The following is a 57,671-nucleotide window of genomic DNA, read 5'->3' on the forward strand; positions in this document are numbered from 1 at the left end:
CATTCATTAAGATAGTCGATGATAAGATGGATATATTCGGTGATTACTTCAAATACGAAAATACAGAAAATAGGAAACGATTAATTCCTGAATAGAATTTGATAAAAAACTTACTAAATAAGAGTAAAACTATCTAATGTAATAGACAGCAGTTAGAGTTTCCCTTTTGCAGAAAAATTATCTGAGCCCTTTTTTCTTTTTTATAGTATATGATAAGATGATTTACAAGAGGTTTAACATAGTTAAATAAATATGGGACCTAGACAGTAACAAGTACTATGAGTCAGTTTAAAGTTCATAATGTCAAGACTGTTGTTCAACAAAATTAAGTAATAGTTTGTTGTTATTGCCAATTAGAACTTTGTTTAGCTATGTTATATTATAATTGTCCACGGCAAAAAACCTTTGGAATATACATTTTAAAGGTTTTTTATTTGGTGATATCTTGGATAGTTATTTTTCTTTTTAATATGGAATTTATAAAACGAATAATAATCGATATTTTTCTAAGAAACTTAGTTAAAAGATTTTCCATTAGCCCATGCTATCCGTGGATCAATTTTTCTTGTTAGTCGATAGACAATAGGGTAAAATCCTCTTGATGGCCAGAATCTTGAAGATTGTATGTTAGTCATTCTCCAGTCGGATAAACAAAATTGATATCCATTCCTCTTTGCATCTGAAAGTCCTCTTTGTGTTAATACTTTTCCTATACCGAGCCCTCGTACTTCTTTTTTAGTTCCTGCTATACTTAATTCTATACAATTCTCTGGTATCATCATGTTAGAGTCACTTTCTTTCGCTTCCCAATATCCTTGGAACCCCACTAAATGATCTTCTTTTGCAGCTAACCATAGTTTTGCTTCTTTATCTTCTATAATTTCACCATATCCTTTTCTAAACTTAGGTAAATTTTCAGGTAAATCAACGGCCCATGTAGGTGCTTCGGTTTGATGAGATACTATTAAATCAGCCATATCAATGATTGATTGTCGATCTTCTTTTTCTGCCAGCCTAATTTGAATGTCCGTAAGATTATCTATTTCTGAATCTTGTATGTTGATATCACACAAAGCATGAACTTGTTCAAACGAGAAACCCAACTTAAGCCAGGCGTCCACTAATCTACTATTTCCTGCTGGAACAAGCACGTAGTGGTCAAAACATCCATAGTCAATCCACTTACCTGCAATCTGTGCGTAAAGGTCCCTAAATAATTCCTCATTACAATTTTCTGATATTGCTAAACCAGCATAGTCAATCCATATATGACGACTACGTAATTCAGTAGATATAAAATTACCAATAAGGTAACCAATCATCTGATTATCTTCAAATATGGCTATTCCCGTTGAGTTTTCTTTTCTCCATAAGGCTTCTACGGCTTTATAAGCAGCCTCTATCTTTTCAAACTGATTAGGTAATGCTGGGAATTTTAGTCTTTCACGTTTATGTCTATTAGCTAATAGTCCTGCAGCCTCTGTTAAAAAATCATCTATAAATGGTTTGCATTTCATAAACTCAAAGCCTCACTTTCAGAGATTTAGATTATTCGATAAAAGAAGAAGTCAAGTTAATGCAATCACTGTTCTAGCCTAATTCATGGATCTTAAGTACCATTAAGATCCACCTACTTGTTCAAATTAAAGATTTGTTAAAGAATAAGGATAATATACGACAAATTATAAGAAAAACTATACTTCTGAGAATAGCATATGAGAGCAACTATTTAATAATCCTATAGAAAAATAAACGAACAAATTTTTACAAGGTCCTGAATCTTGGAAGGTTTCATTAAGATCAGCAGATTTTTCTGTGAATTCTTCACTAATTTTCCTTTTATCAGACTTCGTTATTCTGATGAGGTTATCCAGAAATTATGAAGAAACCTAAACCAATAAACCAATCAACTAAGGAGTTACGAGGTACTTCCTTTTGTTGAACCGATCTTCCGCAATCTGGCGCTTTTCAGAGAATAATACTGTACGTCTTTCTCTATGTATAGAAACATAATAGAAATTGAGGTTACTAAAGCTAAAACATCATGTATGTATTGACCTATTATACGTCCAATCCCAAAGAAGAAACAAGAATATGATATTGTATTAAACTGTGATATCGGAGGTAATAAGATGAGTCAATATAAGAAGGTAAGTACGTGTTGTAAAACTTCAATATCAAAGGAAGATAAATGTGATTGCCCTTGTCAATTAATTGTAGATAATATAAGTATGCCTTATGGCCCATTGCCTACAGGAACAACAGCAGAAATATACAACGGCAGGCCACTGGGGCTACACGGTGATGTCAGTTTATCTGATCCAACTACTGGTGTTAACGATAGAGTAGTTTTTACTACCAATGGCATTTTTCAGCCTATAAATCTAGATGCTACTAATTTTAACAAACTATTTTCATTTGAAAACGTCACAAAAATTGAAGTAACCTGTATAGAACAGACTGAGGCCAGCACTTGTAGAGGGGTAGTTGAAGTTGATGGAATGACGGTACCATGTAAACCTCACTAATCTTAAATAATAAACATAATGATTAGTGAGTCGATTAGTTCCAGTTCTTCAGAAATGAAAAATTGGAACTAATATTATCTTACATAATGAGAAACCTATTTTGTGGTATATCATAGCTTAGCACCCATTACCTCCATTAGGTGTGAAGGCCACATCAAATGAGTTCTCTCCCACAGGTACCGTAGCAATCACCTGATGAGTTTTCACGTCTATGACTGAAACAGTCCCATTATTTTGTAAAACTTGCATATTTACGACATAAGCCAATTTGCCATCGGGACTAAAGACCACATCAACTGAAGCCTCTCCCACCTGTACATTAGCAATTACCTGATGAGTTTTCACATCTATGACTGAAACCGTCCCGTTATTTTGGACAGATCCATTATTTACGACATAAGCCAATTTGCCATCGGGTGTGAAAGATACATCAAATGAGTTCTCTCCCACAGGTACCGTAGCAATCACCTGATGAGTTTTCACGTCTATGACTGATACAGTTCCATTATTTTGTAAAACTTGCCTATTTACGACATAAGCCAATTTGCCATCGAGCGAGAAGACCACAGTAAATGATTGCAATCCCACCTGCACCGTAGCAATCACCTGATGAGTTTTCACATCTATGACTGAAACCGTCCCGTTATTTTGGCCAAATCCATTATTTACGACATAAGCCAATTTGCCATCGGGTGTGAAGGATACATCAAGTGGGTTCTCTCCCACCTGCACCGTGGCAATTACCTGATGAGTTTTCACGTCTATGACTGATACAGTTCCATTATCTTGTGAAAATTGGCTATTTACGACATAAGCCAATTTGCCATTGAGCGAGAAGGCCACAGCAAATGATTGCAATCCCACCCGCACCGTAGCAATCACCTGATGAGTTTTCACATCTATGACTGAAACCGTCCCGTTATTTTGGCCAAATCCATTATTTACGACATAAGCCAATTTACCATCGGGAGTAAAGGACACATTTTGTGGATCCTCTCCCATCTGTACCGTAGCAACCACCTGATGAGTTTTCACGTCTATGACTGAAACCATCCCCTTATTTGGGAAAAATCCTTCATTTACGACATAAGCCAATTTGCCATCGAACGTGAAGGCCACATCACGTGATTCCTCTCCCACCTGCACCGTAGAAATCACCTGATGAGTTTTCACATCAATGACTGATACAGTTCCATTATTTGGGCTAATTCCATTATTTACGACATAAGCCATTACCATAAGAATCACCTTATTTATTTGATTTATTACCTTAATATATGAACGGTTGTTTGAATATGCGATACTATATTTATTGGTGAGGTTCTTATCAAAAGTGTAATAAGATTGTTATACCATATTTAAAACTAGTTTACATAATGTCAACTATCGGAACCAATACAATTTCACAATCCTTGATATAACAACGTTTTTTTAAGGTTGAAAACTTTTCATATATACATGATTTTATATATTGTTGAATTATAAAGGTTTTGAAGAGGGGGAATTTTATTATTTCCTTAATTTCTTGCATAAAAAGTTTTTGCAACAGGAGGTGTTAGTAAACATAAGTTGAGTTTCCAACTAAGTAACCGATAGTGTTGTTCAACAATATGGCGCAAGAATGAAGTGGATTTGAGTCAATATCTTGGACACAAAAAGATTAAGTTTTATGCAGAGTCTTTGAATAGTTCTTCTATTGCTTGGGGTGTTTTATAAGCAATGCTGCTATGCTTTCTTTTTCTGTTATACCATGCTTCGATAAATTCAAAGATGGTTACTAGGGGCAAGGGAAATAAACAAAGAAGACACCTTGTTATGAGCAAACAGTATCCAATTCGTCATTTCTGATGATTGAAACTAATAAACCTCCCTCGGCGTTACGAAAATACCGTTAGAGTACCATAATTGTTGGGAAAGATTCCAATAAAGAAAAGGCACTCTTCTAAAAGAAGAAACGTAACGTGTAAGCAATTTATTAGATTTAGATATTGTGAATAATTTAAAAATTTGAAATAATTAACAGGATGAGATTTTTTAACGAGATTAAAATATAGCAATCGATTAGGAGGGGAAAAATGGAATTTATAATGAATTATGGTGACACTAGTTTTATTGGATTAGTTAATGCGGAAAAATACAAATCATTTGTAGATAAAGACTGGGAATTAGATAAGCTTATATATCATTTTACAGATGAAATGAAACAAGGGAATATACTAGTTTGTCAGATGACAGAAGAGGGTTTTGCTCATTCATGGAAAGTTGATATAAAAATCGGAACTGATGACATTGAAGGAGAATGTTTTAGAAGGGCTCTAGGATATATTAAAGTAACTGATAATAGATTATTTATGGTAGATTATGACTGCCTTACTATGGCAGCACAATATGAAGATGAATTGGTACCAGATGAAAATTGCTCCAGCTATAAAATTGATATTGAAAATGGTATATATCAAGTAGAGTTAATTCAATATTATAATGTAGATACAGATGAACATTTTGGAAATTCTGATAGAGAACTTTCTCTTAATTTTGTTAAGAAGCCTGAATTTCAACAAAAGATTAATAATGTATTTTGGTGTACAATTTAAAATTACATATACCACGACCTCCACGAAAAGTGAGTAGTAAAGTTTCATAACAGTAATCTATATCAAGGTTCATTGTTTTATAATACATAATAGAAATTCAGTCGAATAAGTCTTGTATAAGGATAATTTCTCTAAATAATAGTAAATGGGTAAACTATATTGATCCCAGTCCAAGAAATAAATAAAGTAATAACAATGTTTGCTGGATGTGTATGAAGGTAATATGGATTGAGCAGACAGGAATTATCAAGGGAGGAGCAACTGAAAATACAGTATTCGCTCCTACACAAGGCATTGACAATCCACTTCGAATTGATCAATTAGCTTAATAATGAAACAAAATGATTAATGCGTCGAATAGTTTTAAGACTACATGACAATATTAATCAACAATCTGGCGCGAATATGGATTAACATGGGTAAAAACTGATCAATCTTTTTTATAAAAAATATCATTTATCGTTTAATAGAAGGAGGCATTTTGATCAATCTTTTTTCAAAATGTCTCCTTTTTATTGGCGATAGGTTCAAGTTTTTTGAGATACTTTTAATTAAAATTTGTTTTAAACCAACAACTGAAACACTACGACTGTGCGGTATTACTAACATTGAACAATTACATGCTCAAACAGAAAATGAAGTTTCTGATAATGAAGAATCACTATTCAATTTCGGTTTTTCATCTGAAGAAGATACACATGAAGATGATGGAGGTATGATTGGAATAGTAAATCTAACACAGTATAAAAAGAAACGATCAAAGAAGGCACCGATTGAAAACCAATTAGATTTTAATCTATTTTAAACTACCAGGGGCCGTCCATATGTCGTTTGGAAGCACCTTTTTATCTATTAACTATTTGGGCAAAAGAAAAATCGCTGATGAACTTTACGATAACTCACTTATAATTTATTTGTTATCATTCAACAGAAGTCACATTTTATTTATTGTTTAATTCTAACATTATATATAAAATATAGAATAATAATTTAAATAATTGCAATAAATTCATCTTATATAATGGAGGTTGAACAAGTACTAAATGTTTACCTTACTCAGAGCTCAATTATTAATACGAAGGATTCAATATTAAATAAAAGATTGGGTGATATGATATGTTGGAAACTCCGCTAGGTCATATAAAATTGTTTGTTAATGAAAACGAAGTTGACTTCACACCTATTAAATTGGAAAAAATGGATCTGTTGTCCCCTGATGTGAATGGAAGGTACTTAATTCAATATAACTATAAAACTGAATATAAAAATCAAACAATCAAATGCTGTCTACCTTCTTTAAACATAAAAGGAGATATTCAGAGTGGTGAGAGGCTTGAATCTATTGCTTATTATAAAAATGATATAAAGCTCTCAATTGGAGCAGATGGTGAATTTGTTGATGATCCTTACCATGATCCTTACTTTGATTTTACGGGAGAATATCTATCTAATGGAATAGAATATCAAACTACTAAAATAACTAAGGACAAGGTTTTTCAATTTGGGATCTGTTGGATTCAGCCATGTACTGACGAAAATGATGATCAAACATGGTGTGGTGCTGATCCTAATATCATGCTAGGTGTATAACGCTGTAGAGTGAGTGAATCACGGAATTCTTGGTCCATATACGCACAAAACGAAATATGCTAGTTCTTGTAGAAAAAGGTTATTATATATCATTAAACAAAGGAACAAAAGTTCTTTTTTTGCGGAAAATTGTGGTATAATTGAGAAAGATGGTTTGTTTCTATAAGGGCGGTCGGCTAACCCCATGATAGAAAGGGGGTGACGCCACATGACTGTATACGAGGCACTAATGGTAGCACTGGGATTCTCTTCTTTGATAATCGCACTTGTTGCATTGTTCGTGCATATGCAGTCTATGAATAAAAAATAGACCTCCCTTACTCACGGGGCGAGGTCTATTTCTCTGAATTTAGCGGATCCCTAAAGGAACGTCTATCTGAGGCCGGAGATGCTGGAACATCTTCGGTCTTTTTAACATACTCTTTTTCTATACCAATCATACCATATTTTTTCAATTGTAACAAATGTGCTATAGCAATTATTAAAGGAAATTTAGTTTAGGAGGGGTTTCTTGCATTATATTGTAATCGATTTAGAATACACTGGAGGTAACAAAAGAAAAAATATACAAAATGAAATCATTCAGTTTGGTGCAGTAAAATCAAGCACTCCAAGTAACTTAGCGCGTGTTAAGTTTTTCTCTAAACATGTCAAACCCAATGCTTACATACCTAAACGAATAAGTGAACTTACTGGTATCTCCAATAAAACAATCAAAAGTGCCCCGTCTCTAGGACAAGTACTATATGGTTTTAGAAATTGGAACTTCAGTAAAGACTTTATAATGGTTAGCTGGGGGGAGAATGACCTACGAATATTAATTGAAAATTGTTATACATATGCGATTCATGTGAAAGGACTAAAGGGACATTTAAATATTCAAGAGGTCGTTATGGATGTGTTGCAGCTAACTCACGCACCAAGCTTAACAAAAGCAATTGAACTTCTAGGACTAACGTTTGTTAAAGAACAACACAATGCACTTAATGATGCTTATAATACATATATATTAATGTCACACTTATCACAAATCGTTGATGTGAAAAAATATATTGACCACAAACCTATTTTAAATCCTCTCATTAAAAAGAACAAAAACGGTTCTTACGTACTCTCTAAATTTGGAAAAAAAGTTATTGATAATATGATGATCTCAGTTAAATATAGTGGATATGATGATGAATTTTTTGAATCTGATAGTTTTTTTCAGTTGCAAAAGCAAACGAGAATTGATACAAGAACTGTAAAAGTCATACGGAAATACATTTCTTCATTTGTGAACCAAGCTTAAATTTATTTAGATTAGTAGGATGTTAAACTATAAAAAACCGTAGATGTTTAAGCATCGCCGGTCTTTTATACTTAAAACAAAACATAATATATTATCTCAGTTCTAAGATTCTCTATATGAATTTCCTAAGGAGATAATGCAATTTAAAAATGATACTATATTACCCCGTTACAAGGGGGAATTTAAAATGAACAGATAAAAAAAATTGCGTATTATGGGTAACAGTTACAGCATTGGAATTAATGATTATTCAGGATTTAGGGTTATATATTACACCTGAACACTATTATACTTACGTTGATCGTTTTTGGGATATTGATTTTGTTAGGGATTATTAATAATCCTACTACTAAAAACAAAGGTTCTGGAGGGGATAGGATAAGTTAATACCTCGCATTTTTCCTCTATAGAGTAAGGACTTATAAACATAACCCCATAACATCTAAGGTTTTGAACCTGCTAGAAACGTTTGAAGGGGACACAGAAGATTAATATAGCTTACTTATCAAAAAGTCAGTTAGTAGGTATGTATACGAGGCGCTGATAGTAGAATCGAGATTTTCTTCTTTGGTTGTAGCATTAGTTGCATAGTTGGTGTAAATACAGTGGATGAATAAAAAAATAGACCTCACTAAATATGAGCAAGACGAGGTCTATTTCACTATATAAGAAGATCCTAAAGAAACGTCTATCTGAGACCGAGGACGCTTTCAAATCTTTGGTCTTTAAATGTACTCATCATCTATGTTTCTCATATCATTTTTTCAATAAAACAATTGTACTATTAAATTACAGAACTACTATAATATCATGCTATCTTTTCGAAATTACAAAAACATCTAAATTCACATCTGTACAATAAGCTTGACCAATATAAATTCGTTCTTATGAAAGAACCATTGTTTTCATCTGTACAATTAATATATTAATTTGATGTTTCAGTCGAGCTGTGACTTAGCTCACGCATCAATTCATATGCTATAAACGCAAAGGTTTATTTAGATTATATTAATTTCCACTGTGTTTCCTTTGTACCTTTTCATAGATTTCGTATACTTCTTCTGCAATCCCATGTACTTCTGCTTTGTTAGGAGCTTTCTTCATTGTTTCTTTTAATTCTTCTATTTTTTTGGACTCTTGTGGTGTTAATACGTCTCTAAGCTTTACCTCTTTGGACATGTCTTCCACCTGCTTTCATGTGTTACTTATACTTTCATTATACCAAATTTTTCTGTGCACTACACATCGCTTAACACACTAATGGGATGTTAGAAGTGGTGCTTTATGGGTTCAAAAACCTAACGGCTTTAAAAAAAGGCAAGGAAGCTATCATTCAAATTCTTTTTCACACTTGGAAGTTATTAGAAACTTTTTTCGTGCACATAACATATTGTTATGTACAAAACGAACACTACCCAAGGTTCTGCGTTTAAAGAAGAATGTTTATTTATAGCAAAATTAAGATTTTACACTTTGTGCATCTTGCGCACAACTCTAAACTCATAACTAAATAAAATAACGCTTTCCTTAACTTTCATCACCTGTAGACTCTCTTTTCTTGCCAACTGTTAGTTGAGAATCCTCTATATCTGTAAATTTTTGCAAATGTTTGCTTTTAGTCTGCTCTGTATCAATTTTACGATGAAGTAGAACACTTTGAGCAGATATTCCAGCAAGAATTGAATAGGCAATTAGCGTTTTAGCATCTTGAGGTTCTGGTAGTAAATAGGTGATTGTAAATACAGCAGCCATAGCACCATAGATAATATCTGCCCAGAAACCCAAATCGTTAGAGTACTTCAGTTTCCTTGGCTTTATTATTTTGTTTTTATTATGCAATAAATGAGATACAAACCCTGTTATACCTCCAATAGTAGCTGAACCAATTAATAAAACTAAAAGTGACATACAAAGGCCTCCTTACTTCTAGACTGATTTTTACAATACTTGACACCCTCTTGATTGAATAAGGGATTTTAATTGCCCTCTAGTATTTGGTCCAAAAATACCATCCACTTGTTTAGGGATATATACTTCTTGGAAACGACGTACTGCATCTTCCGTGTTGGGACCAAACACACCATCTACCCCATGTTGTTGTGCATTTTTATCAGGATAAAAATAAACACTAGCTAATGCTTCTTGGACTTTTTGTACATCTTCACTAATATCACCGCGTTTAATAATACCCTTAGGTAGGATATATTTACATTTAGAAATGCTATCGTCGCTTTCTCCTAATTCAGAAAACAGGGTATTATAAAAACTACGATCCATCTCATCCATATCAACTTTTCCTTCAACGCCTTTTACAGATCCAGTATTTGTATATTGAAAAATGGACCACTTTTCCCAAATACCTATATTTTCAGGAGTGTCAACACCGTAATGTGCAATCCAAATGGGCCACTTTGATAGTGAATTATTAAAATTCTCTTTTGCAAAGGAAACGTATGTATATAATATGGGATCTTTTCCTGTAAGATCTTTAATAGTGCTTAACCATTGTTCACAATAGTTAGTAACATCTGTTTTATCCAAGTTTTCTTTTTGTTCAATATCGAGTACATGCGGAAGATCGTTATTAAAATGTGATATAACACTTAAAAACCATTTAACTTCTTTTGTTGCACTTTGACTAGGGTGACCAAAATGATAAAAACCAACTTTTAATCCAGCTTGTTTAGCAGCATTATAGTTACTTTCTACGTTAGGATCCTTTATTGTTGAGCCTTCACTAGCTTTTATATAAACAAATTCTATTCCATCAGATCTAACATCCTTCCAATCAATTTTCCCTTGCCAGTGAGAAACATCGATACCTTTAACATTATTTTCTGGTTTTCTACTTTGCATAATCTCTCTCCTTTACTAGTGGATTTGGATGGGTTACTACCTGACATTTTCATTGTAAAGGAATTATTGATTATATTAAATAAAATTTTTGAATATTTAGAAATGTTGTTATTTATACATACCATATCGATCTATAATGAGGGGTATCACAAATATAATATTTTCATAGTAATCCACTAAAAAGAACTAATACATAGGTTTTATGTACCTTTTGCGGGAGAGAACATATAATTTGATATGAGATAGTTGAATAATTTACAGAAGATAATTTACATAAATATACATAGAAAGATATTCTGAAATATTTTAATATGAATGCCGGTCAAGTGTTTAAGTATCCAAAGTAGAGAGTGATCAAAGCAAAAAAACTAAGAAATATACCAGTTACTTCCTTGTGTTGATCTTCGAAAGGTGAATGTGTGGAAGAATCATATAACAGGTAGCATTCTTAACCTTCATTACTCTTTTTTAGTGAGTTTTTGAAGTAGTGGATTATTTATTCTTTGAGACATCACCGTCTAACTGATGTTTCAATCAGAGATATAAAAGGGTGGGATTCTAGTTTTATTAACTAGAAAGCTGTTGAAATATCAAGTAACTAGACTACGTAACATCATTCTATAAAAAAGCATTTATAGTGCTTTTATTTTATGTTTTTGGGATTAATTGACTTCATTTACCTTATTTTACCTCTATCTAAAATTTATTATTTAATAATAGCAATAGTATATTTTTACAAAATAAGAATAAATATATTTATGTTAATTAACGAAATATGTCGAATATTGTAGAATTATGTATTATTTTAGTGAATAATGGAATAATAGCTCTCTTTTTGGGGTTTTTCAGTTGATTATAATATGGCGTAACATGTAGTTGTAACTATAATTTCAAATTTCTGAAAATTATTCCGTTAGTAGTTGATTTTTTTCCAACCAATCAAAATCCTTCTATTTTTTTGGCTAACAAAATACGAATGGTTAGATTGATTGGTTGGTTATAAAAGTGGATAGAACACCAATCACTCAATTTAAGATTATATTAATGCAGTACAAATAGGATATGATAATTCATACCATTTAGGCGAAAATTGTCATTTTTATTATCTGAACATTTATAATAATCACAAAAATAAACGTTATTACAACTAAAGGGGGTGATAAAGCATATAAATTCCTCATGTATCTTTTGGCTCTCAGATTTCTTTGTATTAAAAATAATTAAAAGAATATTTAGGAGGGGATAACGATGAGTGAAACGATTGAATTATTTGGATGGGATACTGTATATGGATCAAGCTTTGCGACTGCTAATGATGCTATTAAAGAATTAAAAAGTACCCCTGACAGTTTTAACGCAGAAAGTGATGATAAAACTATAACGTTAACGGGTAATTGGGGAGATTGGGAAATTACTACAGAAAGTGATGGCAGGAACCTTTCTCTACTTTGCCCTATAGTTGACGGAACGTATACAGGTATTTCACAAAATGATGAAAATCTTGATGGTGGAAGTATAACTATCGAAGTAGAACTTGCATTTTTACAAGAAATTTTAACAGAAGAGGAAAAAGATATACAGAAATTAGTAATAAGCAATGATACATCAATTAGTATTGTTGGTCACAGTTTTTCCAACATGGAGAGAGCTGACCAAGCTATTTTTAAAGAGTTATTTTTAGAATGGTTTCAAAAAAATATAACAGAATTTAAACACGTATTTAGTATATTTTTTATGAACGCATCAAAAGATAAAACTTTTAAATGGTTAACTCCAACAGATGTTAGTTTTGCTATCTCATCAATAAATACAGGAGACAAAAAACAGGATTTAAATAAAAGTGTTATAGGAATCATGATGATGACAGAAGGAAATCCACGTCCAATCAACATTCATAGTATAGATGAAAGGATGTTAAGGGACGGTAAAGCATCATTTGCCATTGCACCTAGGTTATTTTTGGAAAAATGGCTTCTCCCAGGAGTTGTACAAGCTTTTAATGTTGATGAAAGTTATTTTGACATAAGGCTTGATGGAACAAGCATAGAAAATATTAAAAAAATCAATTGGGCTAAGGCCAAAGTTAATAACGAAACAGTAGATATTTCTGTTGAAGCTGGACAGTACAGCTTGTCACTATTTCAAAATACACTCAAAGCATCATTTGATGGTGTTAATTGGAGTTCAGATGAAAAGCACTATAATGCATCTATGCAATACACACAAACTTATCAACTTCATGTTGGTAAGGACGGACTACTTACATTAGTTGAGATCGATAATAGTGACCCTCATATAGATATATCATCAACTGGTAATTGGGAATTAATCCTTGACCTTTGTCTAGATATTGGTTTACCTCTTTTAACTGCAGGGTTAGGCTTTGGTTTAACTAAGGTCGGGGAATATTTAGGACTTAAGGTTATATCAGAGGATGCTGTTAAGGCTGAGGCAGAAAAAATAACTGATGAAAGCTTGAATAAGGCAAATCAAGCTAATGTTGACGTCGTATCTCTTAATGAGGATTCACAAATTGCTTCAATGCCTATAAATAGTAGATTCCCTTTAATAGAGCTAGCACAACAAGATGTAGACTCGGCGTCCATAGCCTCATTAACACAAGAGAATGTAGCGTCATTAGATCCTCAAAACTCATCATTATTGTTATCACCTAGATCTCTACTGGATGCGCAAAATGGTATTTTGCTTGTAGATGAAAATGATGGTTCAGTAATTTCATCTGTAAGATCATCGGAAAGTCTACCATCGTTAGTATTGGACTCTGACGATGAGAGTCATTTTGCTGAAGATGGGAGTGTTAGATCAGACTCGCTAGTAACTATCCCTATAGATTCTAGTAACCCTAGTGTAATTTCATCCTTTGAGGCAGAGCCGGTTAGTAGGAACTGGAGAACACCCCTTTCAGGAAGAACATTTCACACAAAATACCTTAAAGCAGCTATCGCAATCTCAGGAATAGGCGGTGCTATTAAAACACTGGTTGATTGGTCAGATGGAAAATTTACAGATCCAGATGTAACATTAGGGAAAACAAATACAGTTCAAGGCTTTACGGAACAAGCTGTAACTTCAGTTCAGTGGGCGAACGACAGCGAGTTCGAATTAACAGACATTCAATTAGTAGGTGGAAATATGTTATTAGTTGGTGACTTAAAGTAAAAAGAAATGAACGACTAACTTTAGTTATTCTAATAATCTTCCACGCTTATCAAAGAATACAGTTTTTAACTTTGGTCAGCGTGGATAAATGAATTTTCTAAATGAGTGTTGTTCTAAAAAATAGAACTTAAAGGAGGAGTACTTACTTATGAGCAGTTATCCGATTATCGATCTATTTGGATGGGATACTACCTATGCCATTAGTTACAAAAATGCGAATGATGCTATAAGAAACTTAGGGTCAACTCCTGCTGGCTTCGATTATCAAGATCCTCAACTTGGCCAAATAAATGGTGCATGGGGAGATTGGGAAATTACAACTAAAAGCGATGGCCAAAATTTAGTGTTAAAATGCCCAGTTCTAAATGGATTATATATCAGTGGGGTTGATAAATCTGTAACGACCCTTGATGGTGGATGGGTTGAAATTGAGGTTAAACTTACGTTTATTGAGCAAAAAGAACAAGATTACTTTGATTTCTTTTCAATCCAAGGTACAGGAAGACAAAATAACCTTATGATTCAAAAAAGTGATAATCCGGACGTACCTACTGTAAGTTTAGAGAACGCAGAATTTAATTATAATTCGGTGGTATCAAAAGCTCTTGGTAATCAACTATTTCTTGATTACTTTGAAAAGAACATTCTTACAGATTTTAAACATGTTTTTTCAAAATTTATTGTAGGTCAATCAGCAGCAAAAGGACAATTCTTATGGTTAAAACCAACTTCACTCCACTACGCCTTAAGCTCTTATAATGAAAGTGAAGACGAGGAAGAGAATTTAGAGAAAAGTGTTTTCGGAGTTTTAGCAATGACCGAAGATAGGAAACCTCCTGTTACGGGGCACAATATTGATGCCAGGATGATACCAGCATCTAGTGCTAGTTCAGCTTTTGCTATAAGTGATACTAGATTTGTAGAAAATTGGTTACGTGCAGGTGTACTTGCTATGAATTTAGGATCAAAACCAGAAGATTATAAAATTCAAGATGATGGCTTAACAATTACAAATAAAAATGAAATGCATTGGACAAGTTTTAAAGATGTCAATGGGAAGATATATGATGCAAAAATACCTGCTGAAAGCTTTACTATGACTCTTGACAATAGTGAAATAAAAGTAGAATTTACTGATTTGAATTTCCCTGTTGATAAGCAAGTTACTGCTCACTTACATGTTATTCAACATTATGGAGTTTCTCTTGGATCAGGAACAGATGCAGATGGAAATACTTATAGAAACGTTTTACAATTGGATGAATTAAAAGACCCTATAGTTAATATAAATTATTCAAATAAAGCAGATTTGAAAGAACAAATCATATCTATAGCAGTTTCTGTAGTTGTAATGAGTTTAATAGGATATGTTGGTAAGTTAAAGGATATTGCCGAAGTTGCTGACGCTGTGGCAGAAGATGTAGATGAAGGCATAGCAGATGCAGCGGCAAACGGGGAAGATACAGCAACAACAGATTTATTTGAATCTGCAAAAGGTGTTTCTGATGCTATGTCCCCTGAAGACGAGGAGTTATTTAATAAAGAAGTTGGTAATAATCTCTTTGATACTTTTCGCTCAGCATATGATGAACTTGATGAACCACTACTAGCAAATGATTATGGTTCTAATGTAGATAGTTGGGCTAAATTTGAACAAAGTGGTGATTATTCACTATTAAACGAAGAACCAGATGAGTTTTTCACTGATGATTGGGATGCTTTTAAAAACCAATTCCCTGAAACAGAAGATGCATTGGATAAAGGTGCAGAAAATGCCGAAGAAGCAGGTCAAACTGAAGATGGTACAGCTGAGGAAGAACAAACAAGTAAATATGATAAAGTTAAAAACGCAATTAAAGAAAGTCCAAGAAAGATGGGTGAGTTTCTGAAATCACATAAATACAGAATAAGATACGGATTTTATTCTGCATTAATTGGTGGACCAATAGGATCAGCTCCTGAACTCATTGATTATATGGCTAAGAAAAAATGGAGTAAAGTTCCATCGATAGATGAATTCGGACAAACATGCGTTAATTCAGTTCAGTGGCCAGAAAACAGTGGCTTTAAACTAGAAACAGCATCTCTTCATTCATCTCTTTTACTTGGAGGGGAACTAGTGCCAGTCATACAAGATAAAGATTCCTCTGAAAATTAAAATGTGAGAGGAGTGGTTTTCTTCATGGTTAATGAAACAAAAACTTTAAACTGGGACACAGTTTTTGCTATTCCTATTTCTAAGGTAAATCAATATATAATAGATCAAAAATCATCTCCTGCTAGATTTTCATTTCAAGATAATGAAGGAAATTCCATTAGTGGAGATTTTAAAGACTGGCAGATTAAACAGGGTGGAGATGGTTCATTAATTTGGCTTTCCCTTCCTATAAAAAATGTTAGTGGAAATAGTCAACTACTAGGAAATTATCAATTAGAAAGTGGAGAATTGATTGTTGAAGTAAAGTTAAGGTTTTTGGACCATACTGATAACGAGAACTCATTACAAAAGCACTTAAAAGTAAGGCACTCTTCAGAAACTCCTGAAGATCCTGTAGTCAGACAGGTGAAATTTACTGCTAACGTTCCTCCAAGTGGATCCTCAGTGGATATTTTTGGAGATGAAGCTGCAAATGCTGTAATGAGTAGCCTTATTATTAATTGGTTAAATGAAAACTTGATAGATTTTGACCATGTTTTTGCTATTATTAACCTCAATAATATGATTGATAAAGATGCAGATTGGGCGTGGTGTACGCCCTCTTATGTTGATTATGCTTATTCAAATGGTCCTTCAGAAGATAATAGTTTACTTGGCGTGTTGTGTATGACAGGTGGTAGACAAGCAGGAGTCCAACAAATTCAACAAATAGATCCTTTCGTCATTCCTGAAAATAGTGAGGCAGGATTTATTATCTCTAAGGAAAGATTATTAAAGGATTTAATCCTCCCAAATATTACGTCAAAATGGAAAAACTCACAAAGAAGTGATTATGAAGTTGTGGTGGGGTCAAATCCTGATACAGGAATATATCAAACACTATTACAATTAAAGTCTGGTAAATCAATAAGGTTAGATCAGGTTAAAAATAATGGAGATGTTTATACTCCTTATATGAAGAATATGGAAATTTCATTAGAAGGAAATCTCATCGTCTTAAATGGGTATACCGAGACTAAGGTAAATTCTGATATAACAGCTTGGTGTAAAACTACTCACAAGTATACACTTACTTTACAGAATAATAAAAATGGTCAATCAATCATTTATAGTGAATATCAAAGCCCAATTGTTATACATGGTACAGTTAATAATACTCCGGTAATAGAAAAGTGGATTGAGACAGCGATTGGAATCATTGCTTTTGGTATATTAGATATTCTAACAGATGGTATTGCATTTGTAGCAAGTTCATTATTATTAGGTTTAGTACTGGGAACAGCTGATCTAGAACCAGAAATCATTCAATCATTAAATGAGGATACATCACCTTCTATAGATTTACTCTCATTTAATGCAACTAATCCTATTAAGTGGTCAATCTCAGAAATATTTAAACTAGATATAGCACGATTAAATGGGCCATTTCAATTAGGAGGTACTCTATATCCTAGTAGCTAGGACTTTTACCAGATGGAATCTTATAGCAGTTTCATTGAAGATGTGACTGCTATAAGAATTTTTAAAGAGACTAAGCTAAAGGAAGGAGTGTATGCTATGGATACTATGGGCTGGGATTCGTTATATGTATGTTCAATTGATAGAATAAACAAACAATTAAAAAATAACATGAACCAAGTTATTACTGATTTCAGTTTCGTAAAGAAAGACCCAGAACATCCAGATGGAGATGTGGAAATACATGGGGTTTTTAACCCATGGCAAATTGAATTAAATGGTTCAAATTCATTGTTATGGTTTTCAACGCCAATAAAATCTGGATCCTTAAAAATTGGTAGTAATAACGTTTATGATATAAGTGGAATTAACCCCATTATGGAAATGCAGTTACATTTTATAAATAGTGCCCTTAATGTTAATTCTACGGAACTTACTTTTAACGTTCAAATTAAAGGAGAAAAGGTTGGAGATTCGACTGTCGGAGCGGTGACCACTGTAGAACCAGATTCTACAAATAAAATCAATAGTCAAACATCACTAAATACATGGTCAATGTTAAAGGTTTATTTACCCGAGCTATTTATTGAAAATAAAGAGAAACTTTCCTATGTGTTTTCGAACATAAACTTTGAAACTCAAAACACTAAATTTAATTGGTTAGCACCAAAACAAGTTAACTACGTTTATAAGAAGCCTTCACATATGAATGAGGGTTACTTATCAATATTAGGCTTAACCTCACATGATGATCCAACACAACTAAAGGATGATATTGATCCAACATTACTAGACAACAAGAACGGGATATTTATGTTGATCTCTAATAAACTCTTTCTTAAACATATCATTATGCCCGAATTAGCAGATTCATTTGGAAATGGAGCAACATCTTCAAATTTTATATATCAAGGAATAAATAGAACGAATGGTAAAATAAAAAATAAAGGAAGTCTAAGTTGTGGTTCCATAAAGAAGGGACTAGAAACATATCATCCTAAGATCACCGATCTAACTATATCTGTTTCAGATAACTATCTTATATCTAAAGCATCTGGGAAATTTGCTATAACTGGATTAGCAAATGCATCAGTGACTTTCACTATCACTAGTAAAAATAAATGCGAATTCAATTCATCTGAAATGACCATTAACTTTATCAAAGATCCCAAGCCAAAAGTCAAATATTCAAAACATATTCCCTGGTATGATTGGGTTGTTTCAAGTATTGGTGGACCTATTGTAATAGGAATTGTAGATTTAGTAATGGCAACGGTAACAAATGCTGTTAGTAAATCTGTATCAAAATCATTGGCATTACATGGAGGTACGTCTTTTTTAGGTAATCTAGGTGTTGATTTTGTTACATGGACTGGATCCAATAATAATTTTGTAATAAAAGACGCAGGGTTATCACAATCATTTTATATAAAAGGTGATTATGTGGACTGGCTGGATATTGCTCAGTTTAGTACTTATTACTGTAATATTGAATCTGTTGATGACATCTTCAATGGAAATTATGTGTGGAAAGTAACAACAACTAATCATAAAAATGTACTGCAAAATATTCATCATAAAATTGATAAAAACCCTAAAAAGAAGACATATACATTTAGCGTGTGGATGAAATCTGATGTAGAACATACAGTAACATTAAGATTAAGAAATAATGAAAAGACGGAACAATTAGATCAAAGCGTCTCTGTTGGTAATGATTGGCGTCAATATAAAGTTACAGTTCCTTTTAAGTTGGATAGTGAATGTATTCACACATTTTTGTATCCAGCAGGTAAAGAGGTTGGACAACATGGTTCTATCTATGTATCTAATCCAGAACTTTCAACAACCTAGGTTAGAAAAAAGGATTCAGGAACAAAACCCCTTAGAACAATTTTTAATTATTTATTTTACAAATTCTGGTTGTAACTTAAACAATGTAAACGTAGACTACAGCTCAACTGTTATACCGAATTTTAATCAATGTTATTCAAAAAAATGGCGCAAGAGGCTAGTAAAGACTATCTGGAATTTCCCTATTAAGTAAACACAAGTGATATTGTGTTTCGTAATATATCTATATGAATGAACAAAAAGAAGGAGTGTAGAATTTGGGATAATTCATATTAACATTTTTATACTTATCATCGGTGTGATAATGTTAAATTTAGGGTTTGATATCAAAAAAAGATGGATCATTAATCTATCCATCTTTTTTCTTACTATATCAATTGGATTCTTAGGAATAGGATATTTATGGGTATTGTCCATAATGCCCAGTGATTAATTAGTTAATCGGGAAAAAATAAAGTTCTTAACAAGGTTATATGGAACATAATAGAAATTATGGTTACTGCTATTTAAGGATAAAACTGAGATGTGTGCTAGGAAAAAAAGTACCTCACCATTCCTGGTGAGGTACTCCAAATGACATTAAATGATCAATACGCACTATCATCTTTCAGGTGGACAAATTTTATTAAGAGAAATACCATCTGGAGCTGGATCACAGTTCTCACCGCCACCAGTGCCACCACCACCAGTCCCAGAAGGGGAATATTGGAAAGCAACATTTGTTACAACAGGCACACAAATCTGGGGAGATGAAAAGGGTCAGCTCACGTATGATCATGAAAAAGATGATAAGTTCATATTGGAGTATATTGGAGGATCCAATGAGTTTTCACAAATTGAGACTTTAGAGTACACATATGAGACATCTTCTGTAGGTGTTAATAGTAGAGAAACGTTTACTGAACCACCAACCAAGAAAATATTTACTGATTATAGTAAAGGTAGTGCAAAAGTTCAAGAGAATGAAATTATACAAGTTACTGTCAAATGGAATCAGTTTGAAGAGGTATTTGACTTAATTAATGAAATAGATTAATTAAAGAAACATAATAGAGATAATTGTTATATTATAGGTATTATTTGCATACGATGTAAATCCTTCAATGGAATTTTGAAAATTTAAAATATATTTATTATTTTCTGTTTGATTATAAATTATTAGGAAACTTATTGATTAATGAGTCGGCTGTTCTTCATAAATGAAAAATTGGGACCTTTTATTTGACATAATCAGCAATCTACTTTGCATTATAAGTAGCTTAGCTCCATTTGTCCATTATTAACAAAGACTAAAGCATATTTTTGCCACGCTAAACTTGTTAGTCCAACCTTCTATAGAAAAGAATCATAAATATAAAGTATATACAACTATAGGAGGTGACAATTACTAATGAAAGATAAAGATTGTAAATGCAGGGTCGTTCCACCACCACCACAAGGACCACAGGGGTCACCGGGGAAACAAGGGCCAATGGGACTTCAAGGGCCACCAGGACCACCAGGACAGCCAGGAGTTTTAACTTACGGAGTTTTAAGAGATGATGGAGGTCCATTTCCTGGAGTGGATGCGCAACCAATTACTCCCTTGGGAGGAGCATATGACACCCCAGGGCCTTTTAGTGGTACTACACTTAACCCTCTCTCTATTACTGTGCAAAATGCTGGTGACTACGAAATTTCATTTACAGTTATAGTATTCGATGCAGATGATTCAGGATACAATTTTGAAATTGATTTAACAATAGACGGTGTATCACGATCTGATACAAGTATAGGAATGGTGGGAGATCCAGGAGTTGTTACAGAAAATACAATCACAAGAACCACTATACTATCTTTAAATGCTGGACAAACAATTAGTACAGAGGTATCTTTAGTGTCAGGAACAACCATATCTTTTATGAGGCCCTCTCTTAGGGTAATACAGTTATCTTAGAGAAATGAAGACTCCCAGAAACTGACGATTAATAACGTCAGTTTCTTTGTATATACATGAATACAATATTCAAATCTAGTATACATAATAGCAGCTATCGGAAGTCTTGTAGAATAGCAAAACCATCACACATTTACTTTACTATTCTGTATTAACTAATTCGGTATGATCACAACAGCCTCCGGATTAACCCCAACAGACACAGTGGCAATAACGGAATGAGTTTTCACATCAATGACAGAAACAGTCCCAGGATCAAAGTCATTTGCAACATAAGCTAATTTTCCATCAGGTGTAAAAGCAAGATCTTCTGGCTCGTTCCCAACAAATACAGTTGCAATAACAGCATGCGTTTTCACATCAATGACGGAAACAGACCCAGGGGTAATATCGTTAGTAACATAAGCAATTTTTCCATCTGGTGTAAAAAAAACATCCTCTGACTCATCTCCAACAGACACAGTGGCAATAACGGAATGAGTTTTTACATCAACGACGGAAATAGTTCCAGGAATATCATCATTTGCAACATAAGCGATTTTTCCATTAGGAGTAAAAGTTACCCGTGGATTCTCCCCAACAGACACAGTGGCAATAACGGAATGAGTTTTCACATCAATGACAGAAACGGTCCCAGGTTCAGTGTCATTTGCAACATAAGCGATTTTTCCATTAGGAGTAAAAGTTACTCGTGGAAAAATGGAAGCAGGAGGCACAGGCACAGTAGCAATCACACTATGTGTTTTTGTATCCAAAACAGAAATTGTAGAATTAGAACTAGCAAAATAGATAATTTCACCATCGGGTGTGATAGATATCACGAAACCAAAATTACCTGGAATTGTCGCAATAATAGAGTGCGTTTTTGTTTCTACGACAAAGATAAAACCATTACTCGCAACATAAGCGATTTTTCCATCAGGCGTAAAAACTGTTTGAGCAGTTTGTACGGTAGTGCCAATTGTCGCTACCAAAGAATGCGTTTTGGTGTCTATAACATATATATTTCCATTACTATCACTCGTAACATAAGCTAATTTTCCATCAGGCGTGATGGCTATATCAGTTGGTTCAGTCACACCGGGTACAGTAGCAATTACCTCATGTGTCTTCGTATCAATCACAGATACATTATTGGAATTAACATTTGCTACATAAGCCAACCCCATAAAAATCACCCACTCCATCATTTATTATTAATTTAATATATGAAGAATAGTCGAGATATGCGATTGATGATTTCAAATTAGTGTCATATCCGAAAAATGAATAATCTTGTATATATTATTGAAATCTATTTTACATAATTGGAGCTATAGGAACAGCAGATGCATTTTCACAATCATTAATATAACTATATTTTTACAAAGTGAATGATAAAGAATATACATGATTTTTTACATTGTTAATTTACCAAAGTTCTTTTCATACAAGTAAAATTCATTTCCAAAATCTCTTGCATAAAAAGTTTTTGATATGATGCATTTTATTAAACTCAAGTTAAGTTGTGTTTACTAATTATCAATCGTTAATGTTATGCAACAAAATGGTGCTTTTCAGAAATGTTACTGAAAAGCGTCTTTATTTGTGTACTTCTTTCCGCGGCCTTAATTCTATAGTGTAAAATTAGTAGGAGAAAAGTGTGTGGATTGGAAAAAGATATAATATTTAAAGTGTACATATCGTGGGGGAATGATGAAAACACATTAATTATCGGAGCTACTGTATTAACAGTAATTCAAGTTAAATTGTAATTGTAAATGATGGACATTGATTAATATTCATATATACGGGGGTTATATAATGAGAGTAGGGAGAAAAATAAAGGAGATTATTGATTTTAATAGGGAAGAATCTCTAAGTGAAGTAAAAGAAAATAGAAAATTTATGATTAGTATTTTCTATCCAGTAGATAGCTTGTGGAAGGAAGAAAAAACTCCTGTATATTTAGACTTGTTTTCTCCACAAGATGAGGAAGCAGAAAGAAACTTTAGGAATATCGGGGTAAGGGAAAATTATCTTAGAGATTTAACTATAAACTGCTATAATGATGCACCTATTTCTGAAAACTATTTCAACTCTCCTGTTATTATATATTCTCCTGGTATGGGAATTGATAGAGATATGTATCTTTTTAATATAAGTAGACTCGTCTTAGAGGGTTATATTGTGGTTACAGTGGGATCAACATATGATACTTTATTTACTGTGTTTCCAAATAAAGAGATAGTATATCAGAGTAAAATTGTTCAAGATTCACCATCAACTAATTTTACGTTTCTAAAACAACTAATTGACATAAGAATTGATGATATCTCTTTATTGTTAGATTCTTTATCTGTGTGGAACGAAACGGATACCTTTTTTAGAAGGAGATTTGATTTAAATAGGGTTGGAGTTATTGGACACTCATTGGGCGGAGCAACAATATATGAGCTGGCTAATAGAGATGTACGAATTAAAGCAGGAATTATACTGGATGGCAGTTTGCATTTAATCTCTCATGAAAAGAAAATAGATAAACCCTTCATGTCAATTCGACAAGAAAAATCATCCTATGAGCAAATGAAACAAGTCTGGAGTAACGAGATTGCAGAGGCATATAGTAATGGGCAACAATTATTATACGATGTTTTAACAGGGGATAAATTATTTCTTAAGATAAAAGACTCAGATCACATGTCATTTACTGATGTACCAGTAATTTTTAACCATAATGATAATCTAGATGAATCAGTAAAAGTAGTTCACGATACAATAAATGAACTAACTATTGCTTTTTTTGAACAATTTTTAAATGGTAAAGATACTTCTTTTTTTGAATGGGTTAATAGTAAAACGAATAATCCAAATATATACGTAATCGATTGTAAAGGGGAAGTAGTGTGATACAAAGTGGGTTGTAATACAAAAACCCCAAATGTTTTGTGGTTACATTTAATCATTAATGTGTTTATTTAGAATAAAAGTGCTGTACAATTCATGGGTTGATCTTACACAATCTGGCGCAAGAAGCTAGTAAAGGCTATTTGGACTATGTTACGGATAGTTACCTATTAAGTAAACACGGGTGATATTGTATGAACTAGTGAACTAAATTAGATAAGGGGAAATGACTATGCTAGAACACGTTTTTCCAACTAGTTTGAATTACATTAATTTTAAGTAGGTGACGTATGAATAATTTTATGCAACGATTGCATGAAATGATTGATGAACTACCTAATGTAGAAGTTTTTAAGTTGTTAAGTTATGTTTCATTTATAAAAGGTAGGTATGATTTCATTCATTCTTATAAAAACAAGAGAAGTATAGTACGGGAAATATTCTAATAGTTACTCATTCTGTTGTCATTAAAACATTACTAGCATTCTTTAAAGATTATCCCTTAGAGAAATTATGGGCACCGCCTTTTATTCACAATACAAGTCTAGCAATAGTCGAATTAAATGGTAAAGAAAGATACATTGATTTGTCATATCTAAAAAAGGGATTCTATAAGAGAGGTGACCAAAATGATAAGAAAAGCAATAGGTGCAATTGTTTATCAAGGAAATAAATTTTTAATCGTTCAGAAAACTAATATAAATACGCTTCAAGGTATACAAAATATTAAGGCTGAATGGGATTTCATAAAAGGAGGAGTAGAAAAAAACGATAAGAATTTACATTGTACACTATTCCGTGAATTAAAAGAGGAGACTGGTTCAATAGAATATAAAGTAGTAAAAGTTTTTAAAGAAATGATCTGTTTTGATTTTCCAGATGACCTAAAAGAGAAAATAGGATATGACAAACAGGAAACAACTATGTTTCTCGTAGAGTTTTTGGGTGATATTAATGCCCTTATGCCAAATTATAATGAAATTAGTAAAATAAAATTCATAGAAAAAGACAAGGTAGTAGAAATACTCACCAACCAAGATACAAAAGATTATTTTACAAAGTATTCAACAGTTTAGTAGGTGTCTAAATAGACAAATACACAAAAATGGTGAATTTATTCACTTAAACTTAAGGGAGCTTTAACTGTAGAAAATATTACATTTTATCTCGAATTCAGGTCTTCAGTAAATTGGGGCATTAATTAAAAAAATATATTGAGATAGAGGTAATAAATTTAGGTTTTATAATGATACCAGCAGATTAGTTAGTATACATGCAGCGACATTCAATAATGGCTGTAAATGTGATGGTAGTCCAATTGAACCTTTTGAAGAAAGAACGTTTATACTTCCAGAAGATAGATATCCATGGGTAAAGATATGGGACCACGGGGGGGGGGACAATTTCAGTATACAAGATTGATCTTCAGCAATATGGTGCATATCTGAAATATAGATATGTGCCATTATTTATTTTAAGGCCATATTATTGAATACCATCCTTATTTAACCAATACTTTGGTTTGATGGGCATACCGCGGTACCAGTGTTGCCACACGACCAATAAAAATGACCTTCTGTCGGGTTCACCCTCGACCGCATAGGAACGAATGCTGTGTAGCTTCAACCCCTTGAGTTGGGTAAGCATTTGGCGTAGATAAGTAGTAGCAAAATCTTTCCCTTCAAAACGGTCCGGCATGTTGAGAGAAGGAGCGTATGGGAACTCTAGCACGATGTCGTCCGTGAAGTATTCAAAGCTCTCCTCGGTGCTATTTGCGGAAAGTATAAATTGCGCCACCTTAATGTTGGACGCTGCCACTGGAGAAATGTTCACTGTTGTATTGTTTTGATTGGTCATTATTAATCCTCCTATAAAAAGTATTCAACTACTGTTGTGTATCGAACAGGTGTTGTGTAACTTTATTATAGGCGCAGCTTTACTCCCGCTCAAGTAACAAAACCCTGTTATTGTTGCATAAGCTACATTCTCCCCTAACTGTTTATTTAATTGATGAGATTGTAATGTTTTGGATCTGATAAATGGAAGAACTTCCAATCTAACATGCCTTCCTAAATTTAAGTCATTCCATTTTTAATAATTCCCTAATAGACAAACTTGCATATTTCAAATAATCTTCTGGAGATTTACTGCTGTTCTCCTTCCAATCGATTGAAGCTCCGTAGATCATCCAACTTAACATAGTGGCAATCATTCTTAGTTTTTCATTACTTTGATCCGGGTACTTATTTAATAGTGACTGAAAGATAATCTGTTCAAGTTCCTTTTTTAATAAAGCTTCTATATGTCCGGCCATATCATGATAACTTCTCTGGCATCGGTCAGATAAGCTCATGTGAAATTTTGTAATGGATAAGAATAAACTCTTCAACATTCCCTCATTGAACTCTTTATTATTCGACAGTTCTTGAAGTACATTCTTCATTAAATCTTCTTTTATTACTTTTTCGAGCAAATCATATTTATCGAGAAAATGGTGATAAAAGGTTGCTCGATTAATCATGGCTCCTGATGTAATATCACTGATCTTAATACTATTGAAATCCTTTTTTTCTAAGAGTTCTATAAAAGAATCAATAATGAATTTCCTAGTTCGAACTGTACGTAGGTCTGTTTTTCCCTTAACCATAAAGATAACCTCCATCATTTTAGAATGATTTTAGACATTTCACTTAAACTGTGGCTTACGCAACAAAATGAGTTTTTTGTTGCTAGGATATTAAACTAACTACATCTATAATTTAAATTATACAACAAGCGTTGCTTTATGCAACAGTTGTAATTTAATTGCAGTATCTGAAACTGCAGGAAAACCGAATGATTAAAACGTAAGTGATAAGGAGGAATTGAGGTGTCAAGTAAATCAACATTTAATAGAGAAGTAAGAGAATTTTGGTATCCAAAATATAATAAAAATGGATACCCTCATGTTCAACAAGGGGTCATTATAAATCCTGAAAGGAACGAAGAATTTTCCCCTTTTATTCTTATGGCTGAAGACTGGTATAAGCGTGGAATATTCTCTGATCATCCTCACCGAGGCTTTCAAACTGTAACATATGTTGTGGATGGAAGGCTTGAACATATCGATAATGCTGGCGGTTACAGCCTTTTGGATGCTGGCGATGTTCAATACATGAATGCAGGCTGGGCAGCTAGACATGCGGAAGAGGCTTTTGATGATGATCTTATTCATACTTTACAAGTGTGGCTAAATCTTCCAAAAAGTCTGAAGCAAACAGAAACAAGTTATCAAAATATTCGCGTTGAAGACGCTCCTGTTGTGAACGTCGATGGAGGAAGTGTTCGCGTATATTCTGGTGATATTGCAGGGGCAACTGGACCGATGAAAAGTATGGTGCCAATTACGATGTCTGAAATCACCCTCCGTGGGGGAACGGACTATACACATGTTTTACCTGAGAATCATAATTCATTCTTGTACATGTTGGCAGGAGAGATGGAGTTTGGAGAAAGTAAAACAAAGATAGCTAAAACAGGAGCGGCTACCTTGTCCTTTAATGAAGAAGGTACCGCGTCTAACCCTAGTGAATTAAAAATAAAGGCGGTATCCCGATCCAAAGTGTTGATCTATTCAGGCGTTCCTATTCGGGAAGAAATAGCTTTTGGTGGGCCATTTGTGATGAATACGCAGGAAGAAATCAGGGAGGCGTTTCGAGATCTCCAGCGAGGAATATTTGGACCACCTGCAGTAAAGAAGTAAAAATAATATACAAAGATATGAGAGGGGACAAAATTTATGGATATTTTATTTTTAATTGGAAGAATTTTATTTTCAGTTATTTTTATTTCTGCAGGATTTAATCATTTAAAAGATTTTACGAATACAATAGAGATGGTGAAGATGACTAAAGCTCCTTTTCCACATTTGTCTGCTGCTGCTATGAGTTTATTTGCCCTAGTCGGCGGTTTAAGTGTTGCTTTTGGCTTTTATGTAGAAATCGGGGCGTTACTTCTTTTCATTTTTCTAATACCGACAACCTTTATTGTCCACGGTTTTTGGAGATTGCCAGAGGAACAAAAGGAAATTCAGAGTGTGCATTTCTTCAAGAACCTTGCTCTTATGGGTACAACATTAATGATTCTTTATTACGGTTCTGGGCCTTTTAGTTTATAAAATTTTCTATTATATTTATTAAAAAAAGGTTAAATATTGTGTAGTTCTTGAGAATCTGAAATACATTAAGAAATTTATATAATGTTAAGCATTACTTGCAAAACTTGATCCTTTAAAATTTTATTCAAGAATATTGGCGCCTTTCTTGAAGAAGGGCGTCTTTATTTATTGAAAGGGCCATGTTTTTGAATAAGCGAAAGATTAAAGAAACTAGTTATTATGAAAGTATGTTATAACATTTTGGAGTGTAGATTCTTTTAATAAATAGAAAGTTTTTGTATAATTCAAATATTCTTATCTATGTTTTTGGTATTGAGTGATATGCCACATAGTTTTTTAAAGGAGAACAAAGTAATTTTCTTATATATCCAGTGAAAGAGATATAATATGTCCAGTCCGGTAAACACATTTATTCGTATTTATTTAAGAAAGTTAGAAAAGGGGATGGTTGATTATTATGGAATATCCAATATCAATAGATGTGAATGGGTTAACATTACGAGGGATGGTTCACAAATTGTCAAACCTATGTTATTTAGGCAATATTTTGAATAGACACATCTAAAAGGAATCCCTTGTAAATAGACAAACAGATTTTTACATTCAAGTCATACTATAAAACAAGTACATAAAGTGGTAAGCTAATGATTCAGTGTCACGATTTAAAATACATCCCTGTTATAAGATTAATCTTAGAGATGGACACATGAAAAATTTCAGGAGGTCTATACATGAATATAGATAATAACGATATTTTAATTCGATTACGATACGCGCTGGATATCAAGAATATAGAGATGGTAGAGATATTCAAGCTTGGTGGAATAAATCTCTCAAAAGAAGCAGTGCTGAAGGTGCTCACAAAAACAGAGGATAGCGACGTTTTTGATGACAATCGAGATCAAATACCATGTGATGATGAGATGTTTCAGTCTTTTTTAAACGGCTTTATCACGTTTAAAAGAGGAAAGCAAGATCCAAAGCCGGGACAGCCAGAACGACCAGCATTAACGTATGAACATGTGAATAATCTTCTTCTAAAGAAAGTGAAAATCGCTCTCTCATTGACAAGTGAGGATATGATCGAGATATTGGAAGACGCTGGAGTGATCATAACAAAAGGGGAATTAGGTGCCCTATTACGTAAAGAAGGCCATAAGAATTACAAAGTGTGTGGTGATCGGTACGCGCGGAATTTCTTAAAAGGACTAACGATAAGATACAGGGGATAAGACTTGAACCATACTTATTGCTAAGCTTATATTACGAAGGTTAATCAACCAGTATAACCTGATTCTTTTATAAGTAGTGCAATATTTTTCTAAAAACACCTGAACTTAGCTTTCTCCTTTTGCAACATCCAGGACAATGACTGGATCCAGACTTTATCACTTCTCCTTTTTTATTTAAAAAAATATCAATCTGGATGACCTTATAATACGAAATGGCGCATTTCTGTAATGAAACGCGTCTTTTCTTTTAGGCTCGACTTAAATTTTGTACATTAATTAGGGACTTTAGACTTTATACAAAATCCCCAAATTCTTCAATCAGATTAGCTTCATGCTAGAAGGTTAATTAATTGAATTAGCTATATCAACCAATATTCAGGAGTCACCTTGTGTAATATATGCCTGAGGTGAAAAACCTTTTAATGGCTTTCTCCTTTTGCGACATGACTGAAGGGAAGTTAAGAAGGTAAATAAAATATTTGCAAACAAACATGAAAAGGGGTCTCCAATAGCCTAATGATAGACTTATTGGATCACCCCTTATTAACATTGATCATTCCTAAATGGAAGAGCTACAATTAATCAATTCTCAAATCTAATACACTTGTTTCTATTTGTTTAATATCACCATTTGCGGTATAGAAAAAATACTTTTTATCAGGTGAAACATAGGGACTGAATTTTATACCATCACTGACCTCTACAGGAATTCTTTCTCCTTTTGACCATAATCCATCTTTATTGTAGCTAATATATATATCTGGTCCTCGTGAAAATATTAGATAACTTTCATCCGGAGCAATAAAGGGTGACTGTTCGAAAGCAAGAGTATTAAATGTAAGCAATTCGGGATCAGAATATTGACCATTCACTAATTTGGAAACATATATATCTGTTTGACCACTGCCATGTTCACTCGGTCTATTTGATTGAAAATAGAGATTTCCATTCATTGCAACGGAAGGCAGCCATTCTTCAAATTCAGAATTGATGATGTCACCTAAATGATAAGGTTCGCCCCAACCATCTTCTGTTTTGTCTGCTGTCCATAGGTCATATTTATTAGGTGAGAGTCCTCCAGATCGGTTAGAAGCAAAAAAGAATTTCTTGCCATCAGGAGAGATAAAAGGTCCATCTTCAAAAGAGGATTTGTCTTCATTAGAAAACATAGATAAAACGGGTGTGGTCCATTTATTATCCTTGAAATAAGAAACATAAAGTTGGGAGTCTCCAATAGTACCTTTTTGGATATATAATTCTGTTCCATCCCATGAAAAATTAAACGACCATTCATTTAATTCTTCAGTAGTAATCAGACCTTCTTCAAATAAAATTGATTCAGTAATAGGGTCATCAGAGCTATAAGGAAACTGTGATGGAATGGATGGAATATTGTTTGACGAAGTATTGTTTCCCGAGCAGCCAGTGCTGACAATAAATATAAATATTAAAGTAAATCCAAATAGTAGACTTTTTAAAAATGTTGTACGTTTTATTTTCATCTGATATAACCGCTTTGAAAAACAAATGAACTCAGTTGTTTTAATATGTAGGTGTTTGTTTTTCAGAAGGTTTTCCTCCTCTTTATGTTTTGTTTGTATGTAAAACTCTTCGCATCATGTATATACTTGTAACATCGTTCAAACCGTGAATTTTATGTTGTTTTTTTAAAATTAACAAACAAATTAATTATAGATACTAAAGCATAAAAAAATTAGTCCTACAAAAAACATAATTCCACCTGAAATAATTTTAGATAAGACACTAGTAGAATCCCTCTCCATTTTTAACACTATCATTTAAACTAGCACATCCATTGAAAGTAAGTATGAATGTAAAAATGAGGAAACCATATTTGAAGGTTCTTTCTTTTGTAATCATTTTTCACCTCCCCTAATATTTAACAAAATCATAACATTAATCCAAATAAATTACATTAAAATGGTAATGGAATCCCAATTTTTGTTGAGGGGGGTATAAAAAAGGGGATTGTTGAGGAATAGATGATAACAAATGAATTCTTATTGAAGTTATTCTATAAATAACACCTCAATAAAAATTACCACTATTGTGATGAAATGAGAATGAATGTTCTAGGTGTTTAGGTGGTGAACACTTATCCTCAAAAAAACTGGCATATCTATTTAGAAAAAGGCAAATGTTGATTTTAATAGAATGAGGCGTCATTTTACATCTTAGGGCCAGGTCGTATTTTGAAGCTATGTACATAAACTTTAGAGGCAGTTTACTTTCAGAAGGAATATTGCTTATACTCAAGAATAAGTACTATAAAACCTTATGGAGTGAGAAAATGATGAGTATTCCTTTTAGATTAATAGAACAAAATGAAGAAGCAAAAAATTTAGTTATTGTCTTACCAGGGACAGGTTATACAACACAAGCTCCATTGTTACACTTTACAACAGGGCTATTTTACACTAAAGGTTTTGATGTATTACACATTAACTATACATTTAGTAGTCAAGAAATATCTGATCTAAGTGAAATTGATTTCGCAAAAGGTGTACAAGTTGCAATCGACAACGCAATCAAGAACAAGACATATAGTAATTGTTATGTAGTGGCTAAATCAATAGGAACAATAGCTTTGAGTTATCTGCTTGAAAATACAATGTTGAAGGATGTAAAAGTAGTATGGTTGACTCCATTACTCCAAAGAGATGACGTATTTAACACAATGGTTAACAGTGATAATAAAGGAATTTGTATTATTGGAGATAAAGATAGTTGCTTCATTGTAGAACGGTTTGAAAAATTGAAGAATAATCCAAATCTTATATTAAAAGTGGTTGAGGGTGGAAATCACAGTTTAGAGCTTGATGGAGAACCAATAAAATCTATTGAAGTATTAAAACATATAATTTCTGATATTGATGAGTTCTAATAGTTTACTGGATATATTTAAGAGCATACCTTTTCATTATTCCACAATCTGGCGCTTTCTTGGAGAAAGGAGTTTCTTGTTGATATATTTACTTAGGTGAATCTTGTGGGTTTGCTGGAGTCTCTTCGATATCAGTACAAGAACAATTCGTATTATAGTTTGTGAAATATATATAAGAGAATCCAATAAGAGTGACAACTATTGCAATAAATAAACCTTTCTTAAACTTTTCTTTTGCTTTAATAGTATTTAGTATTGGTGAAATTGGGTTAGTTTGCTTCATTAATTTCCCTCCATTACTATAAAGAGTTACTGCACATTAATTTTAATAGAAATAAATAAAGAAGGAAAGGGTTGACATCAAATAATTAAAATTAGTTTAATTTTTTTATCACGACTTCTAGAATCTATAGCGATCTTCCACAAAATGGCGCATATCTGAAAAATATATATGTGCCATTATTCATTTTAGGAACAGTTTGTGGAATAACGTTAAATATTTAATAGCTTATAACCTCAAGAAACTGACTTAATTTGCTGACTCAGACTATATAAAAACTTATCAAATCTCTTTTCCGTTTTAGGAGGGGGATTTTTAAATTTCTATATACAGGGTAAGTAATCAACATGGTATATAAGAATTAGCTAAGACCCTGTGGTTTAAACCGTGATTAACAAGAACATTCGGACCATTAGCAGTAGCATAAGCGACTTTACCATCGGGAGAGAGTAATGAGAGGGAGCATATCACCTTGAAGTGTCCCTATAAATATAGTAGCAATAACAGAGTGAGTGTCTCATCAATGACAGTAATAGTCTCACGATCGTTGAGAACCATATAAACAAATTTACCATCAGGGGAGAAGGTGATGAAAGATAAATTAACACCTGGAGAAACCCCTAGTAAAATACTAGCAATAATAGAGTGAGTTTTTACATCAATTGCAGAAACAGAGAGGCTAAAACTACTTTCGTGTACAACATAAACGACTTTTCCGTCAGGAGAGATAGCGAGGGGTTGAGAAAATAAGGTGTCACTTGCACCTCCAACAGGTAAAGTAGGTATCACCCTATGTGTTTTTGTATCAATAACAGAAGTAAACCAAAGCACCTTCCTCAAAAAAATTATTATTACGAAAGTATGAGGGAATTTTTGGATTAATGAGAATAGAGATTTTTTTGAAATGAAATTATAGTTAACAAAAGAGTAATTATGTATCCAACCCGAAAAAAGGTAATAAAAACTTGAATTGCAGTTCTACAGTTCATTTTCCTCAGTAAATATTATAAATAAAGAGTTAGAGCAATATTAATATTGGAGGGTCCCACAATGAAAATGAGGATATCTTTTCTGGTATTTGCAATATTTGTTCTGTTGTTGGGCTGTAACAATAATGAAGAACATTCAGATGAACCAGATTTTATCGGAAAAATATTAGAAGTGGAGGACAAAAAAATATTAATGGATATTGAACAAGGTAATTTTTTTGACAAAGGATACACTGAAGAGATCATTCTTAGCTATGGACGATCAGTTGATCAAAACATTTTTGAACAAGGTAAGGAGTTTAAAGTTTGGATAGATGGTGAAGTTTTAGAAAGTAATCCACCACAAGGAAGAATTGGGAAAATTGAAGTTAATGAATAAACCTATTTTACCATTTGACGGTCAGAAATAACCGTAGGTGACCAAATCTTTACATCTTCTTTAATATGCCTGATGTGATAATTACTTCTAACTTAAACCTCTCTAATATACTCTTATGATATATAGGATTTACCCCCTCTTCTCAACATGTTAATACGAATAGCCATAGAACAAATGATATTGTTAATTTAGAATAAAAGAAATAAGGGAATTCTCTTTGATTGAATTCCCTTATGCTTTAAAAATGTTTTCATTTGTACCGGAAGTTGTTACAGTAATTTTTCAGACAATATTTTTGAGATGTTTTGTGCATCTTCCTTGTTAAGTATTTGAATTACCCCTTCATCCATGGCTTTCTGAATTCTTGAAGCTCTATCAGAATATAACCATAAGTGTATTGTTTCAGATGTATTATCTTCATTTGTAAAAACTAGATTAAAGTTTTCACCTTCAGAAGTCATTGGACCAGAATGAGACGTAGAATTTTCGATTGCCTTGATTATCACTTCAATATCTTCAGTTTCTTCAAGAATAATTTCTCTATCAATAAGTCGTTTTTCGGTTTCTGAATAAACTGCTGTACCGTTACCTTTTACTGTTATCATGCTAACATTCTTTGACACTTGAATTTTCTTACGAATACTGTTTCCTTTGTCATTCCCACACCCTGATAAAGCAAATAATAAGAGGAATAAAAACATAATTAATCCCATTTTTTTCAATGTCATTTCCCCCTCAATGAATTTCTTATTATCCTATTAGACGATAATTATATATTTTTGTCTCGAATAAATAATTAGTAATTTATCTCAATGATTGGAACAGTAGGTTGTCTCCGTGAATTTTTAAAGTTCTTTCGAAATGAAAATCCTCCTGGATCGAATATGCAGATAAATTTACAACATAAAAAGACACAATCAAGTGTCTTTTTTATTGGGCTTTTTAATAGGCTCTGTTAAATTTCAATGTTGATATTTTTTTAGATAAACTAAAGGGGAACCTTGATATAAGGTTTCCCGTCTTTAGTTTACTGACCCCGTTATTTGACTATAGTATTAATCAAAGCCACCAACTGAAAGAATGTAAAACATCAACTTGTTCTATGTAACCTTTAATTACAAGAGAAGGTTCAGCAATCAATAATTCTTGATTGCTCATTCCTGAAAATGGGGTAAAAACATTTAAAGTACTTCTTCACTTGGTTCAATGTTTAATTTATTACCCTCAGCTTCAACTTTAAATTCATTTCCTATATAACCGTTTTCAGTTTTAATTGGGTGAATAAAGATATACATTATTTTGTTTGATAACATAGTCACTGTCTTGAAATTAATCGAATAAAAAAGATCGAGAAAATCTATCTCGATCTTTAGAAAGATAACTAATTACTTAGAATCATATTGAAAACCGAATATGTGATATGTAAAGCTAAAATCTTCTACAGCACCAAGATCATCAAACTCCATAATCCAATCACCACCACTCACGTGACTCATGTATTCATCATATTGTTGGCCATCGATTGTATAATGAATAATTACATAATCAGAAATAAAATCTTGAAGTAACCATATAGCACCTGCATTTGGATTTGCTCTACTCCATTGAATGTCTTCATTCCCATAGTCATTATAATCATCAGCAGTATTTGATGCCATATTAGACACCGCCAATTCATTACCATCTGAGTCTATTGCTGCTACATAATAATATTTAGTTTCATTTGCGTAAATACCGTTTGTATCGAGAAATTCATTTGCTGAAACTTCAGATACCAATGTGTTTGCGTCTCCTGGTTTGAAATCTGAGTCAGTGCTTGAATATACGTTATAGTGATCAACATCTAAAGTATTACATTCCCAGTCTAGTACGATTTCAGATGGTTCTTCATTAATGGAGATGGATAAATTAATTTGAGTTTCTGGTTCTGTAGTTGTTTCTGCAAAGGAACGGTTTGCTGTAAAATTTGAAAATAGTAAAATTACTGTTGCTAGAATAAATGTTTTCTTGATACTAGTTAATAATTTCAAAATAATCCCTCCAAGAGTTTTTGAACTGCAAATTTTGTAGTTTACATATATTAACTTAGGTTATTTTGGTAAATATGTAAAATATCATAAAACTTTGTAATATTCTGATGAAACGTTTACATTGATATTTTGCTTTGAGAATCTAGCGTTCTCTTAAAATTACATATTTTGTTAAAAGCCAATTAAGGTGTAATGTTAAACGTGGATGAACTATTTAAGCTACTGAGGCTATTTAGATAAAATTCTCATTTTATCACGTCTCAATGAGAACGAACTTATATATACAAAAGGACTGGCTTCTGTAAAGAAATAACAAATGAAACCTGAGGTTAACTCATAGAATTCATTAAACAAGAAATTTGGAAGGTGGTAGAAAAAAATTGTCCTTTGTATATGTAGCTAATTTAGGTGATGTGGGAAGTGTATCAGTAATCGATATAAAGACACACTCAGTGATTGCTACAGTAGAGGTAGGTGATGATCCAAGAGTGATCCAATTTACTCCGGATGGAAAGTTAGCTTATGTAATGAATGATACATCCCCAGGATCGATTTCTATTATAGATACTAAAACGCACAGTGTAATTACTACAACTTTAATAGGAAACAATTCATCTGATTTACAGATTTCACCAGATGGGAAGTTAGCGTACGTTGCAAGTGTTATGGAAGAGTTTGTTTGTGTTATAGATACAAAAACTCACTCAGTGATCGCTAATGTGGATATAGTAAATGCCCCAAGAGTGATATTAATAACTCCTGATGGAAGTGTAGCTTATGTTCTTAGTACAAGGGGACAACAAAGGTTGACTGCTATTGATACAAAAACTCATAACATTATTTCCACTAATTTTATCATTGGAGATAGTGCAAATAGTATGGTCATTACTCCAAATGGAAAAATGTTATATGTTGCAACAGACATGAGGAATGTAATGGTCATCGATACAAAAACTCAATCAATAATTACAACAATTGCAATTGGAGGGCAGTTTGTGAATATCGGTATGGTTGTGGCACCAGATGGAAAGTTTGTTTACGTAGGAAGCGGGCAGGACAGAACTGTTTCAGTGATTGACACCAAATCACATAAAATCATTGCAACTGTAGACGTTGGTGAAAGACCTGATAACATGGTCATTACACCTGATGGAAAATTATTATATGTTGCAAACGTTAGTGATAATACAATTTCTGTTATTGAAACGAAGACACATTCAGTTATAGCAACAATATCCGTTAATGATATAGGTAATAATGCAGCAATAACCTTATCTTTAGACGGGAAATTTCTATATGTGGCAAATTTGGGGAGTGGAAATGTATCAGTAATTGAAACAAAAACACAATCACTAATTGCCACAGTACCCGTGGGGCGTAACCCAGTAGGTATTACGGTTGCACCAGTGTAACAAAAATAATATGAACAAATAGAGGGTAATAGAAAATCCTTATATCTAGACAAAGTTAATTAACTTGCTTCTACTATAGTAAAAAATAATAAAATCCCACCTCCGTTTATGAGGGGGATTTTTAAAGTGCTAATAAGTAGTTATTAGCTAGCCAACATGGTATATAAGAATTAGCTAAGATCTTACAGACGAAGCCGTGAATAATTTTTACTTATAAGTCTTATTTTGTATTGTGGTTACTAACAAAGTTTATGTTTGCTGAGTGAATACAGAAGCGTTAGGGAACGGGTTTTATCATAAGAGAAAGATCGTCGGGGGCTTGGATAATAAGGTTTTTGCTGGTCCTTTGTCTATAAAGGTTTCTATCTATAACAACCATCTAACCATGTAAGATTAGTAACTAGAGATCCACTATAGTTACTTGGTCCAGCGTCCGATGTGGGTATTACATTGAGACTATGTGTGGGAGTCATAATTAAGGAAAATCAAGAAAAATATGTTTAATTAGGAGTAAAGGCAATTTTGATGGGAGTATCACCACCCCCGTAAGAAGGTAGTAAAGGCTATCTGGATTACCTTAAGGATAGTTACCTATTAAGGAAACACAAGTGATATTAAGTTTAAAACCTCCTCCATTATAAATAAACGTTTATAATAAATAATCATAAGCATGAAAATTTTGGAGGCGGATTTATGTCACAAAAATTTGTAGTTGGAATAATCTCATCTATTTGCTTAAGCTTATTACTAGCTATTTTAAATTATACTCTATCGGGAAAAGGTTATTTTTCTTTTTAGCTTTCCATCTGGTTTAAAGGCAATAAAAAGGGGATTGATCTCAACCTGTACAGCAGATAGTTCATTGTTAGATACTTGCATACCTCATTAAATGAGCAAGAACAATCCATTTTGATTTGGTTAAGTAGGGATAATTGCTATGCCTTTAGGGTTACTTCCAACTGGAACTGTCGCGATCACACTATGTGTTTTCACGTCAATCACAGATACATTGCCATCTTCATTAACAGTCACATAAGCGAATTTCCCGTCTGGGGTGAAGGTAACAACATCTAGATCGTTCCCAACCTGTACGGTTGCTATGACAGTCACATAGATGAAAAAACAACATCGAGAGGGCTTAGACCAACTCTTACAGTGGAGATAACGGTATGAGTTTTTGTATCAAAAACAGATACGCTATTACCACCAAAGTTTGTCACATATACCAATTTCCCATCAGGAGTATAGGCTATATTATGTGGTTGAATATTTCCAACAGGGATTCTGGTAATAATGGAGTGAGTTTTTGTATCAATGACAGTTATGTTACCTGTATTTACAAACCGATCAGATACGTACGCTAACTTCCCATCAGGAGAAATGGATACAGATAAAGGATCACTGCCAATTGGTAGTATAGTAGCAATAACAGAGTTAGTCTTAGTATCAACTACTGATAAGCCATCTAATAAGTTAAGAATATACGCTAATTTCCCATCAGGTGTAATTGAAATAGCTATTGGAAACCTTCCAACTTGGACAGTAGCAATAACAGAGTGAGTTTTGGCTTCAATGACAGAAACTGTATTACCAGGAAAATTAGAGTTACCATTATTTAGAACATAAGCTATTTTACTATCAGGGGTAAATGCAATGCTAGATGGGTTATCTTCAACCAAAATAGTCGCAATAACAGCATGCGTCTTGGTATCGATAACAGAAACTGTATTACCAGGTTGGAATTGACTTCCAAAATTCGTAACATAGGCTAATAGCCCATTTGGAGAAATAACAATATTTTGTGGGCTTGCTGAGGGGTTATCTCCGACTAAAACATTAGCAATAATGGAGTGAGTCTTCGTATCAATAACAGAAACATTCCGGAATGTAAAATCCAATGTATAAGCAAGATTACCATTTGGTAAAAAAGCAACTTTGAATGGAATATTACTATCCTGAATTGTAGTAATAACAGAATGGGTTTTTGTATCAATGGCTTTAATGCCAAAAGAATTTGATATTGGATTTTGAAAGACAACATAAACTAATTTGTCATCAGGCGAGAGGGCAATGGATTGTGGGAATCCATCTACTCTAACAGTTGCTACAACAGAATGAGTTTTGGTATCAATAACTGATACATCCCTAGAGTTAATATTTGAAACATATGCGAACCCCATCCACTTACCACCTTTACAATATAGTTAATTAAGTATATGAGCAGAGATGGGAAAAATGATTAGTAGATTTAATGATAGTTGTGGTTACTAGAGTCCTTGAAAAGCTAACTAAAAAGGTGGAGATGCTGTAACATAAGCTAACTTTCCATCTGGTGTGAAAACTACAAAACCTGGTGGTAAATCAACTTGTATAGTAGCGATAACAGCATGAGTTTTTGTGTCAATAACAGATACAGAGTTCTTACCACTATTTGTAACAAAAACAAGCTTTCCATCAGGTGTAATAGCGTTGTTTAATGGAGCAGTTCCAACCTGAACATTTGCAATAACAGAATGAGTTTTTACAATAACAAAATGAGTTGGAACATCAATAATAGTAACTGAGTTATTGAGATTAGTAACATATGCAATTTTTCCATTTGGGGTAAATGAAACTGATGATGGACTTTGGCCAACTAATATAGAAGCAATGATAGAATGGGTTTTTATGTAAATGGCAAAAACAGTCCCCACCAAATTATTGCAAACTACATAAGTAAGTTTTCCACTAGTAGAGATTTTCAGATTAACAGGAGTTTGTTCAACTGGGACAATAGCAACAATTGAATGAGTTTTCGTGTCAATAACTGTTACGTTATCACTACCTTCATCAACTACATAAGCAATTTTTCCATCTGGTGTAATGGCCAAAGAAAAAGGTCTATTTACTTGGGCTGTTGAAATCAAGGAATGAGTTAATATGTTACATTCACATAATGTTACTCAACTATATGGCGCATATCTGAAAATTTAGATAAGCGTCTTTTCATTTGAAGTTAATCTTTGAAAAGGATTGTCTAAGTACTGAACATTTGAAATAATTATTCTTGAATTAAAGGGGCTTTAACGGAATATGGTATGAAAAGTTATGGGAAGAGAAAGTGGATAAAAACATCACCATTAAAGAATTACAAAGCTTCATTAAAGCTAAAGATTATAAGCCAGAACTAAAAAATGCATATTTTCAAAAGTTAATTGAAGAAGTGGGGGAACTATCAGAAGTAATTAGAAAAAATAAAAGACTAGAACAGAACGGTTCAATTAAGGGAACGGTTGAAGAAGAACTATACGATGTGCTTTATTACATTAAGCAAATATTTATGATATAGACTTAGAGCAGTGTTTTCACTTAAAAGAAGAAATAAACATAGAAAAATATAAATAAGAACTTAAAAAGTAGTACAGGCTTTGTTGACTACCCTAATGATAAGTTACCTAATAAGAAAATACGGCTCATAAGGAGTGAACATATGGAGGGTTTATTAATAATAATCACATTTCTATTTTTGCTATCTTATTCAGGAGATTTTTTAAGACAAAGAAAACAGACTGAAAAACTGATTGAGCAAAATGAGAAAATAATAGAGATTCTAGAAAATATTAAGAATAGAAATAGTTAGGTAGACCTGGAACCTTTTAAGTTAAATCGTTTCCGAATATAGCTACAAATTATAAAATACAGCAAATCCAGCCTATAATGATAAAAACAAACTTTCAATTAATAGAAGTATTATAGCCTAATTTATCATTTAGAATATGAGAAATTAGGCTATTTTTTTGGAATAGCCCCAATCTGTATGTAGCAAACAAAAATTCATATTAAAATGAGCTGTCATAATAATAATTACGACATTACTTGACGTGATTAGATGATATATTCTATTTAGAAAATAAAATATCATTTTTGGGAGGAAGAGTCTATGTTTAGAAAAATTAGAATGTGTAGCGATTTATACAAACGATATTCGTAAGTGTCAAATTATCCCCACATTCCATTGGTTTATACCGAATAAGATAAGCTCCTTACATACTAGGTGTAGGAGGTTTTACTATGAAAAAACAACGAATCAAAAAGGAATGGGAAGCTTATATTCAAGACTTTAAAGAAAGGTGGTAGTACCATTATGTATAGTGTGGTTGAAACCGTAAAAGAAAACGGGTTGAGCCCTTATCATTATCTTCATTATTTGTTTGAAACACTTCCCAATATGGATCTAACCAATAAAGAAGAAATTGATAGAGTCTTACCTTGGTCAACGAGTCTTCCCCTAATTTGTTCAGTTCCCAAAAAAAGTGAACCAAATAAAAAGTAACTCAGTAACAAACTCAGTCTTATTTTCTGGGTTATTTGACGGTTACTTTATTCGTGGCTTTTCAAGTGGGGGTTTGATTAGACTATTTGGGACTTCATATGAAAAAAGGGTCTTATGAAACCACGTAATCTCAAAAATTAGTATAAAGTGGATGAAGCACAATTTTCTTTATTTTACGATTAGCCCCATCTGATTAAATTTGCTATTGTGTACTCACTGTTATGGAAGATTGGACCTCCAGTATCAGCAATTTGAGAAGAAGGTGGTTAAGTGTATTATTGATTGAAAATTAAAATATATTAATAAAAGAAGGTTTTTTACTTATGTGTCGTAAATATTTGAAAAGGGGAGCTATGCCTTATGACCATACTGATTCGAGCAGTACAACCAAAAGACGCAGAAAGAATTGTTACAATCATGACCCAGGAGAGTGTTTTGCCAACCATCATTGCAACCCCAAGTATGAGATACCAAGATTTTGAGCAGCACCTTCAAAACTTAGGAGAGAACCAACACCAATTTGTTGCCGAAGAGAATGGAGTTGTTGTAGGGTTTGCAGGCCTAACAAGAAACAAGGAACGAAGAGGGCATATTGCGGGTCTTTCTCTAATGATAGACCAAGAGCACCATGGAAAGGGAATTGGCCGCAGGTTAATGGAAAAACTCATTGATTTAGCAGACAATTGGTTGTTAATTGAGCGATTAGAATTAACCGTTGTGGCAGGAAATGATCGAGCGTATAAACTTTATGAGCGTGCAGGCTTTGTAAAAGAGGGAGTACTTAAGGGAACGATTATTCAACATGGAAAGTTCGTTGATGAAATCACGATGGCTCGGTTCCGACCAGGTGGATTAATCAAATCATCGTAAAAGATAGAGTTGCCGGATGAGAGATCTAGAAACGGAACGATTACGATTAAGGAAGATGACGCGGAAGACCTATTTGCTTATTTTTCTCTAGATAGTGCAATGAAATATTATGGTCAAAATGCTTTAACAAGTATTGACCAAGTAATCAACCTAACAATAGCTCTGAAAGCAGCTGAAGAAGGAAAGAAAGACTTTCGCTGCGGAATTCAAAGAAAAGAAGACAAGAAATTAATTGGTCCCATCGGTTTTAATAACTATCTTCCGATGCATCAAAAATTGTAAAGGGCTATGATATTCATCCGCAATATTGGCGTAAAGGTAAACGTCAAATTATCCCCACATTCCATTGGTTTATACCAAATGAGATAACCTCCTACATCTAGTAAGTAAGGAGATTATCTCACGAGTTATTGATACTTTGTATGTGGTGAATATTTTACGTGTACCGATATTCAAAAATCTATTAACTTTTATCTATCTTTAGGGTTAAAACAAAACTGGAAAGTAAAAAGAGATTTAGAAGGTGGAGGAACCTGGACAATTATTGGATTGAAGTTCCCAAAAGAAAATAGTTCAGAGTTAGTTTTACAAAATGATCCAAGTATCAATGTTACAGATGTTGAGGTTTTAGTAGATGACGTAAACTAAGCTTATCAAGAACTTAGTCAACATTATGACGTAACATGGATCAAAATACCATTTTCAACGTAGTCTGGTCATGTAGCTGTCATGGAGGAACCTGATAAAAATGTATTGATAATAAGGGGTTTTGTTGAAAGTAGGTGGGGATTTGAGATAAGGCAAATTTAACTAATAAATGTCAAAGACATATTAGGTTGTGAAGATTGATATCTAGAGGTGTAATAAATGAATAAAAGAATATTTCTAATTACCACTTTATTGTTGATCTTAGTAGTATACTATACATTTATTTATACTGAAAAGAGCTCTAATGAAGAAGTTGATACTATTATGTATGAAGAACTTAAACCTAAGGGAATGGTAACTACTACTGAATCAATAGCAGATAAGAATTTAGAGAAGTTAGTTTCAAAAGGAATAGACTATTTTTATTCTAGAAATCCAAATGAGATTTACATAACTGAAATTTCGAACATTGAAGGTGGCACTTTTACCTCATTTACATTACAACAAGGTAGTTATTACGGTGTCATGTATTCAGTTAAGAATTCTCAAGGTGAATACCATCTAGAAGACATAGATATATATAAAACTAATTTAAAAGAGGCAATAAATGTTTCACATCTACTTGGGGATACCAATGGAGATGTGAAACAAAAGTATCGTATTATTAGTGGGAAAATTAATGATAAAGTAGATTCAGTGGTTATCTTTTACCCTAATAGTGATTACACCGAAATAGAATTAAATGATAATCAACAGACATTTATGTACGTGAACGTTGGTTATGTAGAGGCACCAAAAAAAATAATTGGTAACTTGAATGATGAAGAGGTATTCTCAATTGTGTATTAGTTGTAAAATTATTTTCTTAGAGATCCCATTGCAACAGTGCCTTTTTTAACTTTTCAACCTTTTGCAGATCCAGATAGCTTCATTAAATTTTTTTAACACCGTCGATTCTGAAAATATTATTCAACGATAGGGCGCATTTCTCTAAGTGATGCGCCTTTATTTATGATTTGTGGAAAAATGTGGAACAAAAGGTTCTTTTGATTAATCATTTTTTAGGTAATAAATTGTAGTAAGAATCAAAATTCATTCGCTTTAATATTTTTGCCTTTCAAATTAACCATCACAACTTCTCGAACGTATTTGTACTAATAGTGGAAAACGCCCTTTCATTAAAAAAATCCTTTTAATAATTAAACTCTATACATGTACATATGGTGTTTTTCTTAGTGTTTAAGTAGGTCTCGAATGTTACTTAAACCTGTTTTATCAAATATCATCGTTGGAATGGCACTAGTCTCTTCTTTTAACCGAACTCCTTTATCTGTTAATGAAATTAATACACTTCTTTCATCTTCTTTTGAACGTTTACGGGTGACCAAGCTTACTCAACCCTTTTCAGTAGCAGTGTTAATGTTCCTGTATCAAGAAAAGCTCATTCTTCTTTCATCTTATTAATCCTTCAGAACATTTTCACTTAGAAATTTGAATTTTATACACAAAGGGAGAGAGAAGGCTGGATCTTTATCTTTCATAAACACAACCATTACTTAAAAATCAACTATCATAATAGAGTTTCCTTGCTAGATCTGTGCTTACCTTATTGATTTGACCTGAGAAAGTTGAGTAATAAATTATTTTTCAATTATCTCTTTTTCATTACTACCTAAAACTCCGACTAATAATGAGAGAAGCCCACTTAAGAAAATAATTAAAAATAATATAACCATTAGTGCTCCTCCGGCAAATCCATCTCCAACGTAAATGCCATAGGAAATACCAACTAGCCAAGAAAAGAATGGTGCTATTGCTAATATAATAGTAACTCCCCAAATAATACACCTTCTTTTTTTGTTCTTACCATGACTTAATTGAAAAGCTAATACCAATCCAAATAATATAATACCGATTGCTATTCCAATTGCCATTTACAACACTCCCTTTGATAAAAATGTAATATTAAACTGTTTTAGAAATTCATATCCTCTATAGTGTATATTAACCTTTCAAAATGTAAGCGAATCTAAAAATATTATTGCATATAAAGATTTTTATTTATACACATGTTTTTACAAATTTATGAAAGTGCTTGTCTCATACTTTTAATCATGCTGGTGTCAGAAGGCATGTGAAAAAATAGCATATTTTTTATTGTACTCATAAATAAAAAGCCATTTTTGAAATTTTTTCAAAGTTTTCGTTATTTAAATATCTCTTGGCTGTAGATCCAAGTGAAGCACTTTGTATAAAAGGAATAGGACTATACTTTTTGGAGATCCGGTAACTACCACCCTAATAAAACTATTCGTAATTGGGCAGATGTTCGTGCGGTTACAGCGACTCCTCGAGAAGATCGTGAAGCCTATAGAAATGAGAAGATTTCAATAACCGACGATACTCAAACAGGAACTAAAAAAGATGAAGATGTTCGCTTTAATCGTGGTGGGAGAACAATTGATTTTTAAGGAGTGACTAGTTATGGAAATGAAAATTCAAGTCCGTATATTTTCTGATGGACACATTGAAGCTGAAACAAAGGGAATTAAAGGTGAGAAATGCACGGACTTAATCCCTATTATTGAAGAAGTATTACATGCTGAAGCTGTTCAAGCTAAGTATACAAAAGAATTTTATGAGACTGAAGAAGTCAATCAACAACAAACTCAAAAAAATATTCTTAAAGTGAATAAGTTTTTTTAGAAAAATTCAGTATTTTTTATATTGGACCTAATAATCATAAGCATTAGAAAGGTACAGGACATATCTGGTGCTGTGCTTAGTTTTAAACGATAAGACAGCTACTAATAGAATTAATACAAGAAAATATTATTCAACAAAATGGCGCTTTTCGGTAATAAGAGAAGCGTCTCTTTTATGAAAACGGTTAGATATTGAGTAATAAATAAGATTTATATGCTAAAATTAGGAAGTATTGTTTGAAATGTAATAGATGTAGAGAAGAATAGCAACAGTTATCTCGAATTTTAGTCTTTTATTGCAAGGTACATATTAATAAAAGAACCGTTTTTATTCATGAAATTGGACATATAAAAGGAATAAAGCTTCTGAAGATAGTGGATGCTTATGTTTTTATTGTTCTTATTTTAGAAGATAAACAGTACAGAAGCGGAGAGGAAAGAATGGATAAGCTACAAGAAACAATAGATAAATTTAAATTGAATGTGTTAGCAGTCGAGAATGTTCCTCAGTCGTTTAGTTCGACTGTATATAAAATTCTACTAATGGATAATCGAACAGTGTTTATTAAAATTCCTTATTCCAAACAAAAACTTGAACGAGAGTATAGTGTACTTAAGCGAATAGCAAATGATTTACCTGTTCCACAAGTATTAGATTATTGGGAAGGTAATGAGGATATCACTGGTGCATTATTATTGTCAGCAATTAACGGTGTGCCAATTATAGAGAAGGTTGATTCAGCATTAGCGTTTGATATTGGAGTACATCATGCTAAGCTGCATGCAATTGCTCCAAATGAGCATGATTTCAATAGTTCTGTTTCAAATGAGTATGATCATTGGTCTGAGTTTATTAAGAGACAATTTAATTCCTTTGCAATAGATGTAAAAGAAGTGGTTGAACCAAGTTTATACGAACTGTCTTTACAGTATTTTAATAAGCAAATCAAATTACTCCCACCTCCTGACGGACCTTGTTTTATACATTTGGATTTTAGACCAGGTAATATTTTAGTTCATGAAAATAAAGTGGTCGGCATTATAGATTTTGAAAGTGTTCGAATTGGATCAACTGATATGGATTTCACAAAAATTAACAGGGATATTTTTCTCAAATATCCTGGGACATTGCAAGCGTATCAGCAAGGCTATGGATCTATTCGAGCACTTGTTGATTTACAAGAAGTGTTCCCGTTTTATCACTTTACCGACGCTTTTATTTCAATTGGTTGGTGTAAAAGAAGAGGTATCGAAAAACATCAAGCTTTTCTTCAGGAGAATTTAGTATATTTAAAAGGTATTCTAAATGTCAAATAACTAAAAGTGTACAATAATTTTGTTCACTTATTTAACAAACTAGCGCAAATCTTAATAAGATAAGCGTCTTTTCTATTTTGTGGGCCATGTCTGTAATAAAGAGATTTTCTAAGTGCTAAATATAAGTAATAATTTCTTAAAAAAAGCAGATATAGCTAGCTAGCACAGACTATATAAAAAAATTATCAAATCCCGCTTCCGTTAAAGGAGAGGGATTTTTTATAGTTCTAAACGTAGGATAAGCAGCCAACAGAGTATTTAAGTATTAGCTAAGACCTTTGTGGAAGAAACCGTGAATGAATTTTATTTATAAGAATTATTTTGTATGGTGGTTACTAAAAGAAATCAGTGACAAAAAAGAGTAGCATTAATTGAACGAGTTCGAATGGTAGTATTTGCATTCACAGAATTTACACTAAAGGGTTGATCCATAAAAATACGGTACACATGTGATCCTATACCTGCATTCTTATCTGTCCATGTAAGGTTAGGAATCAAGGAACCAGTAAAAAAAGGTTCATTGGGGAGAGGATCAGGAAACTCTAAATTTTGTGCAGGTTGGATGAATGCAAGGGTCTTGAAGTTTCCGTTATTCGTAGAACGTTGAAGTAAATAGTTAAAGGAAAAAAAGACAGATGCGGATAACCCAAAAGCCTCAGTAAATACCTCAATAGAGGAGTCTAGCTTAACTTTCAAATCATTATTCTTGATTAAAACAGGCAACTTTATTAATTCTTGAGGTACTCCAATTGGAATTGTGTCATTTAATTGGTTTTCGAAGTATTCTGGACATTTATCGCCTTTACATTTACAGTTCACCATTAAACAATCAGTCCCTTTACAGAAATAGTTGTTAATAATAAATGCAAATTGTTTGAAGATGCAACTGATAAATGACCAAGTCTAACATTTTTAGGTAAGGAAACTCAAGTGTAAAAGTGTGTAATAAATAAATCTCTCCTATGGAGAGTTTTATTCAATTCAGTCTATATAGGAGGGAAATAGTATTTAACTTGATAATCATGCAATGACAAGGGCGTTTATTGCTCGATATGAAGTGAATATTACAGACAGAGTTTTCCTGGAAGGATACTAAAGGGTTCTATAACTTCTATTTCAGCTGTATAGGTGAAGTTACCTGGGGGTGGCTCATCTACATAGGTTATATTTATAGGTCGTGAGATGTTAATATCCTTTGTTGTATTTTGGAAATCATCTCTGTCAGAATATGTTGAGGAAACAATTGGATTTGCTTCGCCACTTCGAAGAATATATATGCTGTAACTTATATTATAGCTTGATACTGTTTCCAACAGAAAAACTCAAACCATAAGTTACGTTAATTAACACTTTTGTTGTTCCTGTTGATGTTACTTGTTGGGCAGTAGTAATTGGATCGAATGAACCAACTGCTATTGGAGGTCCAGTGTTAACATCTAATTGATCAAAAGCAATTTGAGTTATTCCAGGAAGTCCTGGGGGACTAGGCGATGGTGGAGGAACAACCTTGCAACCTTTATAGCTTGTATCTTTTTTATTATGAGCCAAGTATATCACCTCTTTTGAATACTGTATTCAAAGGGGAAGGTGATGTAATCATTTTCACCTATATGCACAAAAAAGGCGAAAGTATTCGTGTGGTGGTTATTAAACACAATAAGCATTGTGGATCCTAATTCTAACAATCAAAAAAACACCTCTATCATTTAAAGAAAGGTGCTGATAATAATTACTATTTTTCATTTATTTCATCTAATATTCTTCTTTCGATTTTCATTTTATTAGGATTGGATTCATTGTAAGTAATAACAATGCGAGGTGAAATTAGAATAAAAATAAGGATTAATATAATAAGGATACCAGTGATAAAACTAATTTTTGCAAAAACTTTACTTTCTTTGTTGATTATTGGGAACAAAACAATTAATAAGGCTCCCACCCCAAGAGCTATAAGGGCAGACATAATTGATACCTCCATTCATCATTTATAAGAACATTTTACCATTTATTAAAAAATAGATGTATTTTTAATTAATCTATTTTACTAGCTTATTTGACAAAAACTGTATTACCAGGAAAATTAGAGTTACCGGTATTTAGAATATAAGCTATTTTACTATCAGGGGTAAATGCTATGGTAGATGGGTTATCTTCAACTGAAACCGTCGCAATAACGACATGTGTCTTCGTATCGATAACAGACACTGTTTTACCTGGTTGACTTGAAAATCCAAAATTAGTAATGTAGGCAAACTTCTCATCGGGAGAAATGGAAATGTTAAGTGGGGTGGCTAACGGATTATCTCCGACTAAAACATTAGCAATAAGTGAATGAGTCTTCGTATGGATTGTGGGAAGCCATCCACCCTTACAGTGGCTATGACAGAGCGAGTCTTGGTATCAATGACGGATAGATCCCTTGAATTAATATTTGAAACATATGCGAGACCCATTTTTTAACCACCTTTTGTAAAGATAATATAGTGTATGAGAAGATATGTGAATAAATGTATAAACCACCTAGTAGACTCAATGATAGTTGTGTTTACTAAAAAAAGACTGCCCTTTATAAGGTCTTAACAAGGGCAATCCTTTAAACACACATTTCCGTTGTTATTGTGATTTGCCATCCACCTGCAATATCACCTTGACCACTTCCATCATTATCGAAAATAAATAAAGACCATATACCATTCGGATCCTCAGAATTAAAAATACTTAATTGTGGACTATGAGGAGCTGGCGGTGGGGGATTATCTGGGTCTATTGTTGGTTTAAAAGTACCAGAAACAATTGGAGAAGGGATAATATCCTCTGCATCATCAGTATGCGTAAGTGTAACGTTATTAATTGGAATAGCAAATCCTATATCGTTCATAAGAAATATTGTAGAACCACTAGGGGCTAATAGAAGGATTTGTATATCATTTGGATGTGAATGGCTTAAATCAATAATTGTTGCAGTGACTTTAGTAATTGTCCCTTTTAAGCCAGAAACGCTGATGTTTGATGGATAAGGTGTTGCGATTGCACCTTGATTAATAGTGATTGGGTTTAAATTAGCAAAAGTTTTTGTAAATGACACGCATTTTTTCTTGGAATTACAACCACATTTAGATTTGGAATATATATACGACAATATTTCACCTCCACTTCATATAAAACTATATACTTTATAAGATGCAGAAAGTTAGAGATGTGTATAGGTTTATTATTTAAAAAAAAGCTGATTTTAGTAAACACAAGATAGATTGTGTTTGAAAGGGGGATGTTCAGTAGAAAAAAATGAGAGGTTAATCAAACTAAATGTACAACATGTTACATTCACCTAATGTTATTCAACAATATGGCGCAAGAAGGTAGTAAAGGCTATCTGGACTACCTAAAGGCCTACCATTAAAATTATTTATTTACTTATTACATTAATACAAACTTAACTATAATAACTTACATAACATAAAGTACACCATAATTATCATCGTCTCTCTCTGTTATCTCCTTTCACGAAAAAACAGTAAGAGTTTTGCATACCTTTATTATAACGAGTATTGAATAGAGGTGGTTTTGTTTGACTACGACCGTGATTGATGTGAAAACGCATAGAATGATTACCACGTTACCCATTGGTAATGCTTTTTTTCTATCCTCAGTCTTTACACCAGACGGTAAATTCGCTTATATCACGAACAGGGGCGGTAGCACTGTATCTGTCATCGATGTAAAAACACATATCGTGATCGCGACTGTGCAGGTTGGGAACAATCCAACTGGAGTCACCTTTACACTAGACGGTAAATTTGCTTATATCACGAACAGGGGTGATACCACTGTATCTGTCATCGGTGTGAAAACTCATACCGTAATTGCGACTGTGCAGGTTGGGAGCTTTCCATCTAATCTCACTTTCACTCCGGACGGTAAATTCGCCTATGTTGCGAACTCTGGTAATCCTACTGTGTCTGTCATCGATGTGAAAACGCATATTGTGATCGCCACTGTAGAGGTTGGATCAAGTCCATTGAATATAGCCTTCACTTCAGACGGAAAATTCTCCTATGTTACGAATAATGGTGGTACCACTGTATCTATCATCGATGTGAAAACGCATACTGTGATTGCTACTGTTCAGGTTGGAATCATACCCTTTCTAGTCGCTTTCACACCAGATAGTAAACTCGCTTATGTGACGAATTTTGGTGATACCACTGTATCGGTCATTGATGTGAAAACACATACCGTGATTGTTACTGTACAGGTTGGAACTAGACCATCTGGGGTCAGTCGCCTTCACGCCAGACGGAAAAAGCGCTTATGTAGTTGAAGAATAGTGAACTGGATGATTAGTGAATCAATTAGTTCAAATTCTTAAGCAAGACAAATTGGAACTTTTTTATTTTGCATAAATAGGAATCTACTTTGGGGTATATAGTAGATTAGCTCCCTTTATCTCCATTAAGGTGTGAAAGCCGGACTCCTCTCCCGTAGATCCCCATTTTGATTAATTTTTTTAAATGGTTTTTTTTGGAATCCATAGAATGTGAGTTTGGATGAGGTTTTTGATCAAACTTTCTTTAAAACCAACAATTTATGGAAAAAATTATATTCCTATAAAATTAGTAAACCAACCCCAAAATAATTGAGGGTAAAATTTTGTTTTTTTTCATATTTCCGACAACAATTGCCTAAGTGTACTTAATGTATATCACATAACTAAATAACTTTAATGTACAATTTAGTGGTTCATAGATTTCACTCCCACTGTTTATTTCTTGGTTGTAAGTGATAAATCTATTTACCTATTGTTAAATCATCGAGAAAACTACTCTCCAACTTCAAAAGCTAGAACAGTTTTTAGTTTATCACTGCTTACCCTTCTGAAATCACTTAAATAAATTTCTTCGTGATCTCTTGATTTACGTCGATACCCATTTTCCTTAACATATGTTTCCATTGTTTTAAATGTTTTGATTTCCGTATCAAACGATCCAATATGCATCATTACACAATGCTTTTTTGATTCTCTAGTGATTAAAGCAACTTCATCAAATTTAGGATTATTCTTTTTAGCTGATACAATACTTCTTGCTTTTTCAAAATACTTTTCAGAAACGAATTCTGGCATCATTATTCTAAGTTCCCATTCAAAAACACTTTGATCCACCCCATCGTATTCAGCTCCATTTATTGTACTCCAATGACCTTCTAGTGGCGGACAAACAAAACGTTGAAAATTTGGTATTTGTAAGTCATCATTTGCGTGACTCATTGATATTGTATAGGCAATACCATATAAAGCTTGAATTGATTGTGTAAACAAGTCGCTTCCTGGTTCGCCTTCCCCTCTAATTGCTATAAATTGTAAAGTGGGTATATCTACAACTGCTGCTTTTTTAGCTGATGCTTTGTATAACATACTATATACTTTTTTATAATCTATTTTATCCATTTTATGCTCCTTTTGAATCATATTTTGTTAGTTAATTGATATAAGTCTGTTAATGCTATAATTCATCCTTGAAAAATGATTTTAGTAGCCAGACATATGGGGAAATAATTCTCTATCAATTGTTTCAGATAATTTCCAAAATAAATTTGCTAATGTATCCCATGATACTCAATACCTAAAGGTTTCATTTCATAAAAGATAGTCCCGAACATTCCAAAAATCATTTCTTCAGTAATTGGATAATTATTGTACTTTAAAACTTGTTGTAGTGCATTTGTTATACAGTGTTTACCACCGCTTGTTTTAAAGTTATTTACAAGTTTCTGCAAATTTTTCCGTTCCTCTGATACTATCATTGCACTGAATTACGACAGGGTACGTCGTAAATAAAAAAGTTTTTGGTAATATGTACACACGGACTATGGAATATCGTTAGAATAATGAACCCGCTCTTGAGTGTTTCTTTAATGTTCAATGACCTCTGTACTTATTAAACAAAATGGCGTAAGAAAATTGTAAAAGCTATCTGGACTAAATTAAGGATAATACCATTTAAAATAGGTCAACCAGAAAAAAACTAGCTGATCTCATAATACGATCTTGCGTTGTTTTGCAATTGTGTACTAAAGTGGGCAAAGGTTATCTTGAATTCGGTCTTCAAAAAACTGGTGCATATCTGAAATATAGATATGTACTATTATTCATTTTAGGGCCATATTTTGGAATAATGATGTTGTGGAGATTTAGAAATTAATGGATAATAGACTTTTAAGAATGGATTTTTTAATGGAATAAAAAAATAAGTTGAAAAGAACAAATCTGATATATCGTTTATTGGAGTGTATATCACATGGCTTATCTACAAGGGAAATAAAAAATCTATTAACATTATCCCCTGTCACCTTGTTGTTATTAATCTCTTACACTGTTGTAATGATCCTTACCATCGTTAACGGGGGCTATAACAGCGACGTGCTAATTAAACTAGGGGCCTATGAAAAGCAGCTAGTTACTGAAGGACAAATATGGAGATTAATAACATATTCTATTGGACATATGAGCCTAATACATTTTTTCTTAAATTTTCTTTTTATACTTTGGCAGGTTCTTCAGGTTTAGGGTATGGATTACTAGGAATTTATTTTGTTTTAATTATTATAGGCAAAATATTTTACAAAGCTCAATGATAGCATGATAATGTTATTTATTTTTCTTAGTTTTATTATGACTTTTCAAATCAAAGAAATTAGCAAGGCTGGTCATGTTGGTGGCTTTATAGGTGGCATCATAATGGCTTTTATACTTAGCTTACATAACCTCCATATACGCCCAAGTAATACCATTTGATATCAATAGGTTTACTACAAAAATAGCAAACCAATTCATTTACCTACCTATCTTTATATTTGTCTAATTGAAATCCGTAAGGGGAAAATTTTCCTTATAGATTTATTTAGAATCTAAAATAAGTTTAAAAGTAATGTTTTATTTGAAAGGAGCGAGTTAATGGGTTTTTTCAGCAAGTTATTTGGAAAAGGTAGCCCTAAACAACAAGAAACAGAACGTCACAGCTACAATGAAATTCTTGAATTTATTATTATCTATAAAGGGAATACAGATAGTGACGAACAGGCGGATAAATATATAGATTTAGAAAATGAGCTTTGGATGTATGATTGTATAGGTCAATCAGGGGCTATGTCTTCAAAGACGGCCAAAGAATACGGCATGCCGCTGCCTACTTATCCCGAATACCCACTAATAGGAGTTTTTGACCTAAGCGAATCTAAGGGTTACCCAGAAATATTTACAAAACCGCTTATTATTTCATCTAAAAAAGAAGAGATAAAGCGATTTCTTGAGGAATTCGAAAGAGCAGATTAACAGAAAGAGTTGCTGCACAAGATAATGTGTTAGGTACTTATAAGGAGATATTAAGATATTGGGGATTCGGAGAAGATTGGGAAGTAACATACAATTGGCATGAAATGGCATATCAAGAGATTTATTAGTCAGTTAATAGGTAAAAACAAAATCCTTAACAAGGATATTTTAAACAGAATAGAAAAAGAGTCAGATAATGAAAGGAATGTAAATCATGGAGAGGTTTTTATTTTTATTTGGCATTATTGTACTAGCATTTAGTGCTATCTTTTTTGTAATGATTTTTATGGGAGAATATGATGGCGCTACGCTCATAATGTCGGTATTAGGAATGTTAAATGGAAGTATTGCGATTGGAGTTTCTGAGATTCTAGGTAGACTCAAGAAAACATAATGATTAATGAGTCTAGAATTAGGCTAACGATTTTTCTGAATCTGTTGTTCCACAATATGGTGCAAGAAGTTAGTAAAGGCTATATGGAATACCTTAAGGATAGTTACCTATTAAGGAAATACAAGTGATAATGTGTATCGTATCCTACATAAATTAGCTTTCAACGATCTGGCACCTTTCTTTAAGAAGGGTGCTTTTTCAATGAACTATTGTTAGTGGGACAATCATAAAAGAAGGAACTAATAAAAGAAATATAATAGGATGAAAGAGAAAAGGATGTCTTTCGACTAACGAGTATGTTAGTTGTGAAGCAAATATTGTTAGTCACATTTTTATAGAGGAAATGTGGTTTATTTTATTGAATTAATATTTATCTATAATTTATAGGGAGAGTACTAATGAAGAAAGAGTTTAAGATTTATTACGGAGAACATAAATCTCAATTTGGTGTATTACGAATCCCTGAGAATTCAGAACCTTACCCAGTAATAGTTTTAATTCACGGAGGGTTTTGGCAAGCAAGATATAACTTAGAAGAAAATAATCCGATTGCTGATGATTTAACGAATAGAGGATTTGCTACTTGGAACATCGAGTACAGGAGAATAGGAGAAGACCGAAAAGGATGGACTGGAACATTTAATGATGTTATTAGTGCTATTAATCATCTATCCAAGATAAAGGAGCTATACCCCCTAGATATCTCAAATGTAACTGTTATAGGTCACTCAGCAGGTGGACATTTAGCCCTTTGGTTGGGTTCAAGAATTAAAGCTAATAACGATGGAACATTTAATGAGCTAATGGTTTGTATAAAGAAAGTTATCAGTTTAGCAGGTGTTACGGATTTGGTTAAGATGTGGGAAATCCACGAACTAAAGGGAATGAAAAGTCATGTAGCTGCACTATTAGGTGGAGGTCCACAAGAGGTACCCGAACGCTATGAACTGTTTTCTCCCATAGAATTATTGCCAATGAAAGTGGAACAAGTATTAATACATGGTGAGTTAGATCGTCATGTTCCAGTTGAGTTAAGCAAGAATTATTACCAAAGTGCTATGGGAAAAGGAGAAAAAGTTAAGTTAGTTGTTATACCAGAGATAGAGCATTTTAAGATCATTGATCCAAATTCATCTGCATGGGGCTCAGTTGTAGATTCAATCTAAATTCTTTCTTGAACTATAGGCAGTTTAGAGGTAGAAAAGCCAAACAGAAAAGTTTGGCTTTTACATATGTACCATATAAGTTTTTCTCTACATTAAGAAATTTGGCTTGAAATTAGTTGAAATTCATACTAAATGGTACATAAGGTTTATTTTTTTCCTGATATTCCTTAATTATTTCAAGTGAAAATGGATAAAGTGCTGCCTTTAATGCACTTTGTGTTAGTTCATAGTTAGTGTTAGTTTTCTCACCATTTGCAACTGAAAAAAGGGTAACACAAACGTAAATAACAGTATAATTCAAAGTGCGACTAAGACTTTTTTCATAATCTCAACACCTTTTTATGGTTATACTTCCTAAATAATAATGGGTATGAACTTCAACTAACGAGGACTTAACTAAAAAAATTTCAATTGATATTACAGAATATGGTACATGTGAGAAATTGAGATATGCGTCTCAGGGAAAAGATCAATGGTCAATTAGTTTGCTTGATGCTAAACTAATAGAGAAATTGTAAAAGAACGGTTGTATTTCAACCTAACTTCTGAACGATGATTAATTAGAGGTGAGGAATTTGGTGAAAACAGATAAATTAGCTTCCTAAAATAAAATCAATTTTAGGAGGCTAATCAAATGAAGTTTAATTTAATTGAAAGACAAAATTGGGATAGAACTCCATATTTCGAACATTATTTAAGTCAAAAGTGTACCTTTAACATAACAGTAAATATAGACATTACAAAGTTATTAGAACAGCTTCGTAACAAAGAAATTAAGCTATATCCTGCCTTTATCTACATGATCAGTCGAGTAATTAATTCACATGAAGAATTTAGAACATGCTTTAACGTTGAGGGAGTTTTAGGTTATTGGGATGAAATATTACCAAAATACACAATTTTTCACAGTGATAACAAATCGTTCTCCTGCATTTGGACTGAGTTTTCAAATGAATTTAGTGTTTTTTATAAAAACTACAATGATGATATCAAGAGGTATTATGATGTTAAAGGGCTTTTTACAAAACCCAATGAACCTAACAACTCTTTCTCTATATCAAGTGTCCCGTGGGTTAGTTTTACTGGCTTCAGCCTAAATATAAATGATGTTAGCGACTTTTTATTACCTATCATTACATGTGGAAAATACTTTACTCAAGAAAATAAAATATTGTTGCCTGTTTCGTTACAAATGCATCATGCTGTATGCGATGG

General features: G+C 32.9%; 59 protein-coding genes and 1 pseudogene (1 of these 60 running past the window's edge). 34 read left to right on the plus strand and 26 right to left on the minus strand.

Annotated features, from left to right (window positions below; all coding sequences use genetic code 11):
* Positions 1–515: 515 nt before the first annotated feature.
* Positions 516–1,517: a GNAT family N-acetyltransferase gene (locus SLH48_RS19400; RefSeq protein WP_320259481.1), complete on the minus strand. Its 1,002-nt coding sequence runs from the start codon at positions 1,515–1,517 to the stop codon at positions 516–518.
* A 615-nt stretch (positions 1,518–2,132) separates the two neighbouring features.
* Between SLH48_RS19400 and SLH48_RS19405 the strand changes: the two genes are divergently transcribed.
* Positions 2,133–2,528, plus strand: a complete 396-nt coding sequence (locus SLH48_RS19405) for a hypothetical protein (protein ID WP_320259482.1) — start codon at positions 2,133–2,135, stop codon at positions 2,526–2,528.
* A gap of 117 nt (positions 2,529–2,645) precedes the next feature.
* On the opposite strand, the gene SLH48_RS19410 is transcribed toward SLH48_RS19405, so the two are convergent.
* On the minus strand, positions 2,646–3,767 hold the full coding sequence (locus tag SLH48_RS19410) for a cytochrome D1 domain-containing protein (protein WP_320259483.1): 1,122 nt from the start codon (positions 3,765–3,767) through the stop codon (positions 2,646–2,648).
* Between the two features lie 848 nt (positions 3,768–4,615).
* On the opposite strand from SLH48_RS19410, the gene SLH48_RS19415 reads away from it, so the two are divergent.
* The 5 genes from SLH48_RS19415 (at position 4,616) to SLH48_RS19435 (ending at position 8,003) form a co-directional block, all read left to right on the plus strand.
* Entirely contained in the window at positions 4,616–5,122 is a 507-nt protein-coding gene (locus tag SLH48_RS19415) for a hypothetical protein (RefSeq protein ID WP_320259543.1), read from the plus strand.
* Positions 5,123–5,603: 481 nt separating this feature from the next.
* Positions 5,604–5,927 (plus strand): hypothetical protein, encoded by a 324-nt coding sequence (locus tag SLH48_RS19420; RefSeq protein ID WP_320259484.1) that lies wholly within the window; start codon positions 5,604–5,606, stop codon positions 5,925–5,927.
* A 311-nt stretch (positions 5,928–6,238) separates the two neighbouring features.
* Complete coding sequence (locus SLH48_RS19425; protein WP_320259485.1) at positions 6,239–6,712, plus strand: hypothetical protein; 474 nt, start codon at positions 6,239–6,241, stop codon at positions 6,710–6,712.
* A gap of 208 nt (positions 6,713–6,920) precedes the next feature.
* Positions 6,921–7,022 carry a putative holin-like toxin gene (locus SLH48_RS19430; RefSeq protein ID WP_320259486.1) on the plus strand — a complete coding sequence of 34 codons (102 nt, stop codon included), beginning with the start codon at positions 6,921–6,923 and terminating at the stop codon, positions 7,020–7,022.
* A 201-nt stretch (positions 7,023–7,223) separates the two neighbouring features.
* The gene (locus SLH48_RS19435; protein WP_320259487.1) at positions 7,224–8,003 is read left to right on the plus strand and encodes a 3'-5' exonuclease; all 780 of its coding nucleotides are present in this window, start codon (positions 7,224–7,226) and stop codon (positions 8,001–8,003) included.
* A 1,008-nt stretch (positions 8,004–9,011) separates the two neighbouring features.
* On the opposite strand, the gene SLH48_RS19440 is transcribed toward SLH48_RS19435, so the two are convergent.
* From SLH48_RS19440 to SLH48_RS19450, 3 genes are all read right to left on the minus strand, one after another.
* Positions 9,012–9,182, minus strand: coding sequence for a hypothetical protein (locus SLH48_RS19440; RefSeq protein WP_320259488.1), 171 nt, complete (start codon positions 9,180–9,182; stop codon positions 9,012–9,014).
* Positions 9,183–9,530: 348 nt separating this feature from the next.
* Positions 9,531–9,911 (minus strand): DUF4257 domain-containing protein, encoded by a 381-nt coding sequence (locus SLH48_RS19445; RefSeq protein ID WP_320259489.1) that lies wholly within the window; start codon positions 9,909–9,911, stop codon positions 9,531–9,533.
* Between the two features lie 30 nt (positions 9,912–9,941).
* The gene (locus tag SLH48_RS19450) at positions 9,942–10,859 is read right to left on the minus strand and encodes a GH25 family lysozyme (protein WP_320259490.1); all 918 of its coding nucleotides are present in this window, start codon (positions 10,857–10,859) and stop codon (positions 9,942–9,944) included.
* A gap of 1,248 nt (positions 10,860–12,107) precedes the next feature.
* Between SLH48_RS19450 and SLH48_RS19455 the strand changes: the two genes are divergently transcribed.
* The 6 genes from SLH48_RS19455 to SLH48_RS19480 all read left to right on the plus strand — a co-directional run bounded on the left by SLH48_RS19455 (position 12,108) and on the right by SLH48_RS19480 (position 21,445).
* A complete protein-coding gene (locus SLH48_RS19455; RefSeq protein WP_320259491.1) occupies positions 12,108–14,039 on the plus strand; it encodes a TULIP family P47-like protein in 1,932 nt (643 codons plus the stop codon).
* A 148-nt stretch (positions 14,040–14,187) separates the two neighbouring features.
* Entirely contained in the window at positions 14,188–16,197 is a 2,010-nt protein-coding gene (locus tag SLH48_RS19460) for a TULIP family P47-like protein (RefSeq protein WP_320259492.1), read from the plus strand.
* Between the two features lie 24 nt (positions 16,198–16,221).
* Entirely contained in the window at positions 16,222–17,658 is a 1,437-nt protein-coding gene (locus tag SLH48_RS19465; protein ID WP_320259493.1) for a TULIP family P47-like protein, read from the plus strand.
* Positions 17,659–17,754: 96 nt separating this feature from the next.
* On the plus strand, positions 17,755–19,509 hold the full coding sequence (locus SLH48_RS19470) for a TULIP family P47-like protein (protein ID WP_320259494.1): 1,755 nt from the start codon (positions 17,755–17,757) through the stop codon (positions 19,507–19,509).
* Positions 19,510–20,092: 583 nt separating this feature from the next.
* On the plus strand, positions 20,093–20,545 hold the full coding sequence (locus tag SLH48_RS19475) for a hypothetical protein (protein ID WP_320259495.1): 453 nt from the start codon (positions 20,093–20,095) through the stop codon (positions 20,543–20,545).
* Between the two features lie 354 nt (positions 20,546–20,899).
* Positions 20,900–21,445, plus strand: a complete 546-nt coding sequence (locus SLH48_RS19480) for a hypothetical protein (protein WP_320259496.1) — start codon at positions 20,900–20,902, stop codon at positions 21,443–21,445.
* A gap of 155 nt (positions 21,446–21,600) precedes the next feature.
* On the opposite strand, the gene SLH48_RS19485 is transcribed toward SLH48_RS19480, so the two are convergent.
* Entirely contained in the window at positions 21,601–22,614 is a 1,014-nt protein-coding gene (locus SLH48_RS19485; protein ID WP_320259497.1) for a cytochrome D1 domain-containing protein, read from the minus strand.
* 634 nt (positions 22,615–23,248) lie between these two features.
* Here SLH48_RS19485 and SLH48_RS19490 point away from each other — a divergent pair.
* From SLH48_RS19490 to SLH48_RS19500, 3 genes and pseudogenes are all read left to right on the plus strand, one after another.
* Entirely contained in the window at positions 23,249–24,334 is a 1,086-nt protein-coding gene (locus SLH48_RS19490) for a hypothetical protein (protein ID WP_320259498.1), read from the plus strand.
* A 427-nt stretch (positions 24,335–24,761) separates the two neighbouring features.
* A pseudogene (locus tag SLH48_RS19495) lies at positions 24,762–25,004 on the plus strand (histidine phosphatase family protein); the annotation flags it as partial.
* Positions 24,961–25,407, plus strand: a complete 447-nt coding sequence (locus SLH48_RS19500; RefSeq protein ID WP_320259499.1) for an NUDIX hydrolase — start codon at positions 24,961–24,963, stop codon at positions 25,405–25,407. The pseudogene SLH48_RS19495 and the gene SLH48_RS19500, both read left to right, overlap by 44 nt.
* Before the next feature lie 409 nt (positions 25,408–25,816).
* Here the strand turns inward: SLH48_RS19500 and SLH48_RS19505 are convergent, their stop codons facing one another.
* Together SLH48_RS19505 and SLH48_RS19510 are read right to left on the minus strand one after the other, a co-directional pair.
* Entirely contained in the window at positions 25,817–26,188 is a 372-nt protein-coding gene (locus SLH48_RS19505; RefSeq protein WP_320259500.1) for a hypothetical protein, read from the minus strand.
* A gap of 223 nt (positions 26,189–26,411) precedes the next feature.
* A complete protein-coding gene (locus tag SLH48_RS19510) occupies positions 26,412–26,978 on the minus strand; it encodes a TetR/AcrR family transcriptional regulator (RefSeq protein ID WP_320259501.1) in 567 nt (188 codons plus the stop codon).
* Between the two features lie 222 nt (positions 26,979–27,200).
* Here SLH48_RS19510 and SLH48_RS19515 point away from each other — a divergent pair, with 222 nt between their 5' ends.
* The 3 genes from SLH48_RS19515 (at position 27,201) to SLH48_RS19525 (ending at position 29,719) form a co-directional block, all read left to right on the plus strand.
* Entirely contained in the window at positions 27,201–28,073 is an 873-nt protein-coding gene (locus SLH48_RS19515; RefSeq protein ID WP_320259502.1) for a pirin family protein, read from the plus strand.
* Between the two features lie 36 nt (positions 28,074–28,109).
* Entirely contained in the window at positions 28,110–28,487 is a 378-nt protein-coding gene (locus SLH48_RS19520) for a DoxX family protein (RefSeq protein WP_320259503.1), read from the plus strand.
* A 731-nt stretch (positions 28,488–29,218) separates the two neighbouring features.
* Positions 29,219–29,719, plus strand: a complete 501-nt coding sequence (locus SLH48_RS19525; protein WP_320259504.1) for a DUF1456 family protein — start codon at positions 29,219–29,221, stop codon at positions 29,717–29,719.
* 578 nt (positions 29,720–30,297) lie between these two features.
* Here the strand turns inward: SLH48_RS19525 and SLH48_RS19530 are convergent.
* On the minus strand, positions 30,298–31,221 hold the full coding sequence (locus tag SLH48_RS19530) for a hypothetical protein (protein WP_320259505.1): 924 nt from the start codon (positions 31,219–31,221) through the stop codon (positions 30,298–30,300).
* 812 nt (positions 31,222–32,033) lie between these two features.
* On the opposite strand from SLH48_RS19530, the gene SLH48_RS19535 reads away from it, so the two are divergent.
* Positions 32,034–32,624, plus strand: a complete 591-nt coding sequence (locus SLH48_RS19535) for an alpha/beta hydrolase (protein WP_320259506.1) — start codon at positions 32,034–32,036, stop codon at positions 32,622–32,624.
* Positions 32,625–32,712: 88 nt separating this feature from the next.
* Here SLH48_RS19535 and SLH48_RS19540 read toward each other — a convergent pair whose 3' ends face one another.
* Together SLH48_RS19540 and SLH48_RS19545 are read right to left on the minus strand one after the other, a co-directional pair.
* Positions 32,713–32,907 carry a hypothetical protein gene (locus SLH48_RS19540; RefSeq protein WP_320259507.1) on the minus strand — a complete coding sequence of 65 codons (195 nt, stop codon included), beginning with the start codon at positions 32,905–32,907 and terminating at the stop codon, positions 32,713–32,715.
* Positions 32,908–33,387: 480 nt separating this feature from the next.
* Positions 33,388–33,735: a YncE family protein gene (locus tag SLH48_RS19545; RefSeq protein WP_320259508.1), complete on the minus strand. Its 348-nt coding sequence runs from the start codon at positions 33,733–33,735 to the stop codon at positions 33,388–33,390.
* 219 nt (positions 33,736–33,954) lie between these two features.
* On the opposite strand from SLH48_RS19545, the gene SLH48_RS19550 reads away from it, so the two are divergent.
* A complete protein-coding gene (locus SLH48_RS19550; RefSeq protein ID WP_320259509.1) occupies positions 33,955–34,272 on the plus strand; it encodes a DUF3221 domain-containing protein in 318 nt (105 codons plus the stop codon).
* Between the two features lie 269 nt (positions 34,273–34,541).
* On the opposite strand, the gene SLH48_RS19555 is transcribed toward SLH48_RS19550, so the two are convergent.
* Together SLH48_RS19555 and SLH48_RS19560 are read right to left on the minus strand one after the other, a co-directional pair.
* Complete coding sequence (locus tag SLH48_RS19555) at positions 34,542–34,994, minus strand: hypothetical protein (RefSeq protein ID WP_320259510.1); 453 nt, start codon at positions 34,992–34,994, stop codon at positions 34,542–34,544.
* Positions 34,995–35,657: 663 nt separating this feature from the next.
* A complete protein-coding gene (locus SLH48_RS19560; protein WP_320259511.1) occupies positions 35,658–36,302 on the minus strand; it encodes a hypothetical protein in 645 nt (214 codons plus the stop codon).
* Positions 36,303–36,682: 380 nt separating this feature from the next.
* On the opposite strand from SLH48_RS19560, the gene SLH48_RS19565 reads away from it, so the two are divergent.
* On the plus strand, positions 36,683–37,714 hold the full coding sequence (locus tag SLH48_RS19565) for a cytochrome D1 domain-containing protein (protein WP_320259512.1): 1,032 nt from the start codon (positions 36,683–36,685) through the stop codon (positions 37,712–37,714).
* A gap of 918 nt (positions 37,715–38,632) precedes the next feature.
* Here the strand turns inward: SLH48_RS19565 and SLH48_RS19570 are convergent.
* From SLH48_RS19570 to SLH48_RS19580, 3 genes are all read right to left on the minus strand, one after another.
* Complete coding sequence (locus SLH48_RS19570) at positions 38,633–38,824, minus strand: hypothetical protein (protein ID WP_320259513.1); 192 nt, start codon at positions 38,822–38,824, stop codon at positions 38,633–38,635.
* On the minus strand, positions 38,821–39,894 hold the full coding sequence (locus tag SLH48_RS19575) for a beta-propeller fold lactonase family protein (RefSeq protein WP_320259514.1): 1,074 nt from the start codon (positions 39,892–39,894) through the stop codon (positions 38,821–38,823). The genes SLH48_RS19570 and SLH48_RS19575 overlap by 4 nt, the downstream gene beginning before the upstream one ends.
* 108 nt (positions 39,895–40,002) lie before the next feature.
* Positions 40,003–40,584, minus strand: a complete 582-nt coding sequence (locus SLH48_RS19580) for a beta-propeller fold lactonase family protein (RefSeq protein WP_320259515.1) — start codon at positions 40,582–40,584, stop codon at positions 40,003–40,005.
* A gap of 230 nt (positions 40,585–40,814) precedes the next feature.
* On the opposite strand from SLH48_RS19580, the gene SLH48_RS19585 reads away from it, so the two are divergent.
* The 5 genes from SLH48_RS19585 (at position 40,815) to SLH48_RS19610 (ending at position 44,393) form a co-directional block, all read left to right on the plus strand.
* Complete coding sequence (locus SLH48_RS19585) at positions 40,815–41,042, plus strand: MazG nucleotide pyrophosphohydrolase domain-containing protein (protein WP_320259516.1); 228 nt, start codon at positions 40,815–40,817, stop codon at positions 41,040–41,042.
* A 795-nt stretch (positions 41,043–41,837) separates the two neighbouring features.
* Positions 41,838–42,026 (plus strand): transposase domain-containing protein, encoded by a 189-nt coding sequence (locus SLH48_RS19590; protein WP_320259517.1) that lies wholly within the window; start codon positions 41,838–41,840, stop codon positions 42,024–42,026.
* 360 nt (positions 42,027–42,386) lie between these two features.
* The gene (locus tag SLH48_RS19595; protein WP_320259518.1) at positions 42,387–42,896 is read left to right on the plus strand and encodes a GNAT family N-acetyltransferase; all 510 of its coding nucleotides are present in this window, start codon (positions 42,387–42,389) and stop codon (positions 42,894–42,896) included.
* 9 nt (positions 42,897–42,905) lie between these two features.
* Entirely contained in the window at positions 42,906–43,178 is a 273-nt protein-coding gene (locus SLH48_RS19600; protein ID WP_320259519.1) for a hypothetical protein, read from the plus strand.
* A 585-nt stretch (positions 43,179–43,763) separates the two neighbouring features.
* A complete protein-coding gene (locus SLH48_RS19610) occupies positions 43,764–44,393 on the plus strand; it encodes a hypothetical protein (RefSeq protein WP_320259520.1) in 630 nt (209 codons plus the stop codon).
* 383 nt (positions 44,394–44,776) lie between these two features.
* Here the strand turns inward: SLH48_RS19610 and SLH48_RS19615 are convergent, their stop codons facing one another.
* Positions 44,777–44,932: a transcriptional regulator, SarA/Rot family gene (locus tag SLH48_RS19615; RefSeq protein ID WP_320259521.1), complete on the minus strand. Its 156-nt coding sequence runs from the start codon at positions 44,930–44,932 to the stop codon at positions 44,777–44,779.
* A 252-nt stretch (positions 44,933–45,184) separates the two neighbouring features.
* Entirely contained in the window at positions 45,185–45,478 is a 294-nt protein-coding gene (locus SLH48_RS19620) for a hypothetical protein (protein ID WP_320259522.1), read from the minus strand.
* Between the two features lie 550 nt (positions 45,479–46,028).
* Between SLH48_RS19620 and SLH48_RS19625 the strand changes: the two genes are divergently transcribed.
* Together SLH48_RS19625 and SLH48_RS19630 are read left to right on the plus strand one after the other, a co-directional pair.
* Positions 46,029–46,250 (plus strand): DUF2997 domain-containing protein, encoded by a 222-nt coding sequence (locus SLH48_RS19625; protein ID WP_320259523.1) that lies wholly within the window; start codon positions 46,029–46,031, stop codon positions 46,248–46,250.
* Positions 46,251–46,690: 440 nt separating this feature from the next.
* On the plus strand, positions 46,691–47,566 hold the full coding sequence (locus SLH48_RS19630; protein WP_320259524.1) for an aminoglycoside phosphotransferase family protein: 876 nt from the start codon (positions 46,691–46,693) through the stop codon (positions 47,564–47,566).
* 345 nt (positions 47,567–47,911) lie between these two features.
* Here the strand turns inward: SLH48_RS19630 and SLH48_RS19635 are convergent, their stop codons facing one another.
* The 6 genes from SLH48_RS19635 to SLH48_RS19650 form a co-directional block, all read right to left on the minus strand.
* Complete coding sequence (locus SLH48_RS19635; protein ID WP_320259525.1) at positions 47,912–48,388, minus strand: hypothetical protein; 477 nt, start codon at positions 48,386–48,388, stop codon at positions 47,912–47,914.
* Positions 48,389–48,856: 468 nt separating this feature from the next.
* The gene (locus tag SLH48_RS19640; protein ID WP_320259526.1) at positions 48,857–49,114 is read right to left on the minus strand and encodes a hypothetical protein; all 258 of its coding nucleotides are present in this window, start codon (positions 49,112–49,114) and stop codon (positions 48,857–48,859) included.
* A gap of 184 nt (positions 49,115–49,298) precedes the next feature.
* Entirely contained in the window at positions 49,299–49,529 is a 231-nt protein-coding gene (locus SLH48_RS19645; protein WP_320259527.1) for a hypothetical protein, read from the minus strand.
* A gap of 86 nt (positions 49,530–49,615) precedes the next feature.
* Positions 49,616–49,915 carry a YncE family protein gene (locus tag SLH48_RS22545; protein ID WP_413785447.1) on the minus strand — a complete coding sequence of 100 codons (300 nt, stop codon included), beginning with the start codon at positions 49,913–49,915 and terminating at the stop codon, positions 49,616–49,618.
* On the minus strand, positions 49,876–50,019 hold the full coding sequence (locus tag SLH48_RS22550) for a hypothetical protein (RefSeq protein WP_413785445.1): 144 nt from the start codon (positions 50,017–50,019) through the stop codon (positions 49,876–49,878). Before SLH48_RS22550 ends, SLH48_RS22545 begins: the two co-directional genes overlap by 40 nt.
* Before the next feature lie 140 nt (positions 50,020–50,159).
* Positions 50,160–50,705, minus strand: coding sequence for a hypothetical protein (locus tag SLH48_RS19650; protein WP_320259528.1), 546 nt, complete (start codon positions 50,703–50,705; stop codon positions 50,160–50,162).
* Between the two features lie 429 nt (positions 50,706–51,134).
* Between SLH48_RS19650 and SLH48_RS19655 the strand changes: the two genes are divergently transcribed.
* Positions 51,135–51,887, plus strand: a complete 753-nt coding sequence (locus SLH48_RS19655; RefSeq protein ID WP_320259529.1) for a cytochrome D1 domain-containing protein — start codon at positions 51,135–51,137, stop codon at positions 51,885–51,887.
* Between the two features lie 498 nt (positions 51,888–52,385).
* Here the strand turns inward: SLH48_RS19655 and SLH48_RS19660 are convergent, their stop codons facing one another.
* Together SLH48_RS19660 and SLH48_RS19665 are read right to left on the minus strand one after the other, a co-directional pair.
* Positions 52,386–53,012: a GyrI-like domain-containing protein gene (locus tag SLH48_RS19660; RefSeq protein WP_320259530.1), complete on the minus strand. Its 627-nt coding sequence runs from the start codon at positions 53,010–53,012 to the stop codon at positions 52,386–52,388.
* Between the two features lie 149 nt (positions 53,013–53,161).
* Positions 53,162–53,341, minus strand: coding sequence for a hypothetical protein (locus tag SLH48_RS19665; protein WP_320259531.1), 180 nt, complete (start codon positions 53,339–53,341; stop codon positions 53,162–53,164).
* An 868-nt stretch (positions 53,342–54,209) separates the two neighbouring features.
* Here SLH48_RS19665 and SLH48_RS22555 point away from each other — a divergent pair.
* The 5 genes from SLH48_RS22555 to catA form a co-directional block, all read left to right on the plus strand.
* A complete protein-coding gene (locus SLH48_RS22555; RefSeq protein WP_413785446.1) occupies positions 54,210–54,359 on the plus strand; it encodes a rhomboid family intramembrane serine protease in 150 nt (49 codons plus the stop codon).
* A 159-nt stretch (positions 54,360–54,518) separates the two neighbouring features.
* The gene (locus SLH48_RS19670; RefSeq protein ID WP_320259532.1) at positions 54,519–54,896 is read left to right on the plus strand and encodes a hypothetical protein; all 378 of its coding nucleotides are present in this window, start codon (positions 54,519–54,521) and stop codon (positions 54,894–54,896) included.
* 214 nt (positions 54,897–55,110) lie between these two features.
* Complete coding sequence (locus SLH48_RS19675; protein WP_214484741.1) at positions 55,111–55,290, plus strand: hypothetical protein; 180 nt, start codon at positions 55,111–55,113, stop codon at positions 55,288–55,290.
* A 398-nt stretch (positions 55,291–55,688) separates the two neighbouring features.
* On the plus strand, positions 55,689–56,456 hold the full coding sequence (locus SLH48_RS19680; protein ID WP_320259533.1) for an alpha/beta hydrolase: 768 nt from the start codon (positions 55,689–55,691) through the stop codon (positions 56,454–56,456).
* Between the two features lie 634 nt (positions 56,457–57,090).
* Positions 57,091–57,671, plus strand: partial view of a type A chloramphenicol O-acetyltransferase gene (catA, locus tag SLH48_RS19685; protein WP_320259534.1) — the 5' portion only. 70 nt of this gene lie beyond the right edge of the window; 581 of the gene's 651 nt are visible here — the first part of the coding sequence; the start codon lies at positions 57,091–57,093; the stop codon falls past the right edge of the window.

The sequence above is a fragment of the Cytobacillus sp. IB215316 genome (assembly GCF_033963865.1).
GTDB classification, from domain to species: Bacteria; Bacillota; Bacilli; order Bacillales; family SM2101; genus Nanhaiella; species Nanhaiella sioensis.

Coding starts and splice junctions, on each gene's coding strand:
- SLH48_RS19525 (WP_320259504.1), top strand. CDS start 29,219: ATGAATATAGATAATAACGATATTTTAATTCGATTACGATACGCGCTG.
- SLH48_RS19475 (WP_320259495.1), top strand. CDS start 20,093: ATGATCAATACGCACTATCATCTTTCAGGTGGACAAATTTTATTAAGA.
- SLH48_RS19540 (WP_320259507.1), bottom strand. CDS start 32,907: ATGAAGCAAACTAACCCAATTTCACCAATACTAAATACTATTAAAGCA.
- SLH48_RS19470 (WP_320259494.1), top strand. CDS start 17,755: ATGGATACTATGGGCTGGGATTCGTTATATGTATGTTCAATTGATAGA.
- SLH48_RS19550 (WP_320259509.1), top strand. CDS start 33,955: ATGAAAATGAGGATATCTTTTCTGGTATTTGCAATATTTGTTCTGTTG.
- SLH48_RS19660 (WP_320259530.1), bottom strand. CDS start 53,012: ATGGATAAAATAGATTATAAAAAAGTATATAGTATGTTATACAAAGCA.
- SLH48_RS19590 (WP_320259517.1), top strand. CDS start 41,838: ATGTATAGTGTGGTTGAAACCGTAAAAGAAAACGGGTTGAGCCCTTAT.
- SLH48_RS19425 (WP_320259485.1), top strand. CDS start 6,239: ATGTTGGAAACTCCGCTAGGTCATATAAAATTGTTTGTTAATGAAAAC.
- SLH48_RS19535 (WP_320259506.1), top strand. CDS start 32,034: ATGAGTATTCCTTTTAGATTAATAGAACAAAATGAAGAAGCAAAAAAT.
- SLH48_RS19595 (WP_320259518.1), top strand. CDS start 42,387: ATGACCATACTGATTCGAGCAGTACAACCAAAAGACGCAGAAAGAATT.
- SLH48_RS22555 (WP_413785446.1), top strand. CDS start 54,210: ATGTTATTTATTTTTCTTAGTTTTATTATGACTTTTCAAATCAAAGAA.
- SLH48_RS19455 (WP_320259491.1), top strand. CDS start 12,108: ATGAGTGAAACGATTGAATTATTTGGATGGGATACTGTATATGGATCA.
- SLH48_RS19460 (WP_320259492.1), top strand. CDS start 14,188: ATGAGCAGTTATCCGATTATCGATCTATTTGGATGGGATACTACCTAT.
- SLH48_RS19445 (WP_320259489.1), bottom strand. CDS start 9,911: ATGTCACTTTTAGTTTTATTAATTGGTTCAGCTACTATTGGAGGTATA.
- SLH48_RS19610 (WP_320259520.1), top strand. CDS start 43,764: ATGAATAAAAGAATATTTCTAATTACCACTTTATTGTTGATCTTAGTA.
- SLH48_RS19415 (WP_320259543.1), top strand. CDS start 4,616: ATGAATTATGGTGACACTAGTTTTATTGGATTAGTTAATGCGGAAAAA.
- SLH48_RS19440 (WP_320259488.1), bottom strand. CDS start 9,182: ATGTCCAAAGAGGTAAAGCTTAGAGACGTATTAACACCACAAGAGTCC.
- SLH48_RS19405 (WP_320259482.1), top strand. CDS start 2,133: ATGAGTCAATATAAGAAGGTAAGTACGTGTTGTAAAACTTCAATATCA.
- SLH48_RS19680 (WP_320259533.1), top strand. CDS start 55,689: ATGAAGAAAGAGTTTAAGATTTATTACGGAGAACATAAATCTCAATTT.
- SLH48_RS19480 (WP_320259496.1), top strand. CDS start 20,900: ATGAAAGATAAAGATTGTAAATGCAGGGTCGTTCCACCACCACCACAA.
- SLH48_RS19505 (WP_320259500.1), bottom strand. CDS start 26,188: ATGACCAATCAAAACAATACAACAGTGAACATTTCTCCAGTGGCAGCG.
- SLH48_RS19500 (WP_320259499.1), top strand. CDS start 24,961: ATGATAAGAAAAGCAATAGGTGCAATTGTTTATCAAGGAAATAAATTT.
- SLH48_RS22550 (WP_413785445.1), bottom strand. CDS start 50,019: ATGGGTCTCGCATATGTTTCAAATATTAATTCAAGGGATCTATCCGTC.
- SLH48_RS19430 (WP_320259486.1), top strand. CDS start 6,921: ATGACTGTATACGAGGCACTAATGGTAGCACTGGGATTCTCTTCTTTG.
- SLH48_RS19675 (WP_214484741.1), top strand. CDS start 55,111: ATGGAGAGGTTTTTATTTTTATTTGGCATTATTGTACTAGCATTTAGT.
- SLH48_RS19625 (WP_320259523.1), top strand. CDS start 46,029: ATGGAAATGAAAATTCAAGTCCGTATATTTTCTGATGGACACATTGAA.
- SLH48_RS19485 (WP_320259497.1), bottom strand. CDS start 22,614: ATGGGGTTGGCTTATGTAGCAAATGTTAATTCCAATAATGTATCTGTG.
- SLH48_RS19520 (WP_320259503.1), top strand. CDS start 28,110: ATGGATATTTTATTTTTAATTGGAAGAATTTTATTTTCAGTTATTTTT.
- SLH48_RS19630 (WP_320259524.1), top strand. CDS start 46,691: ATGGATAAGCTACAAGAAACAATAGATAAATTTAAATTGAATGTGTTA.
- SLH48_RS19450 (WP_320259490.1), bottom strand. CDS start 10,859: ATGCAAAGTAGAAAACCAGAAAATAATGTTAAAGGTATCGATGTTTCT.
- SLH48_RS19490 (WP_320259498.1), top strand. CDS start 23,249: ATGAGAGTAGGGAGAAAAATAAAGGAGATTATTGATTTTAATAGGGAA.
- SLH48_RS19575 (WP_320259514.1), bottom strand. CDS start 39,894: ATGGGGTTCGCATATGTTTCAAATATTAACTCTAGGGATGTATCAGTT.
- SLH48_RS19620 (WP_320259522.1), bottom strand. CDS start 45,478: ATGGCAATTGGAATAGCAATCGGTATTATATTATTTGGATTGGTATTA.
- SLH48_RS19530 (WP_320259505.1), bottom strand. CDS start 31,221: ATGAAAATAAAACGTACAACATTTTTAAAAAGTCTACTATTTGGATTT.
- SLH48_RS19645 (WP_320259527.1), bottom strand. CDS start 49,529: ATGTCTGCCCTTATAGCTCTTGGGGTGGGAGCCTTATTAATTGTTTTG.
- SLH48_RS19635 (WP_320259525.1), bottom strand. CDS start 48,388: ATGGTGAACTGTAAATGTAAAGGCGATAAATGTCCAGAATACTTCGAA.
- SLH48_RS19410 (WP_320259483.1), bottom strand. CDS start 3,767: ATGGTAATGGCTTATGTCGTAAATAATGGAATTAGCCCAAATAATGGA.
- SLH48_RS19465 (WP_320259493.1), top strand. CDS start 16,222: ATGGTTAATGAAACAAAAACTTTAAACTGGGACACAGTTTTTGCTATT.
- SLH48_RS19510 (WP_320259501.1), bottom strand. CDS start 26,978: ATGGTTAAGGGAAAAACAGACCTACGTACAGTTCGAACTAGGAAATTC.
- SLH48_RS19400 (WP_320259481.1), bottom strand. CDS start 1,517: ATGAAATGCAAACCATTTATAGATGATTTTTTAACAGAGGCTGCAGGA.
- SLH48_RS19670 (WP_320259532.1), top strand. CDS start 54,519: ATGGGTTTTTTCAGCAAGTTATTTGGAAAAGGTAGCCCTAAACAACAA.